At 60.1% G+C, this 54,847-nt stretch carries 61 protein-coding genes (1 of these 61 cut by a window edge); 36 read left to right on the forward strand and 25 right to left on the reverse strand.

Annotated features, from left to right (window positions below; translation table 11 throughout):
- The coding region (locus B5G34_RS13360; RefSeq protein WP_242957051.1) for a helix-turn-helix domain-containing protein at positions 1-188 on the reverse strand (188 nt) is incomplete at its 3' end.
- A gap of 155 nt (positions 189-343) precedes the next feature.
- Positions 344-994 carry an N-terminal phage integrase SAM-like domain-containing protein gene (locus tag B5G34_RS13365; protein WP_162609486.1) on the reverse strand — a complete coding sequence of 217 codons (651 nt, stop codon included), beginning with the start codon at positions 992-994 and terminating at the stop codon, positions 344-346.
- Between the two features lie 182 nt (positions 995-1,176).
- Here B5G34_RS13365 and B5G34_RS13370 point away from each other — a divergent pair, with 182 nt between their 5' ends.
- The 9 genes from B5G34_RS13370 (at position 1,177) to B5G34_RS13410 (ending at position 7,492) form a co-directional block, all read left to right on the forward strand.
- Positions 1,177-2,772 (forward strand): MFS transporter, encoded by a 1,596-nt coding sequence (locus B5G34_RS13370; RefSeq protein WP_087338434.1) that lies wholly within the window; start codon positions 1,177-1,179, stop codon positions 2,770-2,772.
- Positions 2,773-2,946: 174 nt separating this feature from the next.
- Positions 2,947-3,681, forward strand: coding sequence for an SDR family oxidoreductase (locus B5G34_RS13375; RefSeq protein WP_087338438.1), 735 nt, complete (start codon positions 2,947-2,949; stop codon positions 3,679-3,681).
- Between the two features lie 264 nt (positions 3,682-3,945).
- Positions 3,946-4,356, forward strand: coding sequence for a peptide deformylase (locus B5G34_RS13380; protein WP_087338440.1), 411 nt, complete (start codon positions 3,946-3,948; stop codon positions 4,354-4,356).
- Positions 4,353-4,667 carry a TIGR04076 family protein gene (locus B5G34_RS13385; protein WP_087338443.1) on the forward strand — a complete coding sequence of 105 codons (315 nt, stop codon included), beginning with the start codon at positions 4,353-4,355 and terminating at the stop codon, positions 4,665-4,667. Before B5G34_RS13380 ends, B5G34_RS13385 begins: the two co-directional genes overlap by 4 nt.
- A gap of 14 nt (positions 4,668-4,681) precedes the next feature.
- The gene (locus B5G34_RS13390; protein WP_087338446.1) at positions 4,682-5,140 is read left to right on the forward strand and encodes a flavodoxin family protein; all 459 of its coding nucleotides are present in this window, start codon (positions 4,682-4,684) and stop codon (positions 5,138-5,140) included.
- A gap of 12 nt (positions 5,141-5,152) precedes the next feature.
- A complete protein-coding gene (locus B5G34_RS13395; protein ID WP_087338449.1) occupies positions 5,153-5,791 on the forward strand; it encodes a Vat family streptogramin A O-acetyltransferase in 639 nt (212 codons plus the stop codon).
- 13 nt (positions 5,792-5,804) lie between these two features.
- The gene (locus B5G34_RS13400) at positions 5,805-6,263 is read left to right on the forward strand and encodes a metallophosphoesterase family protein (RefSeq protein WP_087338453.1); all 459 of its coding nucleotides are present in this window, start codon (positions 5,805-5,807) and stop codon (positions 6,261-6,263) included.
- Entirely contained in the window at positions 6,263-6,766 is a 504-nt protein-coding gene (locus B5G34_RS13405) for a hypothetical protein (RefSeq protein ID WP_087338456.1), read from the forward strand. The genes B5G34_RS13400 and B5G34_RS13405 overlap by 1 nt, the downstream gene beginning before the upstream one ends.
- A 6-nt stretch (positions 6,767-6,772) precedes the next feature.
- On the forward strand, positions 6,773-7,492 hold the full coding sequence (locus tag B5G34_RS13410; RefSeq protein ID WP_087338458.1) for a DUF5714 domain-containing protein: 720 nt from the start codon (positions 6,773-6,775) through the stop codon (positions 7,490-7,492).
- 73 nt (positions 7,493-7,565) lie between these two features.
- Here the strand turns inward: B5G34_RS13410 and B5G34_RS13415 are convergent, their stop codons facing one another.
- Positions 7,566-7,916, reverse strand: coding sequence for a DUF2200 domain-containing protein (locus B5G34_RS13415; RefSeq protein WP_087338460.1), 351 nt, complete (start codon positions 7,914-7,916; stop codon positions 7,566-7,568).
- A gap of 193 nt (positions 7,917-8,109) precedes the next feature.
- On the opposite strand from B5G34_RS13415, the gene B5G34_RS13420 reads away from it, so the two are divergent.
- The 4 genes from B5G34_RS13420 (at position 8,110) to B5G34_RS13435 (ending at position 10,271) form a co-directional block, all read left to right on the forward strand.
- On the forward strand, positions 8,110-8,667 hold the full coding sequence (locus B5G34_RS13420; RefSeq protein ID WP_087338463.1) for a TetR/AcrR family transcriptional regulator: 558 nt from the start codon (positions 8,110-8,112) through the stop codon (positions 8,665-8,667).
- A gap of 70 nt (positions 8,668-8,737) precedes the next feature.
- Positions 8,738-9,169, forward strand: coding sequence for a hypothetical protein (locus tag B5G34_RS13425; RefSeq protein ID WP_087338467.1), 432 nt, complete (start codon positions 8,738-8,740; stop codon positions 9,167-9,169).
- Between the two features lie 15 nt (positions 9,170-9,184).
- Positions 9,185-9,850 (forward strand): hypothetical protein, encoded by a 666-nt coding sequence (locus B5G34_RS13430; RefSeq protein WP_087338470.1) that lies wholly within the window; start codon positions 9,185-9,187, stop codon positions 9,848-9,850.
- Between the two features lie 13 nt (positions 9,851-9,863).
- The gene (locus tag B5G34_RS13435) at positions 9,864-10,271 is read left to right on the forward strand and encodes a DUF2871 domain-containing protein (RefSeq protein ID WP_087338473.1); all 408 of its coding nucleotides are present in this window, start codon (positions 9,864-9,866) and stop codon (positions 10,269-10,271) included.
- 59 nt (positions 10,272-10,330) lie between these two features.
- On the opposite strand, the gene B5G34_RS13440 is transcribed toward B5G34_RS13435, so the two are convergent.
- Genes B5G34_RS13440 through B5G34_RS13450 form a run of 3 tightly spaced genes read right to left on the reverse strand, consistent with a single transcriptional unit; the run spans position 10,331 to position 14,440 of the window.
- Positions 10,331-12,217, reverse strand: coding sequence for an ABC transporter ATP-binding protein (locus B5G34_RS13440; RefSeq protein WP_087338476.1), 1,887 nt, complete (start codon positions 12,215-12,217; stop codon positions 10,331-10,333).
- Positions 12,218-12,236: 19 nt separating this feature from the next.
- Positions 12,237-13,976 carry an ABC transporter ATP-binding protein gene (locus B5G34_RS13445; protein ID WP_087338479.1) on the reverse strand — a complete coding sequence of 580 codons (1,740 nt, stop codon included), beginning with the start codon at positions 13,974-13,976 and terminating at the stop codon, positions 12,237-12,239.
- A complete protein-coding gene (locus tag B5G34_RS13450; RefSeq protein WP_087338481.1) occupies positions 13,973-14,440 on the reverse strand; it encodes a MarR family winged helix-turn-helix transcriptional regulator in 468 nt (155 codons plus the stop codon). Before B5G34_RS13450 ends, B5G34_RS13445 begins: the two co-directional genes overlap by 4 nt.
- A gap of 167 nt (positions 14,441-14,607) precedes the next feature.
- Here B5G34_RS13450 and B5G34_RS13455 point away from each other — a divergent pair, with 167 nt between their 5' ends.
- Positions 14,608-15,504 carry a LysR family transcriptional regulator gene (locus tag B5G34_RS13455; RefSeq protein ID WP_087338485.1) on the forward strand — a complete coding sequence of 299 codons (897 nt, stop codon included), beginning with the start codon at positions 14,608-14,610 and terminating at the stop codon, positions 15,502-15,504.
- Entirely contained in the window at positions 15,501-16,073 is a 573-nt protein-coding gene (locus B5G34_RS13460; RefSeq protein WP_087338488.1) for a 3'-5' exonuclease, read from the forward strand. The genes B5G34_RS13455 and B5G34_RS13460 overlap by 4 nt, the downstream gene beginning before the upstream one ends.
- Positions 16,074-16,144: 71 nt before the next feature.
- Here the strand turns inward: B5G34_RS13460 and B5G34_RS13465 are convergent, their stop codons facing one another.
- The 4 genes from B5G34_RS13465 to B5G34_RS13480 all read right to left on the reverse strand — a co-directional run bounded on the left by B5G34_RS13465 (position 16,145) and on the right by B5G34_RS13480 (position 20,037).
- Entirely contained in the window at positions 16,145-17,515 is a 1,371-nt protein-coding gene (locus B5G34_RS13465; RefSeq protein ID WP_087338491.1) for a hypothetical protein, read from the reverse strand.
- Positions 17,516-17,586: 71 nt separating this feature from the next.
- A complete protein-coding gene (locus B5G34_RS13470; protein ID WP_087338494.1) occupies positions 17,587-18,090 on the reverse strand; it encodes a hypothetical protein in 504 nt (167 codons plus the stop codon).
- Positions 18,091-18,202: 112 nt separating this feature from the next.
- Positions 18,203-19,168 (reverse strand): flavodoxin family protein, encoded by a 966-nt coding sequence (locus B5G34_RS13475; protein WP_087338496.1) that lies wholly within the window; start codon positions 19,166-19,168, stop codon positions 18,203-18,205.
- 32 nt (positions 19,169-19,200) lie between these two features.
- Positions 19,201-20,037, reverse strand: a complete 837-nt coding sequence (locus tag B5G34_RS13480) for an acetyl-CoA hydrolase (protein ID WP_087338499.1) — start codon at positions 20,035-20,037, stop codon at positions 19,201-19,203.
- A gap of 341 nt (positions 20,038-20,378) precedes the next feature.
- Between B5G34_RS13480 and B5G34_RS13485 the strand changes: the two genes are divergently transcribed.
- On the forward strand, positions 20,379-21,260 hold the full coding sequence (locus B5G34_RS13485; protein ID WP_087338502.1) for a LysR family transcriptional regulator: 882 nt from the start codon (positions 20,379-20,381) through the stop codon (positions 21,258-21,260).
- 62 nt (positions 21,261-21,322) lie between these two features.
- On the opposite strand, the gene B5G34_RS13490 is transcribed toward B5G34_RS13485, so the two are convergent.
- Both B5G34_RS13490 and B5G34_RS13495 read right to left on the reverse strand, forming a co-directional pair.
- Complete coding sequence (locus tag B5G34_RS13490) at positions 21,323-22,000, reverse strand: DUF6198 family protein (RefSeq protein ID WP_087338505.1); 678 nt, start codon at positions 21,998-22,000, stop codon at positions 21,323-21,325.
- A gap of 239 nt (positions 22,001-22,239) precedes the next feature.
- Positions 22,240-22,899 carry a GntR family transcriptional regulator gene (locus tag B5G34_RS13495; RefSeq protein ID WP_087338507.1) on the reverse strand — a complete coding sequence of 220 codons (660 nt, stop codon included), beginning with the start codon at positions 22,897-22,899 and terminating at the stop codon, positions 22,240-22,242.
- Between the two features lie 219 nt (positions 22,900-23,118).
- Between B5G34_RS13495 and B5G34_RS13500 the strand changes: the two genes are divergently transcribed.
- The 7 genes from B5G34_RS13500 (at position 23,119) to buk (ending at position 28,611) form a co-directional block, all read left to right on the forward strand.
- Entirely contained in the window at positions 23,119-23,844 is a 726-nt protein-coding gene (locus B5G34_RS13500; protein WP_087338509.1) for a hypothetical protein, read from the forward strand.
- A 60-nt stretch (positions 23,845-23,904) separates the two neighbouring features.
- Positions 23,905-24,108, forward strand: coding sequence for a 4Fe-4S binding protein (locus tag B5G34_RS13505; RefSeq protein ID WP_087338512.1), 204 nt, complete (start codon positions 23,905-23,907; stop codon positions 24,106-24,108).
- Positions 24,109-24,123: 15 nt separating this feature from the next.
- On the forward strand, positions 24,124-25,206 hold the full coding sequence (gene vorB, locus B5G34_RS13510) for a 3-methyl-2-oxobutanoate dehydrogenase subunit VorB (protein WP_087338515.1): 1,083 nt from the start codon (positions 24,124-24,126) through the stop codon (positions 25,204-25,206).
- Position 25,207: 1 nt separating this feature from the next.
- Complete coding sequence (locus B5G34_RS13515) at positions 25,208-25,945, forward strand: thiamine pyrophosphate-dependent enzyme (RefSeq protein ID WP_087338518.1); 738 nt, start codon at positions 25,208-25,210, stop codon at positions 25,943-25,945.
- A gap of 15 nt (positions 25,946-25,960) precedes the next feature.
- Entirely contained in the window at positions 25,961-26,506 is a 546-nt protein-coding gene (locus tag B5G34_RS13520) for a 2-oxoacid:acceptor oxidoreductase family protein (RefSeq protein WP_087338521.1), read from the forward strand.
- Positions 26,507-26,604: 98 nt separating this feature from the next.
- Complete coding sequence (locus tag B5G34_RS13525) at positions 26,605-27,516, forward strand: bifunctional enoyl-CoA hydratase/phosphate acetyltransferase (protein WP_087338523.1); 912 nt, start codon at positions 26,605-26,607, stop codon at positions 27,514-27,516.
- Positions 27,517-27,528: 12 nt separating this feature from the next.
- Positions 27,529-28,611 (forward strand): butyrate kinase, encoded by a 1,083-nt coding sequence (gene buk / locus B5G34_RS13530; protein ID WP_087338526.1) that lies wholly within the window; start codon positions 27,529-27,531, stop codon positions 28,609-28,611.
- An 82-nt stretch (positions 28,612-28,693) separates the two neighbouring features.
- Here buk and B5G34_RS13535 read toward each other — a convergent pair whose 3' ends face one another.
- The gene (locus B5G34_RS13535; RefSeq protein WP_087338529.1) at positions 28,694-30,625 is read right to left on the reverse strand and encodes a bifunctional UDP-sugar hydrolase/5'-nucleotidase; all 1,932 of its coding nucleotides are present in this window, start codon (positions 30,623-30,625) and stop codon (positions 28,694-28,696) included.
- Positions 30,626-30,865: 240 nt separating this feature from the next.
- On the opposite strand from B5G34_RS13535, the gene infC reads away from it, so the two are divergent.
- From infC to B5G34_RS13560, 5 genes are all read left to right on the forward strand, one after another.
- A complete protein-coding gene (gene infC / locus B5G34_RS13540) occupies positions 30,866-31,447 on the forward strand; it encodes a translation initiation factor IF-3 (protein ID WP_087338532.1) in 582 nt (193 codons plus the stop codon).
- 39 nt (positions 31,448-31,486) lie between these two features.
- Entirely contained in the window at positions 31,487-31,690 is a 204-nt protein-coding gene (gene rpmI, locus B5G34_RS13545; RefSeq protein WP_087188806.1) for a 50S ribosomal protein L35, read from the forward strand.
- Positions 31,691-31,730: 40 nt separating this feature from the next.
- Positions 31,731-32,087, forward strand: a complete 357-nt coding sequence (gene rplT / locus B5G34_RS13550; protein WP_087338537.1) for a 50S ribosomal protein L20 — start codon at positions 31,731-31,733, stop codon at positions 32,085-32,087.
- A 125-nt stretch (positions 32,088-32,212) separates the two neighbouring features.
- Positions 32,213-32,563 (forward strand): BlaI/MecI/CopY family transcriptional regulator, encoded by a 351-nt coding sequence (locus tag B5G34_RS13555; protein WP_087338540.1) that lies wholly within the window; start codon positions 32,213-32,215, stop codon positions 32,561-32,563.
- A 12-nt stretch (positions 32,564-32,575) separates the two neighbouring features.
- Positions 32,576-34,333 carry a M56 family metallopeptidase gene (locus B5G34_RS13560; RefSeq protein ID WP_087338543.1) on the forward strand — a complete coding sequence of 586 codons (1,758 nt, stop codon included), beginning with the start codon at positions 32,576-32,578 and terminating at the stop codon, positions 34,331-34,333.
- A 59-nt stretch (positions 34,334-34,392) separates the two neighbouring features.
- On the opposite strand, the gene B5G34_RS13565 is transcribed toward B5G34_RS13560, so the two are convergent.
- The 9 genes from B5G34_RS13565 to B5G34_RS13605 form a co-directional block, all read right to left on the reverse strand.
- Positions 34,393-34,998 carry an ATP-binding cassette domain-containing protein gene (locus B5G34_RS13565; protein ID WP_087338547.1) on the reverse strand — a complete coding sequence of 202 codons (606 nt, stop codon included), beginning with the start codon at positions 34,996-34,998 and terminating at the stop codon, positions 34,393-34,395.
- Complete coding sequence (locus B5G34_RS13570; protein WP_087338550.1) at positions 34,995-35,924, reverse strand: ABC transporter ATP-binding protein; 930 nt, start codon at positions 35,922-35,924, stop codon at positions 34,995-34,997. The genes B5G34_RS13565 and B5G34_RS13570 overlap by 4 nt, the downstream gene beginning before the upstream one ends.
- Before the next feature lie 12 nt (positions 35,925-35,936).
- Complete coding sequence (locus tag B5G34_RS13575; protein ID WP_087338552.1) at positions 35,937-36,761, reverse strand: ABC transporter permease; 825 nt, start codon at positions 36,759-36,761, stop codon at positions 35,937-35,939.
- A complete protein-coding gene (locus B5G34_RS13580) occupies positions 36,758-37,750 on the reverse strand; it encodes an ABC transporter permease (RefSeq protein ID WP_242957053.1) in 993 nt (330 codons plus the stop codon). Before B5G34_RS13580 ends, B5G34_RS13575 begins: the two co-directional genes overlap by 4 nt.
- A 26-nt stretch (positions 37,751-37,776) precedes the next feature.
- A complete protein-coding gene (locus B5G34_RS13585) occupies positions 37,777-39,348 on the reverse strand; it encodes an ABC transporter substrate-binding protein (RefSeq protein ID WP_087338557.1) in 1,572 nt (523 codons plus the stop codon).
- 16 nt (positions 39,349-39,364) lie between these two features.
- Positions 39,365-40,672, reverse strand: coding sequence for a nickel pincer cofactor biosynthesis protein LarC (larC, locus tag B5G34_RS13590; RefSeq protein ID WP_087338560.1), 1,308 nt, complete (start codon positions 40,670-40,672; stop codon positions 39,365-39,367).
- The gene (gene larB / locus B5G34_RS13595; RefSeq protein WP_087338563.1) at positions 40,669-41,427 is read right to left on the reverse strand and encodes a nickel pincer cofactor biosynthesis protein LarB; all 759 of its coding nucleotides are present in this window, start codon (positions 41,425-41,427) and stop codon (positions 40,669-40,671) included. Before larB ends, larC begins: the two co-directional genes overlap by 4 nt.
- 4 nt (positions 41,428-41,431) lie before the next feature.
- On the reverse strand, positions 41,432-42,175 hold the full coding sequence (larE, locus tag B5G34_RS13600) for an ATP-dependent sacrificial sulfur transferase LarE (RefSeq protein WP_087338566.1): 744 nt from the start codon (positions 42,173-42,175) through the stop codon (positions 41,432-41,434).
- 168 nt (positions 42,176-42,343) lie between these two features.
- Positions 42,344-43,270, reverse strand: a complete 927-nt coding sequence (locus B5G34_RS13605; protein WP_087338569.1) for a LysR family transcriptional regulator — start codon at positions 43,268-43,270, stop codon at positions 42,344-42,346.
- Between the two features lie 127 nt (positions 43,271-43,397).
- Here B5G34_RS13605 and B5G34_RS13610 point away from each other — a divergent pair, with 127 nt between their 5' ends.
- The 6 genes from B5G34_RS13610 (at position 43,398) to glpK (ending at position 51,494) form a co-directional block, all read left to right on the forward strand.
- Positions 43,398-45,968, forward strand: a complete 2,571-nt coding sequence (locus B5G34_RS13610; RefSeq protein WP_087338572.1) for an FAD-dependent oxidoreductase — start codon at positions 43,398-43,400, stop codon at positions 45,966-45,968.
- Positions 45,969-46,258: 290 nt separating this feature from the next.
- Complete coding sequence (locus B5G34_RS13615) at positions 46,259-46,828, forward strand: glycerol-3-phosphate responsive antiterminator (RefSeq protein WP_087338575.1); 570 nt, start codon at positions 46,259-46,261, stop codon at positions 46,826-46,828.
- Positions 46,829-46,939: 111 nt separating this feature from the next.
- Positions 46,940-48,364 (forward strand): NAD(P)/FAD-dependent oxidoreductase, encoded by a 1,425-nt coding sequence (locus B5G34_RS13620; protein WP_087338578.1) that lies wholly within the window; start codon positions 46,940-46,942, stop codon positions 48,362-48,364.
- A 4-nt stretch (positions 48,365-48,368) separates the two neighbouring features.
- Positions 48,369-49,628 carry an FAD-dependent oxidoreductase gene (locus B5G34_RS13625; RefSeq protein WP_087338580.1) on the forward strand — a complete coding sequence of 420 codons (1,260 nt, stop codon included), beginning with the start codon at positions 48,369-48,371 and terminating at the stop codon, positions 49,626-49,628.
- Positions 49,625-49,969 (forward strand): DUF1667 domain-containing protein, encoded by a 345-nt coding sequence (locus B5G34_RS13630; protein WP_087338582.1) that lies wholly within the window; start codon positions 49,625-49,627, stop codon positions 49,967-49,969. The genes B5G34_RS13625 and B5G34_RS13630 overlap by 4 nt, the downstream gene beginning before the upstream one ends.
- 40 nt (positions 49,970-50,009) lie before the next feature.
- Positions 50,010-51,494, forward strand: coding sequence for a glycerol kinase GlpK (glpK, locus tag B5G34_RS13635; protein ID WP_087338585.1), 1,485 nt, complete (start codon positions 50,010-50,012; stop codon positions 51,492-51,494).
- 76 nt (positions 51,495-51,570) lie between these two features.
- Here the strand turns inward: glpK and B5G34_RS13640 are convergent, their stop codons facing one another.
- Together B5G34_RS13640 and B5G34_RS13645 are read right to left on the reverse strand one after the other, a co-directional pair.
- Positions 51,571-52,356, reverse strand: a complete 786-nt coding sequence (locus B5G34_RS13640) for a ZIP family metal transporter (protein WP_087338589.1) — start codon at positions 52,354-52,356, stop codon at positions 51,571-51,573.
- 119 nt (positions 52,357-52,475) lie between these two features.
- Positions 52,476-52,907: a MarR family transcriptional regulator gene (locus B5G34_RS13645; protein ID WP_087338592.1), complete on the reverse strand. Its 432-nt coding sequence runs from the start codon at positions 52,905-52,907 to the stop codon at positions 52,476-52,478.
- Between the two features lie 302 nt (positions 52,908-53,209).
- Here B5G34_RS13645 and B5G34_RS13650 point away from each other — a divergent pair, with 302 nt between their 5' ends.
- Positions 53,210-53,674, forward strand: coding sequence for a DUF2798 domain-containing protein (locus B5G34_RS13650; protein ID WP_087338594.1), 465 nt, complete (start codon positions 53,210-53,212; stop codon positions 53,672-53,674).
- Between the two features lie 48 nt (positions 53,675-53,722).
- Here B5G34_RS13650 and B5G34_RS13655 read toward each other — a convergent pair whose 3' ends face one another.
- The gene (locus tag B5G34_RS13655) at positions 53,723-54,115 is read right to left on the reverse strand and encodes a DUF5655 domain-containing protein (protein WP_087338599.1); all 393 of its coding nucleotides are present in this window, start codon (positions 54,113-54,115) and stop codon (positions 53,723-53,725) included.
- Between the two features lie 175 nt (positions 54,116-54,290).
- Between B5G34_RS13655 and B5G34_RS19230 the strand changes: the two genes are divergently transcribed.
- A protein-coding gene (locus tag B5G34_RS19230) for a suppressor of fused domain protein (RefSeq protein ID WP_242957055.1) crosses the window boundary here: on the forward strand, positions 54,291-54,847 show its beginning. It continues 3,073 nt past the right edge of the window; 557 of the gene's 3,630 nt are visible here — the first part of the coding sequence; its start codon is at positions 54,291-54,293; the stop codon falls past the right edge of the window.

Here is a 54,847-nt window from a genome sequence, read left to right on the forward strand (position 1 = left end):
GTTGGAAATAGCCGCTGGGAAACTTCCTGCTGCGACATGGACTGAGCTTGCGGCCAACTAAGCTTCTGTTCCCGCGCCCGGGCTAATGTGCGTGTGACCGTGTTGCGACCACAACCGGTGGCATCTGTAATTTCCCGGTGGGTGAGCCCCAGGCTTTTGAGCCGGAGGATCTCTTTGTGATTGACCATGGTAAGGCCTCCTAAATTGAATTTGCATCTGATGATGCTGAATCCATTTTAGTGGCCATCCTGTCAATGCACCATGACTGCGGTGACCATGCACCATTTCAGCGGTCTGAGCGCACCATTCGTGCGGTCTAAGGGCACCGTTTCAGGCGGCGTATTCAGATATCCTCGCTGTCAAGAGGGCAGATCTCCTTCTTCTCCACCCGGCTCAACTCGCAGCTGTCTGCTGGATTAGTCCGGATGTACCCCAGCTTCACGGCCTTTTCCAGCGCTTTATGCAGCACACCATGAATGTTCTTCACCGTCTTAGCCGATAATGGGGCCGATTCATAAACTGGCTTCCCATCCTTTTTCAAGATACGGCCCTCGTCGTCATGAATCCGCTTTTTCCCTCCTTCCCGAAGCAGCTCATTATAAAACCGCTGGATATCCGGCCCGCTCAGCTGCTGAATTTTCCGGTTCCCAAGCGCAGGGATGATATGGTTGCGAATGTGTTGGGTGTAGTTGCGATTAGTAGAGGACTTGACCCCAACCAAGTATTCCTGCTCCCAAACTTTCAGCCATTCCTCCACTGTCAGCTTGGTGGGCTCCAGGTATTCGTGGTTATTAAGCGCTGCCAAGGCAGCCTGCTTTTTTTGTAGAGCTTCTTTCTGCGTCTTGCCTAAAAAGGACCGCTGCTTCTGACGGCCAGTCTTCGGATCGTAGCTGGTAGTGACGCGGGCCTCCCAATATTTATAAGAGACCCCATTGCGGATGACAGTCTTTATATGTCCGAGGGCAAATTCCACACCGAGCACCTCATCACCCATGTCTATCCTCTGGAGCAGTTGGATGAGGCAATACACAAATCCATGGACACCCAGCATAGCTGCAAAGTGTGTATCAAGGTAGACCCCGCCTTCCCTGATTACCCCTTTAACAAGCAGGATTAAGCTCTTGCGGCAGGAAGGGCATCTCCTTCCTGCCAGATTGATAGGAGAGGAACCTCAATATGCAGCGCCGAAAACTCTATTATGGATGGATCGTCACTCTATTGGCAGGCCTGACCTACTTTGGCTCAAACGGCCTGTTGTCCACCTCCGCCGGTACCATTGTCAGCCAGGTGCTCCTGGTGAAAGGCTGGGATGCCGCCCAGGTCAGCCTCACCTACACCATCAAATCCTTTTTGGGATTAGGGCTTCCCCTGGTCGGCATACTGCTCATGAAAATCGGCCCTCGCCGGTGTATCTTCTGGACCACTACCATCACGGCTATCTTCCTGGCACTTACCGGATGGGTGGATTCTCCTGTCGTATTTATTTTTGTCTATGGCATCGCTGTCAGTTTCAGTATGCTCTTTAACGACCAGCTGGCCTGCTTCACCGCCGTGAATAACTGGTGGGATCGCCGGCGTGGAGAACAGGGCGGTTATGTCCAGGCTCTTGGCGCATTGGGCGGCGTTGTTTTCCCTCCCATCGTAACCTGGCTGTTCCTCACCTTCTCCTGGAAAACATCGCTTATCATCATGGCAATCGCTCTGATGGTTATTACCGCCATTCCTCAAATGATCTTTATGCGGGATTTCCCCTCCGAGCTCGGGTTGGAAATTGACGGCGGACCTGAAGAAGTTCGCCCCGCAAAATCCGGAAAAGCTCATAAGCGCTATCAAGGCTATCGTTCTCCCATCGACTGGGAAATCAAGGACGCAGTCCGCAGTCCCCAGCTCTGGCTTTGCGGTGTGGCCTGGGGCAGCACCGTATTTGGCTATTGCGCTGTGCAGTATTTCGGCATGACCCATCTCATTATGAACGGTTTCAGCGACATGTCCGCAGCCAGCGCCATCTCCATCATGAGCGGCGCGCTGCTGGTGGGCAGCCTGATTCTGAGCCCTCTTACCGATCGCATGAATCCCAAAATCGCCCTGGTCATAATCGGAATCGTGGCTTCTGTGGGCTGCATCCTCTTCGATATTGCCGCCAAAAACACAAGCATGCCCCTGATGGTGCTGGCTATGATCGTGGCCGGCGCTCCCAATGGTCCGATCATCTGCACCGTTATGAACACCTTGGTTTCCTACTATGGTCCTAAAAATTATGCCGGTATCCAGCCTTATGTTCTTGGATTCAGCAGCACAGTGGCCGGCCTTATCACATTACCCGCCCTTATTATTGCCACCATTCTCTCTGTGATATTTGGTTCTTTGGCGGCAAAAACCGGCCGCTACAAAGGCATGACCGTGTTTTGGGCTCTTTCTGCCATGGTTGGCGGTGTATTCTTCTGGGCTATGACCGGTTCCGCAGTTCCGATGACCAGTCTGGTGCTTGTCACCATGGCTTCCCTGTTTTATGGCATGGTCAATGGCGTACAGCAGATCGTTCCCTATACCTATCCCATGAAGGTGCTCAAGCCGGAAGAGCTGGCTGGCGGTATGGCTTTTATGGGTGCGGGCGGCGTACTTGGCAATACCGTTGCAAGCGGAATCTACGGTGCGCAGCTGGCCGGTGATCCTACCATGGCGCTGCTCTTTAAGATGCCCATTATCTGTGCAGTTGTTATGCTGATCTTTGCGCTTCTGTTCAAGGATCTGAAAGCGGGAGAAACCATCTGACCATTGTGCGGAAAGGAAGTTCTCCAGACATGGACAAGGAAACCATGTTAACGCGTATGGATCCTCAGCTTCGCGCTTGTTACAAGGCCATGCAGCCCTATCCAGAAAGCTTTTTCTGCCTAAATGCCAAATTTAACTCATTCACCTTTTCGTAGTACTCAGGAGGTCAGATTTATGGAAACCACAAAGCGTACCGCAATCATCACCGGCGCCGGTGCCGGGGTAGGCCGGGCTGTAGCCCTTACCCTGGCCAAAGAGGGCTGTAATCTGGTGGTGGTTGGCCGTTCAGAACAAAATACAACTGAGACCGCTGCTCTGGCCAGCCAGTATACAAACGCGATTCCGATCGTGGCTGACATTGGTTCAGAAGCGGATACTATCCGTTATGTCAACACCGCCATTGAGCAATTTGGAAAGATCGATATTTTTGTCAACAGCGCCGCCCGCTTCCAGCCGTATGTACTATTAGCGGACACTGATACCGAGCTGTTTGACGACATTATGCGCATCAATGTGAAAGGTACTTTCCTTGGTATGAAATATGTGCTGCGGCAGATGGCGGCGCAAAAAAGCGGCGTCATCGTCAACGTGGCTTCCAGAGACGGTCTGTTCAGCGAGCCGGCCCTGGGATCTTACAGTACCAGCAAGCACGCTATGATCGGGTTGACTAAAAACGCAGCAACCGAATATGGTCCAATGGGAATCCGTGTGTGTGCAGTCTGTCCTGGCGCAATCAATACCAAAATGATTGCCGATATTCTGGAGACTATTGATCCGACCATTTTAGGCCCTATGGCCCGCCCCGCCGAGCCTCAGGAGATTGCGGATGTTGTCTGCTATCTGGCATCAGAGAAAGCGACATACCTCAATGGCGCCATTGTCCGTGCCGACGGCGGAAAGGGATTATAACCACACACTAAAAGGGCATACCCGACTAACCCGTACCAAATTCGATTGCCGGCAGATATCCCTGCCTGCATTCGCATAACAAAATGGTGACCTGGATTCCATCCAGGTCACCATTTTGTTATGCACCCCTTGTGCAGCACACAGAGTCTTTCATGGCATTTGCTCCCTTGCTGTGCTATAATGCCTGTAACAGACTGAGAGAAGAAGCACTCATCATGGCCATTGGGCACAGCAAAGTTCCCCGGAGCGCAAGGAGAGAGCACTATGATCCGAGATATCTGTAAAGACGAAGCATTCCTGTCCCAAAAGGCAGAGCCCGCCACGCCGGACGATATCCAGGCCGCTGCCGACCTGCTGGAGACTCTGGAGCATCATAAGGACGGCTGCGTGGGCATGGCGGCCAACATGATCGGCGTGAACAAGCGCATCATTGCCTTTGACAATGAGGGCAGCTATATGACCATGTTCAACCCGGAGATCGTCAAAAAGTCCGGGCCCTATGATACGGAGGAGGGCTGTCTCTCCCTCACCGGTACCCGCCCCGCCAAGCGGTGGAAGTCCATCAAGGTGCGCTGGCAGAACGAGAGATTCCAGGAGCGGCTGAAGACCTTCACCGGCTGGACAGCTCAGATCATCCAGCATGAGATCGACCACTGTGAGGGGATCGTCATATGAAAAAGTGTAAGATCACCGTCATGCGCATGACCCGGTATGAGGACCTGATGGCCCGGTACGAGAACCCCATCTCCCACGCCTGCGATATGGAGGTGGGGCAGGTCTTCATCGCCAACGGCTGGGCCAAGCCGGAGGGCTTTTGCCAGAGCGCCTGGGACACCCTCTCCCCCTTCGTGCTGGCCCTGAGCCACGGGGGAGAGAATTTTTACGACGGCTGGATGAAGAATCCCAAGTCCGCCATGCTCTCCTGCAATGACGGCTTCCGTCCGGTCAGCTTTCTGGTGGAGGCCCTGGACGAAGAGGCAGATTGAGAAGGAGGCAACTGATGAAAACCGCTGTTTGCTATTACTCCCGTCACCACGGGAATACCCGGAAGGTCCTGGAGGCCATGGCCCAGGAGGGGGATGTGGACCTCATCGACGTGACCGCCCGCCAGGCTGTCCGGTTGGAGGGGTATGACTGCGTCGGCTTCGCCTCCGGCATCTATTATGGGAAATTTCAAACCAGTGTCCTTCAGTTTGCCCGGCAATATCTGCCCCAGGGCAAGCCGGTGTTCTTCGTCTGTACCTATGGCGGAAGCAAGGGTAACGGTACAACGGCCATTGCAGAGATCGCGCAGAAAAAGGACTGTCCGGTACTTGGCGAATTTGGCTGCAAGGGCTACGATACCTTCGGTCCCTTTAAGCTGGTAGGCGGTATCGCCAAGGGCCACCCGGATCAGCAGGATCTGGAGGAAGCCCGAAAATTCTACCGAACTCTTCAAGAACAGGACATCCCCAGATAAGGAGGTTACACTATGTTTGGACCGGACCCGAATGCTGTCCATCCCAACAAAACTATCCCCAGTGTCTGCTATATCAAGAACATCATTACACGGTCCAATATCCAAGTGGGGGACTATACCTACTATGACGACGCTTCCACCGGTGGTGAGGACTTCGAGGCCCATGTGACCCACCACTACGACTTCATTGGGGACAGGCTGATCATCGGAAAGTTCTGTGCCATCGGCAGAGGCGTGGAATTCGTAATGAACGGAGCCAACCACCGCATGGTCTCGGTCACCACTTATCCTTTCAACATCTTCGCTCATGGTTGGGAAAAGTGCACGCCTACGCTGGACGACCTGCCCTTAAAGGGTGATACAGTGGTTGGTAACGATGTGTGGATCGGGCAGAACGTAACTATCCTGCCCGGCGTCCACATTGGCGACGGTGCCATCATTGGAACTGGCTCCATAGTAGCCAGTGATATCCCTCCCTATACCGTCGCGGCAGGGAACCCATGCCGGGTCATCCGCCCCCGTTTTGATCAGGCACTGACGGACTACCTTCTGGAGCTGCGATGGTGGGACTGGGACCCGGAGAAAATCTTCCGGAATCTAGAAGCTCTTTGCAGCGGTGATCTGGGGCAGATTCGCCATATTGAGCCATGATAGGGGGAAATATATGAAACTGGCCATTCTCTCCGACACCCACGGTCTGCTGCGGCCCCAGGTGGCGGAGCATCTGAATACCGCCGACGCCATTCTTCACGGCGGTGACATCAACAAGCAGAACATCGTGGACCAGCTGCGGGGATATGCTCCCCTCTACATCGTCCGGGGCAACAACGACAAGGAGTGGGCGGAAGCCATTCCTCACCATCTCACCGTCACCCTGGACGGTGTGACTTTTTATATGGTCCACAACAAAAAGGAGGTCCCGGCGGATCTCACCGGTGTGGATGTGGTGGTGTTCGGCCACTCCCACAAATATGTGCAGGAGGAGATGGACGGTATTCTGTGGCTCAACCCCGGCTCCTGCGGACCCCGGCGGTTCCACCAGGAGATCACCATGATGATGGCGGAGCTGACCGATGGGAACATCCAGGTGGAGAAGATCACCATTCCTCACGAGGTGAACTGATGGAACTGGGTCTCACCTTTCCCCTCCAGCGATTTCTGAAGATCCAAACGCCAAACTATGGCACTCAGCCGGACCGGCGCTTTTGTTGGGATCTCCATGTCATTGACCTGCGGGGGCGCAAGTCCCTGCTGGCCGTCCACTGCCACAGCCGCTACACCTTTGTCCGCTGGGATGTGTCGCCCTTTCAGTGGTCTGACATTCCCGGCCTGTTTCAGCAGGGGCTTAGGGAAAGCCTCACCGCCGCCGGATTCAAGCCGACGCTGTTGGAGAACTACCTGCGGCAGGCAGGCGACACCGCGATCACCCGCACCCACGGCCGCCGGGAGGTGGCCTTTTTAAACCGGGCCTGGGAGGATGTGCTGGTGCTGGACCTGTGCCTGGACACCGACCGCCAGGCCCAGCCTCTGCTGGACCACGCCGTAAACACCCGCCCCAGCCGATGTGTTGGCTCTGAGGGGCTTGGAACGGGACTGGAACGGTTTGCAGCAGAGATAGGAGGATAACGCCAAATGGAAGAATGTCTGATCTGCAAGGCCCCTCTGGAATACCTGACCCAGGATCAGGTATTGGAGTGCGCCGTCTGTCATAAAAAAGAACCCAGCAAGACACGCTGTGTAAAGGGTCACTACGTATGCAGCGAATGTCACACCCAGGGCATGGACAGTATCTTCGGCCTGTGTCTCTCCGAAACCTCCACCGACCCTGTGGCCATTGTCCGGCGGATGATGGATTTACCCTTCTGTCACATGCACGGCCCGGAGCACCATGTGATGGTGGGGGCGGCCCTGCTGACTGCCTACAAAAACGCCGGAGGTACCCTGGATCTGGAGAAGGCCCTCCGGGAAATCTACAGCCGAGGCAAAGCCATCCCCGGCGGGGCCTGCGGTTTCTGGGGAGCCTGCGGGGCAGGAATCAGCGCCGGGCAGTTCCTGGCCATCGCCACCCAGTCCACTCCCCTGTCCAAAGAACCCTGGGGGCTGAGCAACCAGCTGACCGCCCAAGCGTTGGACCGGATCGGCAAGGCGGGCGGTCCACGGTGCTGCAAGCGGGATTCCTTCCTGGCGATCCTGGCCGCCGTGGACTTTGTCCGGGAGCATCTGGGTGTGGAGATGACCCGGACCGTCCCCGTCTGTTCCTACAGCGGCAAAAACAATCAGTGCATCGGTAAGCGCTGTCCCTTCTCAGCGTCCCGGGGGCAACATCGGCCCGTCAAGCTGAGACAGCTCTAAAGGCAGAAAGCCCGGAGTTTCTATTCTGAAACTCCGGGCCGTTTACTTCAGGCAGTACTTATGACCAGACAGATCATTTTCTCAAAATCTGATCCAGCGTTTTTCCCTTGGCCAGCTCATCCACCAGCTTGTCCAGGTAGCGGATCTCCCGCATCAGCGGGTCTTCCACCTCCTCCACCCGGATACCGCATACCTTGCCGGTAATCAGCGTGCGCTTGGGGTTCATGGCGGGGGCATTGCGGAAAAAGTCGCCGTAGCTGGTATGGGACTGCTCCAACCGGGCGATCTCCTCCGGCGTGTATCCGGTGAGCCAGGCAGTCACCTGGTCCACTTCCTCCCGGGTACGTCCCTTCTTTTCCGCTTTGTTCACCAGCAGAGGATACAGTTTTGCAAGGGGCATCTGTGTTACATCAGCGCGGGGCATCAGGCCACCTCCTTGAGTTCCGTCGAATTCCACATGGTAGCTTCCATCAATCAGGATGTATTCAACGCCAGCTCATGGTCTTATCATAGCACGAGCAGCCTCATCTGGCAATCAGCCGGCAGAGCACGGATAAAACACTTGACAAGTGAGCACAAATCCCTATAATGAACATTGTTCATATTGAGGTGATCCCATGAATACCGTTGTCACGTCAAAAGAGGATATCCTGAAAGCCAGCCGGACGCTGATCCAGAAGGAAGGCTGGTCGGCCGTCAATATCCGCTCGGTAGCGTCTGCCTGCGGGGTATCCGTCGGCTCCATCTACAACTATTTTGATTCCAAGGCCGCCCTCATGGGAGCAGTGGTGGAAAGCGTCTGGTGCGAGATCTTCCACCGACCGGAGAATGGGGCTGTATTTCAGGATACCCTGGCCTGCATCACCTGGCTGTACGGGCGGATGGAATACGGCTGCAAACAGTACCCCGGCTTCTTTTCTCTCCATTCCCTGGGCTTTCTGGGGGAAGACAAGTCGGACGGGCGGCAGAAGATGCAGCAGACCTGGCAGCACATTTTGGAGGGTCTGTGTTCTGTTCTGCGGCGGGATGCAAACGTACGGCCGGACGCCTTTACCAGGGAATTTACAGCGGAAAAATTTGCCGACCTTCTCTTCTCCCTGATGCTGTCCGCCTTGATGCGGCAGGATTATGATCCCGGGGCTGTGCTGGAGATCGTCCGCAGGACCCTCTATTAAAATTCCCACAAACCTGTGGGAATTTTATATCCGTGAAATTGAACATCGTTCATTCAAAAGGAGGAAGATGATGCACGTAAAACGAAACACCCTGCTGCTCCTGGCCTGTCTGGTATGGAGCGCGGCAGGATTCAACATCCTCCGCATTGGTCTGATGGCCTATCCGGCCTATCTGACGGTGCTGAATGCTCTGCTGTCTGTACTGGTCTTTGCCGTGTTCCAGTATTTTATTTTTGGAAAGCTGGTGAAAAAGCACACTGCCAGGATCCAGGGCTATCCGGAGGAGCGGCACTTCTTCCTGAAGTTTTTTGACGGGAAAGCCTTTGCCATCATGGCAGTGATGATGACCGGCGGCATTGGTCTGCGGGTCAGCGGGCTTGCGCCGGAGCGGTTTATTGCCGTCTTCTATACCGGTCTGGGGGCCGCCCTTCTGCTGGCCGGACTGCTGTTCGGCAGAAACTCCGCCAAGGCGGTCCTTGGCAGCCAAAATAAATCGCAGTAAAAAGGAGAATAGATCATGCAGGCAATCATGGAAACCCTGTTTGACGCGGTCTATCTGATCTCGGTCATAACCATCGGGATTCTGATGATCCGTGGCAGCAAGGGAAAGGAACAATTTCGTCTGTTCGGCTTTATGGCGGTGGTACTGGGCGCGGGCGACGCCTTCCATCTGATCCCCCGGGCCTGTGCCCTGTGTACCACAGGGCTTGAACATTATGCTGTCCCCCTGGGGCTGGGAAAATGGATCACTTCCGTCACCATGACCATTTTTTATGTACTGCTCTACTATGTGTGGCGGCAGCGGTACCACATCAAGGGGCAGAGCGGCCTCACCGCCGCAGTGTATGTCCTGGCCGGTCTGCGGATCATTCTGTGCATGATACCGCAGAACCAGTGGTTCAGCACCGACGCCCCCCTCTCCTGGGGCATCTGGCGCAACATTCCCTTTGCCCTGATGGGCCTGCTGGTCATCGTGCTCTTTTACCGCAGCGCCAGAGCCCAGGGGGATAAGGCTTTTCGCTGGATGTGGCTGACCATCGTGCTGAGCTTCGGCTTTTATATCCCGGTGGTATTGTGGGCAGATACCATTCCCATGATCGGAATGCTGATGATCCCCAAAACCTGCGCCTATGTGTGGACGGTGCTCATTGGCTATTTCGCCATGAAACAGGAGTGCAAGTAAAGGAGGAAACTATATGAAGCGTTACATCAATACCGCGCTGCTGTACGCTATCCTGGCCATGGCAGGCGGCGTATTTTACCGGGAGTTCACCAAATTCAGCGGCTTTACCGCCAAAACCACCCTCTCCGTGGTACACGCCCACTACTTTCTGCTGGGGATGGTGTTTTTCCTGCTGCTGCTTTTGCTGGAAAAGAACTTTTTCTTTACCGGTCCCAAAACCGGCCGGGTGCTGGTCCTCTATCATGTGGGGCTGAACCTGACTGCCGTGATGCTGGTGGTACGGGGTGTAGTCCAGGTCCTGGGCACCCCGCTGTCCACCGGCATGAGCGCCGCCATCTCCGGCATGGCCGGGATCGGACACATTTTGCTGGGCGTCAGTCTGGTACTTCTGCTGGCGCAGATCCGGCGCAGCATAAAATGAAATCAGACAAGGGGCTGGTACTGCGGCGCAGTACCAGCCCCTTATGCTTTCAATTCCAATCAACCCGCCTGTTCAGCCAGGTTTCCGGTGTACAGCTGATAATATTTGCCTTTCTTCTCCATCAGCTGGTCGTGGGTTCCCCGCTCGATGATGCGGCCCTGATCCATGACCATGATACAGTCGGAGTTGCGCACCGTGGACAGCCGGTGGGCAATGACAAAGGTGGTGCGCCCGCACATAAGGGCGTCCATGCCGTCCTGCACTAGCTTCTCGGTGCGGGTATCGATAGAGGAGGTCGCCTCGTCCAGAATGAGCACCGGCGGGTCGGCCACCGCCGCCCGGGCAATGGCCAGCAGCTGCCGCTGGCCCTGGGAGAGGTTGGCGCCGTCTCCGGTGAGCATGGTGTCATACCCGTCGGGCAGCCGGCGGATAAAGCCGTCGGCATTGGCCAGCTGGGCCGCCGCGATACACTCCTCATCTGTGGCCTCCAGATTTCCGTAGCGGATGTTGTCCATCACTGTGCCGGTAAACAGGTGGGTATCCTGAAGCACGATGCCCAGGGAGCGGCGCAGGTCCGCCTTCTTGATCTTATTGATGTTGATGCCATCATAGCGGATCTTGCCATCGGCGATGTCATAGAAGCGGTTGATCAGATTGGTGATGGTGGTCTTGCCGGCGCCGGTGGCCCCCACGAAGGCGATCTTCTGCCCCGGCTCAGCCCACAGGCTGATGTTGTGGAGCACGATCTTGTCCGGCGTGTACCCGAAGTCCACATCGTCAAAGACCACACTTCCCTCCAGCCTGGTATAGGTAACGGTGCCGTCCGCCTTATGGGGATGCCGCCAGGCCCAAACATTGGTACGCTCCGTGGTCTCGCTGAGTTGACCGTCCGCCCCCTCTTTGGCGTTGACCAGCTCCACATAGCCCTCGTCCTCCTCCGGCTTCTGGTCCATCAGTTCAAAGACACGCTGGGCGCCGGCGGCGGCGGTGACCACGAAGTTGACCTGCTGGCTGACCTGGGTAATGGGCTGGGTAAAGCTCTTGTTCAGGCCCACAAAGGTGACCACCGTACCCAGGGTCACACCGGCCAGGCCGTTGATGGCCAGCAGGGCGCCTACAATGGCTACCAGGGCATAGCTGAGCCAGCCGATATTGGCGTTGATGGGCATGAGCAGGTTGGCATAGCGGTTGGCCTTATTGGCGCTCTCCCGCAGCGCCTCGTTCACCTTGTGGAAATCATCCATGGCGGCCTGTTCATGGCAGAATACCTTGACTACCTTCTGTCCGTCCAGCATCTCCTCAATGAAGCCGTCCACAATACCCAGATCCCGCTGCTGTCTGACGTAATATTTACCGGAAAGCCGGGAAAAACGTGAGGTGACCAGCAGCATCACGATGGCAGTGGCCACCGAAATGATGGTCAGGAAGGGGTTGAGCAGCAGCATGGTCACCAGAGTAGCCACCATGGTGATGCCGGAGTTGATGACCTGGGGAATGCTCTGGCTGATCAGCTGCCGCAGGGTGTCCGCGTCGTTGGTGTAGACCGACATGATATCGCCGTGGGCGTGGGTGTCAAAGTACTGGATGGGCAGGGCCTCCATACTGCGGAACAGATCGTCCCGCAGGTGTCGCATGGTGCCCTGGCTGATATTGACCATAATGCGGTTGTAGCCAAAGCCCGCCACCACACCGGCCAGCATAACGAAGGCCAGCTTCACGATATCGGCCGCCAGGCCGCTGAAGTCCCGGGAACCGCTGCTCAGCATGGGCACGATGTAGTCATCCACCAGGGTCTGGGGAAAAGTGGCCGCCACCACGGTGGCCACGGCGGACACCAGGATGCATAGGATGACCGCCAGAAAAACCGGTCCGTAAAAGCGGAGCATATAGCGGAGCACCCGGTTGAGTACCCCGGCAGACCGGGGCTTTTGTTGGGTTTGGGTCATAAACGAGTCCTCCTTCTTCTTACGCAGGCTGGTCGAAGTCGCCGCCGCCCTTGATCTGAGATTCGTAGATCTCCCGGTAGATGGCGTTATTCTCCAGCAGATGTTCATGGATATCAAAGCCGTTGACACGGCCCTCGTCCAGCACCAGGATCCGGTCGGCATGCTCCACACTGGACACACGCTGGGCAATGATGATCTTGGTGGTGCCGGGAATGTTCTCGGCAAAGGCGGCCCGGATCCTGGCGTCGGTGGTGGTATCCACCGCGCTGGTGGAGTCGTCCAGAATGAGGACCTTGGGCTTTTTCAGCAGCGCCCGGGCAATGCACAGCCGCTGCTTCTGGCCACCGGACACATTGGCGCCTCCCCGCTCGATGCGGGTCTGATAGCCGTCGGGGAACCGGTCGATAAACTCATCGGCGCAGGCGGCCCGGCAGGCCTGGACGCACTCCTCTTCCGTGGCCTCCGGATTGCCCCAGCGCAGGTTGTCCAGGATGGTACCTGAGAACAACGTGTTCTTCTGGAGCACCACTGAAACCTGATTGCGCAGGGCCTCCATGTCGTACTGCCGCACATCCAGTCCGCCCACCCTGACGGCTCCCTCGCTGACGTCGTACAGGCGGCAGATCAGGTTGACCAGGCTGCTCTTGCCCGAGCCGGTACCGCCGATGACGCCGATGGTCTCGCCGGATTTGATGTGCAGGTCGATGTCGGACAGGGCGTTCTTCCCGCTGCCCTGCTTGTAGGAGAAGCTGACGTGATCGAAGTCGATGGAACCGTCGGCTACCTCCAGCACCGGCTTTTCCGGCTCCTTCAGGTCGGGGGTCTCAGTGAGCACCTGGCTGATCCGGCGGATGCTGGCCATGGACATGGAGATCATGACCACCACCACGGAGAGCATCATCAGGCTCATAAGCAGGGACATGATGTAGCTGAACAAACTGGTCAGGTCGCCGGTGGTCATGGTGCCGCTTACGATGAACTGGGCCCCCAGCCAGGAGGCGGAGATAATGCAGAAGTAGACCGCCAGCATCATGGCAGGACTGTTGAAGGCCAGCAGGCCCTCCGCCTTGACGAACAGCTGATACAGCTTGGCCGAGGCCTTGGAGAACTTCTGATTCTCGTACTCTTCCCGGACAAAGGCCTTGACCACCCGGATGGCGGACACATTCTCCTGGACACTGGCATTCAGGTCGTCGTATTTCTGAAACACCCGGTTGAAGATCTTCAACGTGACCACCATAATGGCCCCCAGCACCACCACCAGGAAAACCACCGCCACCAGGAACATCAGACTCATGGGCGGGCTGATGAGCAGGCACATCACGTAGCTGAAAATGAGCATCAGAGGGGCCCGTACCGCGATACGGATCACCATCATGAAAGCGTTCTGCACATTGGTGATGTCGGTAGTCATGCGGGTCACCAGGCCGGGCACGCTGAATTTGTCGGTGTTGGAAAAGGAGAAGGTCTGGATCTTGGCATAGATGGCCTCCCGCAGGTTGGCTGACAGGCCTGAAGATGCGCTGGCGGCAAATTTGCCTGCCAGTGCGCCAAAGGTCAGACTGAACAGGGCCAGGACCACCATAACGGCGCCGTAGCGGTACACTACCGACAGATTGGCGGCCTCCAGGCCCTGGTCAATGATAATGGCGGTGATGACGGGCAGGAGGATCTCCATCAAAACCTCCAGCGCCGCCATGGCGATACACAGGAAGGTATCCTTGCGATACCTCCCCAGTTGGTGCAATACTTGTTTCACGTTGCCGATGCCTCCCTTTTGCTATGTGTCTGGAACGTCCGCAGATTGTGCAGCATGCGCTTTTGCAGACAGTCCAGAGTGGACAGTTCCTCCGGAGAGAAGCCCTGATAGAGCTGGTCCTCCACATCCCGGACCGAGCTGGCCAAAAGATTCTGTACACGGCGGCCCTTCTCCGTACTGAAGAGCAGCCGGCGGCGGTCGTCTTCCAGACAGGGCTCCATCCGTATGTACCCCTTCTCTCGCAGCCGCTTCACCAGATTGGAGATGGTGGCCTTGGAATAGCCGCTGGCCTGATGCAGTTCGGTCACCGAAATGCCTCCATCCCCGTGCCGGAGCAGGTAGAGCAGCATCTGAGCCTGTACGCCGGTCATCCCGGCCTGGTCCAGACACCGGTTGGCCATCTGCTCCATCTGAATGCTGATCTGCCGGCTATCCCGGGCCAATCGGCTCCGATCCACTGTCATAGTTGGCTCCCTCCTTTGGATTGATCCGGGGTGAATTGTTAGGTACCTTACTATTTATAGCACAGCATCTCTTGCATGTGAAATTCAAATCTGTTATGATCTATAAAGAACTTTTATCGTTTTTCTGCATTGTACAAAAAGGCTCCATTCGTTGGGAGGGAAGTTGGTTGAATACCACACAACTGGAGTGTTTTCTGGCGGTAGCCGATTGCCTGAATTTTTCCCGGGCTGCGGAGCAGCTGCGAATTACCCAGCCCGCCGTCAGCCATCAGATCCGCACCCTGGAGGACGAGCTGGGGGTCCAACTGTTCAGCCGTACCAGCAAAACGGTGCGGCTGACCCAGGAGGGGCATATGTTTCTGCAATATGCCGGGGAAATCCTCAAGCTGACCGGTATCTCCAAGGCCCGGGTCAAGCAGTCCCATACAGGCCAGGCCGCCCGGCTGGAGATCGGCTATCGCAGCGCCTCCGACCTCTCCCTCATCCGCCCCGCTCTGGACCGTCTCCGGCAGGAGGCTCCTCACATCATGCCCCTGCTGCGGTTCTTTCCCTTCAGCGGGCTGGACAATCTTCTGGCTGAGGGGGAGATCCAGATGATGTTCACCTTCCAGGAGAACACCCCCAAGAACAGTGTATACCGGGAACTGGTGCGCTGTCCCGTGGTCTGTGTCTGTCGGGCGGACCATCCGCTGGCCCACAAAGAACAGGTGACGCTGGAGACCCTCAAGGGCGCCGGACGCATCGCCGCCTGCCGTCCTCCCGCCTGCACCAACTCTCTCTTTGCCATCCAGGGGCAGCTGGTCACAGCCGGCGGCCCGGACCATGTGATTTTCTGTGAGACTCAGGAAGCACTCTTTGCCATGGTGGACACAGGATACGCCTTTGCGGTGATTGCCGACTTCCCCCAGCTGCACCAGCCCGGACTATGCTATCTCCCCCTGCCGGAATTTCCCGCGCTCTCCTTCGGCGCGGCGTGCAGCAGCGGCAACCGCAGCCCGGCGCTGCGCACCTTCCTCCGCCTGTTGGAGAAAACACTCTGTCCGGAAGAAGGTAAGCACCCATGAACCATCGATACATCGCCTTTGACGTGGAAACTCCCAACTACGCCAACGACCGCATGAGCGCTATCGGTATCACTGTGGTGGACCATGGCGCGGTGGTTGCCGAATATGAGACACTGGTCAATCCGGAATGCGGATTTGACTCCTTCAACATCGCTCTGACCGGCATCACCCCGGAGATGACCGCCCACAAGCCCCCCTTCCCCTCCCTGTGGCGGGAGATCGAGCCGCTGATGAGCAGCGGCCTGCTCATTGCCCACAACGCCCCCTTTGATATGTCCGTCCTGGCCAAATGCCTCCGGGACTACGGTATCTCCTGGCGTCCCACCGTCCCCTACGCCTGCACCTGCCAGATGAGCCGCCGCCTGCTGCCCCAGCTGCCCAATCACCGGCTGAATACGCTGTGTCAGTACCTGGGTCTGGAGCTGGACCACCACCGGGCAGGCAGCGACAGCCGGGCCTGCGGCGAGATCCTGCTGCACTGCCTGCGCTCCGGCGGCACGGTAGACCCCTTCCTGCGCACCTATGATCTGACCCAGATCCGCACGCTGCCCGCCCGGCGCAAGGGATAAAAGGCAGCAAAAAGAGGCCCGGCCTTCCTTAACGGAAGGCCGGGCCTTTTTGCAGGTATCTCAGGAGCGGCTCAGATGCCGTCCTTCAGGCGCAGGATGTACATACCGTCGTGCCAGGTATCCATGTAGATATAGCCGCGGTCGTCCACCACGCAGTCCTCGGTGGTAGCGATCATGGGGCCGGGCACCGGCACGTCAAAGAGCAGCTTCTCCGGGTTGGGGGGAATGAAGTAGGCCAGCTCCTTAATGTAGTAGGGATCAGACACGTCAAACACCCGCATGCCGGCGTGGAAGTAGCAGCAGTACACCTTGTTGGGGTCGTCCTGGAGCCAGCTCTTACCCATGGGCTCGTGGATGTTGTGGGGGCCGAAGGGGCCGGGAGCTCCAATGCCGCAGTCATTGAAGTTGGGGTAGGGGAAGTTCTCAGGCACCTCGGGGTAGGGGAACTCGGCCACCAGGGTGGGATCGGCAGGATCGGACACGTCGATCATGTGCAGGTTGTTCATGGGCTGGGCACCCTTGTGGACGCCGTTGAGGATCTTGTCCTTGGTGAAGAAGGGGAAGCGCTCGCCCTCGTTGGTGAGCACAGCGAAGTTCCGGCCGGTGAGGCGCATGTAGGTGTGGCACTGGGCGCCGTCGAACTTGCCGGCGAAGGGGGGCTGCACCATCAGCTGGGAGATCAGCTTGGGCCGGGTGGGGTCGGAGATGTTCAGGATGATACCGCCGCCGCCGAAGTAGCCCATGTACAGCTGGTCGGGGTGATCGGGGCAGATGTTGCAGGCGTGGCACATGCCCCAGAACTTCTCGGCGTCATGGCCCACGGCGTAGGTGCCTTCCACCATGCCGTCCTTGAACTGCTTGGGCAGCCACCAGCGGCCGGCCTCCACGGGATTGCGGGGGTCGGAGATGTCCAGAATGCGGACGATGAAGCCCACAAAGCCCGGGCACTCGGCGGGCATGTACACATACTTGCCGCCGTTGTAGGCAAAGCGATGAACGCCCATGCCGTTGGGCACGCCGGTGTCCCAGTGGGACAACAGCTCGGGATGGAGGGGGTCCTTCTTCAGATCATAGATCTGCAGGCCGCCCAGGGCGGGATCGCCGGGCTTGATGCCGTGGAGGAAGGGCACGCCGCCGCCCAGGGCCACGATGAGCAGGCCGTCGGCCACCTGGACCTTGGGGGTGGACTGGGCGAAGTAGACGTTGGGATCGCTGACGTAGACGATGCCGGCCACCACAGGGTTGGCGGGATCGGTCACGTCCACGATGTTGACGCCGTTGCCCTTGAAGGAGCCGCAGTACATGTAGTACTTGCCGTCGTCGGTCTTATAAAGGGCCATCTGGAAGGCGTTGATGCCGTTCAGGTCGGAAAAGCCCACGACCTCCATGTTCTTGATGTAGCCCTGGTTCTCAGGGCTCTTGGCATAAAAAGGAACAGACATAAGAAACCTCCTTTTCTGTTCGGAAACAGATCCGGGCGCACCCCGTAAGGTGCGCCCTGAATCTTGGTTCATTAGGGATGAGGCATCATCTTGGGGGGCTTAGTGCACAGCGCCATGGTCAGGGGCAGGCCAAAGCCGAAGGTAATGAAGGCCACGATGTAGGCCACCACAAAGGTCAGGGGGAAGCTCATCAGATAGGCCATGAAGAAGGCGCCGGCAGGCATGGTGTAGCCAGCGGAGATGAACATCATGGACAGGCTCATGATGAACACCATGACGAACACGATGCACAGCAGCCGCACCAGGTGGAAGGGCAGGCTCTTCTCGTTCTTCAGGCCCAGCAGACGGGCAAAGGCGTCGCCCATGGCCTTCAGGTCAATGTAGGTGCCGATGGTGAAGGAGATGGCGAAGCCGATGATAAAGTCCTTGCTGATGGTCTGGAGCAGGGGAATCATCTGGATAGAGCCCGTCATACGGAGCATATTGGTGCTGTCGATATAGATGGGCAGAACAATGGCAAACACAAGGGCAAAGATTGTATTGAACACGATACCAAACTGATCTTTGCGGAACATAAGGAATCCCTCCGTCTTGTTTTGTTTGCCCGGCCTCCCCCCTCCGGAGAGGCCGGGTTTTGGCGGCCTGGCCGCCGTGCAACAGGGAACGGACTTGCCGGAATAATCGGAATCAGCAGGGCTTGGAGGACTGGATGAAGTCCTTGTACTTGGCCTTGCGGGCCTTGGCCTCCTCGGTCTGCATCATCTCACGGGAGGCGGCCTCGTTGCGCTGGATGTCATCGCCGTGGATGAACTTGCCGGAGATGGAGTCGTGGGCGTGGGGCATCCACTTCTCGGCGTCGTACTCAAAGACGTACTTGCCGTCCACATTCTTCATGACGCCCTCGGTGCCGCACAGGCAGCAGATGGCGGTGCCATCCTCCTGGAGGTAGAAGTTGTTGCTGTGGCAGTAGGGGCACACACCGGCGGGACCCTTGTAGTCCTCGTTGAACACGCCGTGGCCGGGCACAAAGGTGCCGTCCTCGATCTTCTTGGCGGCGGCGGCCAGGTCCAGGCCCATCTGGTGAGCCTTGGCGATGGCGTCGTCGTTCATCAGGATGCTCAGGGACCAGGGGAAGCACTGGTTGTCAATGATGGTCCACTTGCAGGTCAGGGCGTGGGTGGCAAAGTCGCACTGGATGCGGGTAGCCCAGTCGGAGCCGCCGATGCCCAGGAAGGTGACCACCTTCTCCTTCAGGTACTTGGGATCGATGGGCTTGCCGCCCTTCTCCTCGGCGATCTTGGTGGCGATCATCAGGTTGCCGCGGTCCATACGGGGGCCAAAGCGGTCCATGATGGTGTGGAAGATGCCGGGGGCGCACTTCTCGAAGATGGGGGCGGCCCAGATGATGCCGTCGGCCTCAAACATCTTGTCGATCAGCCACTGCAGGTCGTCCTTGATGACGCAGCCGTTGCCGCGGCCGGAGAACAGGCTGCCCACGCAGGCCTTGCAGCCGGTGCAGTGCTTGATGTTCAGCTGGTGAACGTTGACAAACTCGATCTCAGCGCCCATCTCCTGAGCGGCCATCAGGGCCTCCTTGCACAGGGAGTCGTTGGCGCCGTTGAGGGTACCGGCAGACAGACCTAAAACTTTCATGTATGATCCAACCTTTCTAAATATAATTGGTTTTAGCGCATGGTGATGTAGCCACGGTACTGGGTCAAGTTATCACTGGAGACCATATCGGACAGGAACATACCCACGATGTTGTAATTGGAGCGGAGGAAGGGGAACTGATCCTGCTGAGCCCACTCAGGCTTCTCCATATCCCGGGTGCCCTCCACAGCGGCCTTGTACCACTCCTCGGGACCGTCGAACCACAGCTCCACCAGCCGGTGGAACTGGCAGCCCACCACATCGTGGTAGATCTTGCTGGACAGGAAGCGGTTGGCCTCGGGCCGGTTCTGGAAGTAGGGAACAAAGACCTCCTGGAACCACTTCTCGCCGGTCTTTTCGCAGGGCCACCGCAGCACGAACTGCCAGCGGTAGTTGGGGCCGTCGTCAATGGTGCGGCCCTTACCCTTGTAGTCCTCCTCCCAGTTCATGGGTACATGGGCAAAAACGAAGGGCGGGCAGCCGTTGTCGCCGCCGGAAGAACGATGGGAATCGCCGTCCATGTTGGCCGCGTGGGACAGATCAGCACCGTCGTCGGGGATCATGCCCTGCCAGCGCAGCACCTCCACCGGCATCCGCTCGGTAAAGGCGTTGACGCTCATCTCCGGGGTCATCTCATTGACCATCCAGTAGTGCTCAGTCATCTGCATGCGTCGGGTGCCGAAGCGCTCGCCCTCCGGCGGGGTGGGCAGAGCATTGTAAAAGGCGTACTTGGTGCAGTAGGGGGTGAATTTTCCAATGCTGTCCGGCACATGGACGTTATACAGCCAGTGCTGCAGCCGGTGCCGGTACTCTTCCCGGACGCAGTCTACATAGATCACACTGCGCATGGGGCGGTATTCAACGGACATCTCAGCTCCTCCTTTTTTTCTGGTCGGGCCCGGAAAGGGATCACCTTGTTTTCGTATGCATCTTACCTGTTCTCATCCAAACTGTAAAATACCGTATGTGAATGGCTGGCATACAGTTTTAGCCTAGGTAACCCATTCCGCCGTTCTTTTTACCGTATACTGGAAAATTTAGGCCGTTAAATTGGACAAATTCTGTAAAAGCACCCTAACTTCCCTGTTGGTAATCACGAATTTGCCGTTACACAGTGTATAGCTGCTATGCGTAAATTACATAAATCACCGGTGACAAGCCTATCTGTTTTTGATATACTTATACCAGCTGAAAAACGGAGGGATCTACGGTGACGCTGAATCAGTTGGAATGCTTTATGGTGTTGGCCCAGCGCCTGAACTTCACCCAGGCGGCGGATGACCTGTTCATGGCCCAGCCCGCTCTGAGCCGCCTGATCTCCGCTCTGGAGAAGGAGCTGGATGTTCAGCTTTTTTACCGCAACTCCCGCAGCGTAGCTTTGACTCCGGCGGGCAGCGCCTTTTTCAAGGAGTGCCCCAAGATCCTGGATGAGTACCGGGGCAGCGTGGTGGCCGCCCGCCTGGCACAGGAAGGCTACCGGGGTTCCCTGTCCCTGGGCATCATGCGGGACACCTTTGAACCCAAGCTCTCTGAGATCTATCAGCAATTCCACACCGCCTATCCCCAAGTCTCCATGATGGTCCGCGGCTACAGCCACTCCAACCTGCTGTCCGCTCTGGAGCGGGGCGAGGTGGACGCCATCATTAACTACATGCCCACTCCCACCGCTACCGAATCTCCCTCCATCCTCCTGCACAAAAATCATCAGTGCATCATCACCTCCGTGGATCATCCCCTTGCCACCCGGGGCAGCATCCAGATGGAAGAAGTGAAGGACGAGCCCTTTGTCATCATGGCCCGCACCGCCTCCATCCCCGGCCATGATTTCATTTGGAAGACGGCAGCTGATGCCGGCTTCGCGCCCAAGGTGGTGGCGGAGGCCACCCATGTCCCCGTATTGCTCACCCTGGTGTCCTGCGGAATCGGCATTTCCACCCTCAGCGACGACATGGCCTGCCTGTCCCAGGGCAAGGTGGCCTTTATCCCCCTGCCGGGGGTCCCCTTTGCCAATGTCCGCCTGATGTGGAAGGAGGACAACCCCAATCCCGCCCTGCCTCATCTGCTGGACGTGGTCCGCTCCATCTGTACCTGAACAAAAACGGCGCCGCCGGTCTCTATAGACCGGCGGCGCCGTTTTTTCCCGATAAAGTTGTCTTATTCCGCGCAGACGTCAGCAGGAGTCTTGTCCCGCAGCAGGCGCTGGACCGGCTCACCGATCATCTTGCCCACACTGCGGGCGATAAAGCCCACCAGCAGGGCGGAGATCACGGAGCCCTCCCGGATGCCGGTCAGCTTGCCGCACAGAATAAAGCCCAGGACGGCGGCCACCACCACCATGGTCACATCCACGGCGATCTTGGTCTTGCCGAAGTCGGTGTGCCAGCGCATGGTGATGGACTTGACGGTACACTCGCCGGGCAGCATCACCACATTGGCCGCCACCTCCATAAAGACGCCAAAGCCCAGCACCACGCATCCTACCAGCAGGGACAGGATCTGGAGCGGATAGAAATGAGGGTCCACAAAGAACAGCAGTGCCATGGACAGATCAATAAAGGCGGACAGCAGGAAGGACACCGGGATCTGCAGCCAGAAGTGCTTGGGGAACCGCTTGCCCAGCACGATCAGCTGCAGGGCGATGAGAAACAGGCTGAAGAACAGGGTGAACATACCCAGGGACAGCGCCGGGTTCCACAGGCTCAGCACATAGGGTGTGCTGGAGATGGGCGAGGTGCCCAGATTGGCCCGGGTGATGAGGGCGATCCCCAGGGAGTTGACATACAGCCCTACCAGGAAAAACACATACCTTCTGATCAATTCTGCTCTGCTCACAAAATTACCTCCACTTCATTCCCCACGGCGGACCAGTTCCGCCGCTCAATAATTGTATTTCAAATTATTTGTATACAAATAGTCTAGCACCGGATTTCGGTTCCGTCAACGGGACACAATGGACAAAAAAGTGATCAGAAGTCCCCTGCTTCCTCGGTCATCCTGCGCCGCAGCCCGGGTACCGGCGCAAAAAGCGGAGACGCGCATGGTGCGCGTCTCCGCTCTGGCGGCGTATCTGTTTACCGGGCAGCCCGTTCCCGCTGGACATACTCCATCAGCACCGGGATACGCCGGTCGGTATTGGCCTGCAACCGCCGGCACACCTGCTCCCCGTCACCCGCTCGGGTGGCTTCCAGCATGGCCTCAAAATCCTCGGCGTTGCTTCCCCGCTGCTCCAGACAGTTGGCATAAATATAGCGCAGCAGCAGCTGCTGTCCCTGGATGGAGATCATGCTGGCATCCAGCCGCCGGTTGCCGCAGTTGGCATAATAGGTACCTATAAAACGATTGATGGCCGTCACCTCGTTCTGGACGGTCCTGGCCCGGCGGTACTCCTCCAAATGCTTCTCCAGCTCGGACACAATGGCCTCCCGGTCCCCATGCTCCATGGCCAGCCGGATGGCCGCGCAGTGGAGGGTCATGGCCAGCTGCTCGATCTCAATGATGTCGTGCCGGTCCAGATCCAGGATGTGGGCCCCTACATTATTTTCATATACCACCAGCCCCTCCTGCTGGAGCCGGTTGACCGCCTCCCGGATGGGGGTGCAGCTGACGCCCAGTTCCTCCTGAAGCTCACTGACGTTGAGCTTGCTGCCCAGGGGCCGCCGGAGCATGATGATGTCGCCGCGCAGAGTCTCATATACCTGATCCACCAGGGAACGCTTTTTGATCGCCGCCATAGTCCGCGCCTCCAAAATCTCATTTCTTGCAAGATATTATAACAGTGATTCTTTACAATTACAAGCCTCACCGGCGTTTTCCCCAAATTAGACCACCCCGTTTTGACAAATCTCCCAAACCTGCTGCTGCCCCCTTGCAATTTCAGAAAAGTGTGGTATTCTTAACTCGTAAATCTTGCAGGATATAAGATATATCTTGTTTGACAGGAGGCGCTGAACATGGCCGTGCAGACATCGGTTTCCGAACTGCTTGCCCCAGGCTCCAATACCAACTTCGTCTTCCTGGGGGAGGCCGGCGGCGGCAAAAGCGAGATCGCCCTCAACTTTGCCCGGGCGCTGGCTCAGCTGGGCGGCAAGCCGGTCCACTTCTTTGATCTGGACATGACCAAGCCCCTCTTCCGCTCCCGTGATCAGCGGGAGGCGCTGGAGGAGCTGGGCGTGGAGGTCCACTATGAGGAGCAGTTCATGGACGCCCCCACCCTTACCGGCGGCGTGCGACGGCTGCTCAACGACCAGAACTGTTACACCGTTCTGGATGTGGGCGGCGACTATATCGGCGCCCGGTCCATCGGCGGCTACGCCCCCCTGCTCAACCGGGACGGTACCTCTATTTATTATGTGATCAACCCCTTCCGGCCCTGGTCGGCCACACTGGAGCACATCGACAAGGTGCTGGGCGAGACCCTGGGCGTCTCCCACGTGGAGCTGGCCCGTCTGCGGCTCATCGGCAACCCCAACCTGGGGCCGGACACCACCCCCGCCGACGTGGCGGAGGGCGCCCGGCAGCTGGTGGACATGGTGGGTCCCTATAAGCCCGTGGATTTCCTCTGTGTGCAGGACCGGCTGTGTCAGGCGCTGCCGGAGGAGCTGCCCTGCCCAGTGCTTCCCATCAAGCTCTATCTGACCTATCCCTGGATCAGCGGGCAGGAAGCGATCAATCAGTGAGGCATTTGCTTGCGTTTTAAAGTTTGCAAGATGCAAGATATATGAAAAGGAGATGTCGGTATGGCAAAGGTCCAAATCGTGGCGGAGCGCTGCAAGAGCTGCGGCTACTGCATCAAGTTCTGCCCCAAGCAGGTGTTGGCCATCGGTGACAAGGTCAATTCCAAGGGTTACGAGTACGTCGTGCCTGTCCATCCGGACGACTGCATCGGCTGCGCCATCTGCGGCCGGATCTGCCCGGACGGAGCCATTGAGATCTATAAGTAAGGGGAGGTAAGGAAAATGGCAAGAGTATTTATGAAGGGCTGCGAGGCCATCGCCGAGGCGGCCGTGCGGGCTGGATGCCGGTTCTTTGCCGGTTATCCCATCACCCCGCAGAATGAGATTCCCGAGTATTTTTCCCGTCGTCTGCCCGAGGTGGGCGGCGTCTTTGTCCAGGGCGAGTCTGAGGTGGCTTCCGTGAACATGGTGTACGGCGCCGCTTCCGCCGGCACCCGCTCCATGACCTCCTCCTCCTCTCCCGGAATCGCCCTGAAGAGCGAGGGCATTTCCTACTGTGCCGCCGCCCGCATTCCCATGGTGTACGCCAACATCTCCCGCGGCGGCCCCGGCGTGGGTTCCATCCAGCCCGCTCAGATGGACTACTTCCAGGCCACCAAGGCTTCCGGCAACGGCGGCTTCCAGATGATGGTCTTTGCCCCCTCCACCGTCCAGGAGGCCGTGGACATGACCTACAAGGCCTTTGACTACGCCGACCGTGACCGCAACCCCGTCCTCATCCTGGCTGACGGCGTCATCGGCACCATGATGGAGCCCGTGGTCCTGCCCGAGATGAAGAGCGACGAGGAAGTGGCCGCCATCAAGGAGTCCAAGAAGGGCTGGGCCTGCATCGGCCACAAGCTGGACTACGCCAACCGCTCCTGGATCCAGCCCGGCCAGTGGCAGACCACCGTCATGCAGCAGGTCAACGAGGACGCCGCCGCTCTGTACGAGTCCTGGAAGAAGGACGTGCAGGTGGAGGAGTACCAGGTGGCCGACGCTGAGATCGTGCTCACCGCCTACGGCATCTCCGCCCGTATCTGCAAGTCCGCTGTGGACCTGCTGCGGGCCGAGGGTATCAAGGCCGGCCTGATCCGTCCCATCACCGTGCACCCCTTCCCCTACGAGGCCTATGACCACATCGACTACACCAAGTGCAAGGCCGTGCTGGATGTGGAGATGTCCATCCCCGCCCAGTTCGTGGCCGACGTTGAGGTGGGTGTGAAGGACCGCTGCCCCATCGAGACCTGCCTGTGCTCCGGCGGCAACATCATGAGCCGTGACAAAGTCATTGCTGCGGCCAAGAAGATCATGGAGGGGAAGTAAGATGGAAAAGATCTACGGAAGAACGAAAACCATCCAGGAAGATAAGGTCTCCGGCTTCTGCCCCGGCTGCATGCACTCCACCGTCATCAAGCTGATTGGCGAGGTCCTGGAGGAGATGAACCTGGTTGACAAGGCCGCCTGCGTGCTGGGCATCGGCTGCTGCGGCCTGCACATGGACTACATCGCCTACGACAACACCACCGCTCCCCACGGCCGCGCCTGCGCCGTGGCCACCGGCATGAAGCGCACCAACCCCGACTCCCTGGTGTTCACCTATCAGGGCGACGGCGACTTCGCCTCCATCGGTCTGGCCGAGTCCATCTCCGCCGCCAACCGCGGCGAGAACATCACCGTCATCTTCATCAACAACGGCATCTACGGCATGACTGGCGGCCAGATGGCCCCCACCACTCTGATCGGCATGAAGGCCTCCACCGCGCCCAAGGGCCGTATCGCTGAGGAGCACGGCTACCCCATGCACATGTGCGAGATCCTCAACCAGCTGACCGCTCCCGCCTACCTGGTGCGCACCAGCTGCAACACTCCCGCCAACGTGAACAAGACCAAGCAGGCCATCCACAAGGCCTTCCAGAACCAGCTGGACGGCAAGGGCTTCTCCATGGTGGAGATCGTCACCAGCTGCCCCACCAACTGGGGCCTGGATCCCCTGAAGTCCCTGGACTACATCGAAGAGAAGATGCTGCCCGAGTTCCCTCTGGGCGTCATCCGGGATCGGTAAAGGAGGTACGCGAATATGGAAACCAATCTGTGTGTGGCCGGCTTCGGCGGCCAGGGCGTTATGACGCTGGGCAAGTTCCTGGCCGACGCCACCTGCAATTCCACCGACAAGAACGTGACCTTCTTCCCCTCCTACGGCGCTGAGCAGCGCGGCGGTACCGCCAACTGCTTCGTGGTCATCTCCGACGAGACCATCGGCGCCCCTCTGGGCGACGTGATGGACGACCTGATCGTTATGAACGGCCCCTCCCTGAAGAAGTTTATCGGCACCCTGAAGAGCGGCGGCACCCTGTTCATCAACAGCTCCATCGTGTCCGACGACATCGGCCGTGACGACGTGAAGCTGGTAAAGGCTCCCGTCACCGAGCTGGCCCTGGAGATGGGCAACGCCAAGGTGCTCAACGTCATCATGCTGGGCGTCTACGTGGGCTACACCGAGGTCATTGACCCCGCCATCGTGTGGAACACCATCGAGCACAAGCTGGCCTCCAAGCCCAAGCTGCTCCCCCTGAACAAGCAGGCCTTTGAGAAGGGCCTGGAGCTGGGCCGCGCCCAAAGATAACTTCCGCCTATGCGGGCGCACGGCCTCCTGTGCGCCCGCATGGTCTATGGGGCGTCTCCCGCCCTTCCATTTACAATTCCGGAAAGGAGATCTTCCTTATGGTATTCCATAATTTTGATGAGCTCATCGCCCACGTGAAGGGCAAGCCCAACCGCGCCCGCATGGCGGTAGCCGCCGCCGGCGACGAGCACACCCTCCAGGCTGTCCTCCGTGCCCGCGCCGAGGGCATCGTTACCCCCGTGCTGGTGGGCGACAAGGCCATCATCGATCAGGTCCTGGCCGAGCTGGGCGAGACCGTCCCCGCCGAGGACATCTATGACGAGCCCGACCTGGCTGAGGCCGCCCGCAAGGCGGTGGCTCTGGTGAAGGAGGGCAAGGCCGACTTCCTGATGAAGGGCCGCCTGGACACCTCCGTGCTGCTGAAGGCTGTGGTCAACAAGGAGAACGGCCTGGGCAAGGGCGGCGTCATGAGCCACTTCACCGCTTTTGAGGTGCCCACCTACCACAAGCTGCTGATGCCCGTGGACGGCGGCATGGTGACCTACCCCACTCTGGAGCAGAAGAAGGCCATCATCGAGAATACCGTGGGCGCTCTGCGTGCCATGGGCTACGACAACCCCAAGGTGGGCATTCTGGCCTGCGTGGAGAAGCTCAACCCCAAGATGCCTGAGACTGTGGAGGGCGACGCCCTGAAGCAGATGAACCAGAAGGGCGAGATCACCGGCTGCGTGGTGGAAGGCCCCATCTCCTACGACTGCGCCGTCAGCAAGGAGATCGCCGACTTCAAGGGCTTTGAGAGCCCCGTGGCCGGCGACTGCGACGTGCTGGTTGCCCCCAACATCCACGCCGGCAACATCATGGGCAAGATGCTCACCGTCACCTGCAAGGCCAAGATGGCCGGCTTCATCGTGGGCGCCCAGTGCCCCATCGTCATGACCAGCCGTGGCTCCTCCGCCGAGGAGAAGTACCTGTCCATCGTCATTTCCGCCGCTGCCGCTCAGAATCAGTAAGGAGGGACCTCAATGGAACGTCTTTTGATCCTCAACCCTGGCTCCACTTCCACCAAGCTGGCCGTTTTTGACGGCGAGGAGCCCCTGTTTGTCGAATCCATCACCCACTCCGCTGAGGAGCTGGCTCCCTTTGACTGCGTGGCCGACCAGTATGAGTTCCGCCGGGACCTGGTGCTGGACTGCCTGAAGCGCCACGACATTGCCCTGGAGTCCCTCACCGCTATCGTCTCCCGCGGCGGCCTGCTCACCCCCATCGAGGCGGGCGCCTACGAGGTCAACGACGACATGGTGTGGCAGCTGAAGAACAAGCCCCAGAACGAGCACGCCTCCAACGTGGGTGCCATGATTGCCCGCTCCATCAGCCTCCAGCTCAACATTCCCGCTTACATCTATGACGGCGTCACCGTGGACGAGCTGCTGCCCATCAACAAGATCACCGGTCTGCCCCTGCTGCGCCGCAAGGGCATGGGCCACAACCTGAACACCCGGGCCGCCGCCATGCGCTACGCCCGTGAGAACGACAAGTCCTATGAGGATATCACTGTCATCGTGGCCCACCTGGGCGGCGGCATCTCGGTCAACCTGCACCACAACGGCAAGGTGGAGGACTTCATCAACGATGAGGAGGGCCCCTTCTCCCCCGAGCGCGCCGGCGGCCTGCCCATGTTTGATGTCATCAAGATGTGCTTCTCCGGCGAGTATGACTATAAGAGCATGATGAAGCTGGTGAAGAGCAAGGGCGGCCTGCTGGCCCACCTGGGCACCACCGATAGCCGTGAGGTGGAGAAGATGATCCAGGACGGCAACGAGCACGCCAAGCTGATCTACGACGCCATGATCCTCAACATCGCCAAGAACATCGGCAAGGTGGCTCCCGGCGTGTGCGGCAAGGTGGACGCCATCCTGCTCACCGGCGGCATCGCCTACTCCAACTATGTGACCAGCGAGATCGAGAAGCGGGTCTCCTTCATCGCTCCCGTGGTGGTGTACGCCGGCGAGGACGAGATGCGCTCCCTGGCCCTGGGCGGCCTGCGGGTCCTCCGCGGCGAAGAGAAGGCCAAGACCTTCGTCAAGAACGAGAACCCCGGTTATTGATTCCTCCAGCATCCCCGCTGAGTTGAATAAAAGGAGAAGGTCCCTGCGGTTTTCCGCAGGGATCTTCTCCTTTTCTGTTTCTTCAGCCCCGGTAGCGGCGGTAGCCGCTCCCCCGGCGTCCGCCGTAGCGGCGGCTCCGGCGGGTAACCAGCCGGTGTACCACAAATACCACCAGGGCGATCACTACCAGCACCACCGCCAGAGCGACAGCACCGATCAGATTCAGCCCCTTCAGCAGGCTTACCGGATTCCAGGAGGCATCCAGCACCTTGCGTCCCTCCGGGGCGGCATAGCGCTGGTCCACCGTGCCCATGGACCGCAGGTAAGTGGCCAGGGCGTACCACTCCTTCAGTTCGGAGCCATTGGCGTTGTAAATGATCTGGTCCTCAAAGTTGGTAACCTCGTTGCCCTGGGCATCCTTGGGGGTGATCGTCAGGATGCCGAAGGATTTGTCGTTGACGGTACCCAGCATCTGGCCGGTGTACAGCCCGGTGACTACCCGGTAGAGCTTGTCATCCTCCAAAGGCACCGTGGTACCGTCAGGCAATACCTGGGCGCAGTCGTTCACCCGGTTGAGGAGCATCCGATGGGGGTTCCAGGTCCAGGCCATGCCTGAGCCGTAGATCTGGGCGGCGGGCATCAGGCCGGTCACCGAGGCATCCACCTCAAAGGCGTCCTTCAGTTCACGGCCGGTGATCCACACTGAGATCAGCGGGTAGCCCGGGGAGCCGTCCGCCCCTGACCCCAGGGAGGACACATTAAATACGTCCGATGTGGTGATCTCCCCGGCGGAGAAGGACTCACGGATCACCCCCGCTGCCACCACGGCGAAGTCCACCGGTACATAGTCCTCCCCCTCGGCCTGTTGGACGGCATATACATAGGAGTCGGCAATCAGATTGCCCAGAGTATCCTCCCTGTGTTCCTCCGCAAACCGGGAGATGGGGGTAAAATCGAAGTCCGACCGGGCCAGCACCTGGTCAAAGGTCATGCCGAACTGAGAGAGGTACTCCTCCTCCACCAGAGGCTGGAAGGACTGGGCCAGCCGCTCCATCTCTTCATCGGCGGGCACCGTCTCGTCCACCGGCACCAGCCGGTAATCCACCACCTTCTTCTCCCCGTTGGGCTGCCACTCCAAGTTGAGAACACCCAGATTGGTGGTATATTCACCGCAGGAGACAATGAGGGTGCTGTTGACCCGTATGGGCTCTGTCAATGTGGAATGGGTGTGGCCAGAGATGATGACGTCGATGCCGTCCACCGCCTTGGCCAGCTCATAGTCCTCACCCTTTTTCCCGTCGGTACCGCTGTGAGAAAGACAGATGATAAAATAGGGCTCGCTTCGCTCCTCCAGCTCCTCCTGCAGCGCCGCCACCGTCCGCTTAGCCGCGTCGGCAATGGGTTCAAATTCCATGCCTGACATGGGGGCGTAAGCGTCGGCATTCTCTCCCATCAGGCCAAAAATGCCATAGTTGATGCCGCCGCGGCTGAGGATCACATAGTCCTCCACACCGTAGTGCGCCATGGCCTGCTTCAGCTCCTGGCCCCCGGCCCCGTCCAGCACGGTGCCGTTGGACTGCACGATGGCAGGCACCGGACTGCCGCTGGAGGCTGCTGTCTCCAGCATCTGGGCCAGGCCGGAGGCCCGGTAGTCAAACTCGTGATTGCCCAGGGTGGTCACATCATAGCCCATGGCGCCCAGAGCCTTCAGCTCGGGGGCCTGGGTGGCGTAAATGGTCTGGAACAGGGTGCCCATGGAGAAGTCGCCCCCGTCCACCGTAATGGCGTCGGGGTATTTTACCCGCTCCCGCTCCAGCAGGGTAGCCAGCCGGGTATAGCCGCCGTACTCCCCTCCGTCCTCTGAGGGAGCGGGATAAAAATGGTCATGGGTATCGTGGGTAAACAGGATGGTGCTTTTATAGGTAGGCGCATTAGCTGACGCCGCGCAGGCCAGCGTCAGCAAAAAAATGACAAAAATTGCCGCAAATAGCCGTTTCAGGCCATAACGTACCATAATTCTCCCTCCTCACCTCCCATTCTGCCACAGTTTTCTCCAAAAGGAAAGCATAAAATAAGGCGGATTTTTCTCATAATTTGTGCTTGACATTACCTCTCCACGCTGATATACTGTTATGGCACAATAAAGCAGGAAGGTACCCCCGTCCTCACCTCCAGCACTCAGCAAAGAGGTCAACATGGTCAGCGGCGCGTCGTGTGTGCGGCGTGGCTGTTCTGTTGTGGCGCGGGTACCGGAATGGTAACCGCGTTTTTGTATGCAGCAAAGAATTGGAGGTGCTTTCGTATCAGCAAACAGGGTCATCAGATCAACGAAGAGATCCGCGACAAGGAAGTCCGGCTCGTCTCTGACAGCGGCGAGCAGCTGGGTATCATGTCCGCCCGTGAGGCGCTGGAGCGCGCCATCGAGCAGAACCTGGACCTGGTGAAGATCTCTCCCAACGCCGTGCCCCCCGTGTGCAAGCTCATGGACTATGGCAAGTACAAGTTCGAGCAGACCAAGCGGGAGAAAGAGGCCCGGAAGAACCAGCACGTCGTGGAGATCAAGGAAGTCCGTATGTCGCCGGGCATCGACGTGAATGATTTTAACGTCAAGCTCCGCAACGCCCAGAAGTTCCTGAGCCAGGGCAATCGGGTGAAGGTCACCGTCCGCTTCCGCGGCCGCGAAATGGCCCACACCGATATCGGCAAGGGCCTGCTGCTCAAGTTTGCGGAACAGTGCAGCGAGGTGGCCGCGTTGGACAAGGACCCCAAGCTGGACGGACGGCATATGTCCATGTTCCTCTCTCCCAAGGTTGCTAAGGACGGCAAAAAGTCCTGACGCCATCCCTGAAATCCAAAGACAAAGGAGTTAACCACCATGCCTAAACTGAAAACTCACTCCGGCGCGAAGAAGAGATTCAGCCTGACCAAGTCCGGCAAGGTCAAGCGCGCCCATGCGTTCAAGTCCCACCTGCTCAACGGCCACGGCAAGGACACCAAGCGTAAGAGAGGCCTCCGCGCCGGCGCTTATGCGGACAAGACCAACGAGCCCGCCATCAAGCGCATGATCCCCTACAAATAAGATAATTTCTACTTTACCTTAACATAGGAGGCTTTTTACAATGGCTAGAGTTAAAGGCGCGATGATGACGCGCAAGAGAAGAAATAAGATCCTCAAGCTGGCCAAGGGCTACTGGGGCGCCAAGAGCAAGCACTTCAAGATGGCCAACGAGCAGGTCATGAAGTCCCTGACCTACGCTTACACCGGCCGTCGCCTGAAGAAGCGCGACTTCCGCTCTCTGTGGATCACCCGTATCTCCGCCGCCTGCAAGCTGAACGGTATGAACTACTCCACCTTCATGAACGGCCTGAAGAAGGCTGGCGTGGAGATTAACCGTAAGATGCTGGCCGAGCTGGCTGTCAACGACAAGGCCGCTTTCACCGCTCTGACCGAGATGGCGAAGGCTCAGCTGGCCTGAGACTGATACAAAAAATTCCTGTGTTTCTCTCCGGAACACAGGAATTTTTTTATGCTCTTGACAGCGCTTGTCTAATAGGATAGACTATCCTCAGAGAGTCTATCCAGTTAGACAAGGAGGCACCTATGGAAACGCCCAAGATTTTTGAAAGCGAATACCGGTTTTGTCTCATCCTGTGGGAGCATGAGCCGGTGACCACCACGGAACTGGTCAAGCTGTGCCAGTCACAACTGGGGTGGAAGCGCACCACCACCTACACCGTCATCAAGCGGCTGGGGGAGCGGGGGGTGCTGCGCAATCAGGACGGTCTGGTCACCGCCCTCATCTCCAAAGAGGACGCTCAGGTGTCTGAGATCGACGAGCTGATGGAGAAGAAATTCCAGGGCTCCCTGCCCGCCTTTCTGGCTGCCTTTGCCCGCAGGCAGTCCTTGTCCAAGGACGAGGTGGAGGAGATCCGGCGCATCATTGAGAAATAAGGAGGTACCGCGATGGAAGAGCTGTTCCTGACGGTGGTCAACCTCAGCCTCACCGCCGGCTGGCTGGTGCTGGCAGTGCTGGTGCTGCGGCTGCTCCTGCGCAGAGCTCCCAAATGGAGCTTCTGCCTGCTCTGGGCCCTGGTGGCCCTGCGGCTGGTCTGCCCCTTCTCCATCGAAAGCACCCTGAGCCTGATCCCCAGCGCCCAGCCGCTCCCCCGGGACATCCTCTACACCGCCGCCCCGGAGATCCAGAGCGGTATTCCCGCCCTCAACAGCGCCGTCAATCCTGTTCTCCAGGAGGTCCTGGCTCCCTCGCCTACCGCCAGCGCCAATCCCACGCAGATCTGGTCCTTCCTGCTCTCCCAGGTGTGGCTGGCGGGCATGATCCTTCTGCTGCTCTACGCCCTAGTCAGCTGGCTGCTGCTGAAGCGCCGCCTGTCCACCGCCACCATGCTGGAGGGGAACATCAGGCAGAGTGAGCGGGTAGCTTCTCCCTTCGTGCTGGGGCTGTTCCGCCCGGTCATCTATCTGCCCTACCACATCCCAGAGGGCGATCTGTCTTATGTTTTGGCCCATGAGCGGGCCCACATCCGCCGGCTGGACCACTGGTGGAAGCTGGCAGGCTATGTGCTACTGGCGGTCTATTGGTTCCACCCCTTGATGTGGGTGGCCTATGTACTGTTCTGCCGGGATATGGAGGGGGCCTGCGACGAAAGAGTCATCCGGGCCTTGAGCACGGAAGAACGGCGGGGCTACTCCACCGCCCTGCTGAATTGCAGCATCCGCCGCCGGCCCGTGGCCCCCTGTCCACTGGCCTTCGGGGAGGCAGTGGTAAAGAGCCGGGTAAAAGCTGTGATGAGCTATAAAAAACCTGCCTTCTGGGTGGTGATTATCGCCCTCGCTGCCTGCGTCATTGCCGCGCTGTGCTTTCTGACCAGTCCCAAGGAGCCCACCGTCTATGATGTTTTAACTCAGGACGGCTATGCGGTTCTGAGCCAGGAACAGGTGGAACTGACCCTTACCGTCCCAAAGTCCGCCCTGACGGATGACTGCTATACCGGCAAGGGCCACACCTTTGCCGACGGTCAGGTGGTGGTCTGGCAGGACGATTCCACCACCATCTATCTTCACAATGTCATGCCCTCCAATGAGCGCGAAGACTTGCTGTATATGACCTTTGACTGCTCCTATCGCTTCTCCAACTATGGCAGCTTTGTCTCCCCCTTGAAGGCATCGGAGGATTCCTCCGTCAGCAACGAATGCACTTTGCGGAGCAAGTCCCTCCGGGACGGGACTACCGCCTACCCGGACGCCCTCAGCCTGCGGGGCTATGGTCCCGGCACCAAGTTTACCTTCTATGTATCCAAAGAGGCCTGCATGGCCGCCAGAGACACCCTTATGATCGACATAACATGTAACCAGGTCCAGTACTATGAAACCTCCGGAGAACAACTTTCTCCTGTGGGGTATTATCGCTACGAAGGGGAGGGCTTCGGCGGTGATTTTACCCTGACGCTCAGGGATGACGGCTCTTTCACCTACTACGAAGGGGGCCTGAGCAGCTATATCGGGGCGGGCCAGTGGTCTGTCTCCGGCAATATCCTCACTCTGGAGGATGAGACCGGCATTACCAGGGTCAACTGTTTCCGCATGGAGGGGGATGATCTGATCTTCCAGGCGAAAGACTCCACCAATTTTATCTATATCAAAGTAGACAACGGAGCACAGTTCCGCAGAATCGGTGATCCACCAGTCAACGCCTTCCCATAATGCACCCACAAACAAGAACGAGGCCGGCAAGTGAGTATACTCACTTGCCGGCCTTTCTCTTACACTAAACTCTGCACCCGGGTGCACAGCTGCTCCAGCAGGGCGCTGTTGTGGCTGACGATCACCAGCCCCAAGTCTCGCTTCTCCGCCTGCTCCAGCAGGAAGGCCCAGATCTGGGCCTGAGTGATGAGGTCCAGCATGGCGGTGACCTCGTCACACAGCAGGTACTTTACCCCCGGCCGCAGGGCCCGGGCAATACAAAACCGCTGGAGTTCGCCGCCGGACAGCTCGGTGGGATACCGCTCCAGCCAGGCGGGCTGGATGTGAAGGGCCTCCAGCAGCCCCTCCTCCACCGGTCCACCTTCTTTTAGCGTATCCCCCAGCTTCATCAGCGGGTCCACCGCCGTCTCCGGGTGTTGCCAGATCATCTGCACCGGGCAGATCCCCCGATACTCCCTCAGCGGCTTGCCGTCTACCAGCACCGTGCCGCTGTCCGGCTTCTCATAGCCCGCCAGCAGCTTGCATAAAGTTGTCTTACCCCGGCCACTGGGTCCTGCCAGGCCCACCCGCTCGCCGGGGGCCACCGTCAGGTCCAGGCCGTCCAGTACCTGCTTGCGGCCCTTTCCCCGATAGCCAAAGGTAAGCTGCTTTGCTTCCAGACTCATGCCGTCCCTCCTTCCGGATACAGGCAGCGCACCCGCCCGCCGTCCACTTCTCGATAGGGCACCGGGCCCAAACACTCGGGCCGCCCTTTGGGACAGCGGGGCGCGAAGGGGCAGCCCTCCCCCACCTCGCCGGGCCCGGGCTGGGCCCCCAGGATGGGCACAAAGCCGTTCTGAGGCAAGGCGTTCCACAGGGCTTTGGTATAGGGGTGGCGCAGCCTGCCTGCCGTAAAGTCGGCGGCATCGGCCTCCTCCACTGTCTCACCGGCATAGAACACCGCCACCCGGTGGGCGATGGAGAGGGCCAGCTCCAGGTCGTGGGTGATGAGAAGCACCCCTGCTCCTCCGTCGGCCAGCTCCCGGAAATGCCCCAGCACCCGCTTGGCTGCACGGGCATCCAAACCGGGGGTGGGCTCATCGGCGATGACCAGCCGCGGAGTCTCAGCCGCCGCCGTAGCAATGAGCACCCGGCGGGCCATGCCGCCGGACAGCTCAAAGGGATAGCACTCCTCGGTGTCCGCCCCCAGGCCGTACCGCTCCAACACGGCCCGGCTGACCTGCCGGGCAGCTTGGTCCCGGCGGCCCTTGCGGATCTGAGGTCCCACCTTCATCAGGGGGTCCAGGTAGGTCACCCCCTGGGGCACCAGGACGATCTCCCTGCCCCGCACCTGCTCCGCCCGCTTGGGGGTAAGAGGCCGGCCCAGGAAGGTGATCTCCCCCGCCATGTGGCTGTTATAGGGCAGGATGTTCAGGATGCCGTGGGCCAGCAGGCTCTTGCCCGAGCCGCTGGACCCCACCACCGCCACCACCTGTCCGGGCTCAATGGTCAGGGACAGATCCCGGAGCACCGGCAGCAGCACCTGTCTGGCCCCCCGCCCGTACTGGGTGAAGGAGATGGACAGGTTTTGGACTTGTAAAATCGGTTCCATATCCACCCCTCCTTACGCATGTACGCTGGCCGGGTCCAGCAGCTTCCGCAGCTGCTCCCCCATGGCGGCAAAGAGTATCACAATGAGCACCAGGCTCAGGCCGGGGAACACCGCCAGCCACCACTTACCAGTGGTGAGGTAGCTCATGCTTTCCGACAAAATCACGCCGATGGCAGGCTGCTCCGGGGACAGGCCGAAGCCCAGGAAGGTGACGCTGGCCTCGTGGAGGATGGCGTGGGGAAACTGGAGCACCAGCCCGGTGAGAAACTGAGGCAGCAGGTGGGGCAGCATGTGCCGCCGGGCGATGGTCAGCCGGGACACCCCCAGCTTTTCCGCCGTGCGGACATACACCGCCCCCCGCAGCTGGAGCACCTCCCCCCGGATGACACGGGCCAGGGAGGGCCAGTGGCTGAGGGCCACTCCGGCCACCACCCCCACAAAGCCCTTGCCGAAAGCCAGGGAGATGAGCATGACCAGCAGGATGTGGGGGATGCCCATGACCAGGTCGATACACCAGGAAATGATTGCGTCCACCCACCCGCCGAAGACGGCGGAGGCCACCCCCAACACCAGGGCGATGACTGCGCTGACAGCAGCGGTCAAGAGACCAATACGGATGCTGAGGGACAGTCCGGTAAGGGTGCGGGAGAGCATATCCCGGCCCATCCAGTCGGTACCGAAGAGGAACTGCCCGCAGGGGGCCAGATTTTTGCGGGAAAAGTCGGTGACCATGGCCTGCCCGCTCAACAAGCCCCCGGCCACCGCCACGGCGCACAGCACCAATGCGGCAACCGCCAGCAGAAGGAGGGCGTTTTTCCGCCCGTTCCAATGTCTCATTTCCGGGCCGCCCCCCTTCTGATCTTGGGGTCTACCACGCCGTAAAGCAGATCGGCAATCAGGTTGCCGCCGAAGACGATGGCGGCGCTCACCACCGTGATGCCCAGCAGCAGGGGCAGGTCGGAGCCCAGGCCGGCGTTGACGGCGGCCTGACCCAGGCCGGGATAGGAGAACACCTGCTCCACCAGCACCGAGCCGCCGAAGATCTCACTGATGGAGGCGAATTGCAGGGTGATGGCAGGCAGAGCCACGTTGCGCAGGCCATGACGCAGGACGATAGACCGGACGGATTCTCCCCGGGCCCGGGCGAAGAGCACATAGTCGTTCTCCATGATGTCCCCCATCTTCTCCCGGGTATGCATGGCGATGTTGGCCACACCGGTGATGCTGAGGGTAAGGGCAGGGAGAAAGGCGTGGTAAAGCCGGTCGGCCAGGGTGACAGAGGCGGCATCCGCACCGATGGGCACCGACAGCCCAATGGGGAACAGTCCCAGCCAGACTGAGAAGATGACCAGGAGCAGTAAGGCCAGCCAAAAAGCTGGGGTACTGGAGATAATCCAGCAGTAGCCCCGTATGATTTTATCCACCAGCCTTCCCCGATTGGCCCCTGCAAGGACACCCAGGGTCAGACCCAGCACGCCGGAGATCACCCAGGCAAAGGCCATGAGCCACAAGGAATTTTGCAGCCGCTGGCCAATGACCTGGCTCACCGGCTGGCGGTAGAGCAGAGAGGTACCCATGTCCCCCCGGACAAAGTCCCCCAGCCAGCCCAGGTAGCGCTCCACCGGCGGGGTATTGACCCCCCAGTAGTCCTCCAGCTTGGCGATTTGCTCCTGGCTCATGGTGCCCAGGGCGGCCTGGCCCACGTTGGTCTGCAAGGGGTCCAGGGGAGAGGCCGACATGAGCAGGAAGGCGGCCAGACTGACCCCCAGCAGCAGCAGGGCCATCCGGATCAATTTTTTGCCTGTGAACAGCAGGCGGTGCTTCAAGGGAATTCCTTCTTTCCGGTGGAATATCAGTTCCAGCTCCACTGGTCCACGTTGTTGACGATGGACCAGCCGTGGCCGTGGGGATGGATCTTCTGTTGGGCCACCTGGAGGCCCTCCCGTACCCAGTACAGGTGGCTCACATTCACCAGCCACACCCAGGGAATATCCCCCTCCTGGGTGACGCCGGTGGTGCCGTCCCACTGGGCCTTCTGCCACAGCTCATAGGACTGCTCCAGATCGGAGCACTGGAGGGCCTGATCCATGTAGGAATCCACAGCCGGGTTGGAATAGGGGGAATACTGGGCTGTGCCGGTATCCCCGATGGTGTGATAGATGTTGTACAGCTCCATGGGTGTATGGGCCCCCCAGCCCCAGATAAGGGGCTCGGTCTGGGCCCGGTCATAGGCGGTGTCCCAGCCCACCCCCTCCATGGTGCAGGAGATACCCAGCTCCCCCAGCTGGTTGGCAAAGTCGGCGCACAGGGCCTGCCGCACCGAGTCACTGGTGGGATAGAGCAGGTTGAGGGTGGCCTTCACGCCGTCCTTCTCCCGGACGCCGTCGGCCCCCATGGTCCAGCCCGCCTCATCCAGCAGGGCGGCGGCTCCCTCGGGATCGTACTCCACCTCAGAGGCCGGATTGTACCAGGGCATTTGATCGCACACGCTGTAGGCCGGGGTACCGTAGCCGTTGAGCACGTTGTCGATCATCTCCTGCCGGTCCACCCCGATGTTGATGGCCCGGCGCACCAGCACGTCGCCGGTGAGGGTGCCCTCGATCACCGGCAGGTTGAAGCCCCGGTTATCCACACTGTCGTAGGCCGCCAGTGTATAACCGGTGGGGGCCTGGTCGGAGTAGGTGGCGGAGGTGTAGGCCAGATCCACCTGGCCGGCCTGGACCGCCAGGAAGGCGGCATCCTCCTCCATAAAAAGGATGGTCACCCGCCTCATTTTGGGGTTCTCTCCGTAGTAGTCCGGGTTGGCCTCCAGAATCACCTGCTGGCCCTTGTCCCACTGCTTGAGGATATACCGGCCGGAGCCGATGGGATTGGAGCCGTAGGTGGCGGCATCGTAGGCGTGCTCCGGCACGATGCCCACGATGGCCATGGTATAGGGCCAGATGGAGAAGGGGGTGGCCATGTGGAACACCACGGTGGTGTCGTCCACCGCCTCGGCATGATCCAGCATGGTAAAGTCGTTCACCGAACTGGCGGCTTTGACGGTATTATAGGTAAAGGCCACATCGGAAGCGGTGAGGGGCTGGCCGTCGGTAAAACGTACGTCGTCCCGGATCTTCACCGTCCAGGTCAGGCCGTCGTCGCTGACCTGCACGTCGGTGGCCAGATCGTAGCCGATGGTCAGGTCGGTATTGGTCACCGTCAGGGTAGACTGGATCAGGGGCTCATGGACATGCTCCCCGGCTCCCCATCCGTAGGCGGGGTCGAAACCGGCCTCCGGTTCGGAGGTAGTGCCCATGGCGATGACCACGCTGTCCTTGCTGCCGGTCTGAGGCGTCGTGGTAGCAGCTGTATTGCCGCCGCAGCCTGCCAGCATACCGGCGGCCAAAGCCATACACAGAATCAGAGTCAGAATGCGTTTCATGGATGACTCCTTTCGGTTACAGGCTCTTGTTCACTTCTTTCAGTACCGCCGACAGGGGCAGACCCTTTTCCCGGGCCAGGGCGGCGGCATCTTCATACTCGGGCTTGGCGTGGGAGATACCGAAGCCCTCCGCAGTCTTCACCCGGACCGTTCCCCAGGGAGTAGCCACGGTCTCGCTGCCGGGGGTAAGGAAGTACTTCTCGCACCGGCGCACCCGCAGGCCGTTGGTGGTGGTGTGGCGCAGGACGGCCTGGGCCAGCTCCTGCTCCCTCCCCGCCTCACACAGCACGGTGAGCACATGGCCGGGGCGGCCCTTCTTCATGGTACCGGGGATGGTGTACACGTCCAGGGCCCCCGCCGCCAGCAGCTGCTGGGCAGCAAAGGCCAGGGCCTCGCCGGTCATGTCGTCAATGTTGCACACCAGCTCCACGATCTCACCGTTGCCGCCCGCCTGGCTTTCCCCCCAGAAAGCCCGGACGCAGTTGGCCTGCTCAAACCGGCGGGTGCCCACACCATAACCCACCTTTTCCACACTCAGCACCGGCATGGGGCCAAAGGACTGGGCAAAGTGGGCCAGCAGGGCGGCCCCGGTGGGGGTACACAACTCGCCTCTGATCTCACCGCCATAAGTGGGCACACCCGCCAGCAGGGCGGCGGTAGCGGGGGCGGGTACCGGCATGATGCCGTGGGCACATTTCACGGTGCCGCTGCCCACATGGATGGGGGACACCACGATTTTGTCAGGCTTCAGCAGATAGAGGGCATAGCACACGCCGGCCACGTCGGCCACCGCGTCCAGGGCCCCCACCTCGTGGTAGTGGACCTCCCCCACGGGACAGCCGTGGGCTTTGGCCTCCGCCTGGGCAATGGCATCATACACCCCCTTAGCGTGGGCCCGCACCTCCTCCGGCAGGGGCAGATGGTCAATGAGATGGGCAATGTGGCTGGGGGTGGCATGGTGATGATGGTGATGCTCGTGGTCATGGTCATGAGGATGGTCGTGATGATGCTCGTGGCCGTGGCAATGGTCATGATCGTGATGGTGTTCATGGTCATGATGGTGGTCATGCTCGTGGTCGTGATGGTGCTCGTCCTCATGGTGATGGAGGTGCTCGTCCTCCTCCTCCCCGTGGACAGTGACCTTCATGTGGGTGCCGCTGATGCCGCTGGTAACAGCAGCGGTGGCCTCCACCGCCACGCCGGGCAGGCCCAGGCTGTTCATAGTGGACAGGAAGGCCTCCTTGTCCTCCAGCAGCTCGTACAGGGCGGACATGAGCATGTCCCCCGCCGCGCCCATATTACACTCAATATATAAGGTTTTCATTGTAATCCCTCCATCTGATTGATCATGCTGGCCAGATAACCGGCCCCGAAGCCGTTGTCGATGTTGACCACGCTGCACCCGGAGGCGCAGGAATTGAGCATGGCCAGCAGGGCGGACAGGCCGCCGAAGCTGGCGCCGTAGCCCACGCTGGTGGGTACCGCCACCACCGGGCAGTCCACCAGACCTCCCACTACGGAGGCCAGGGCCCCCTCCATACCCGCCACGGCGACAACGCACCGTGCGCTCATCAGGGTATCCAGGTTGGACAGCAGCCGGTGGAGCCCCGCCACCCCTACGTCGTACAGCCGTGTGACCTTGTTGCCCATCACCTCGGCGGTGAGGGCGGCCTCCTCGGCTACCGGCATATCGCTGGTGCCGCCGGTGGCCACCACAATGTGGCCCAGCTCCTGGCGGGGACCGGGGAAGGCAATGCCCAGCCTGGGGATGGGCCGGTAGTCCAGAGGAACCGACTGCTCCACCATGCGGGCGGCCTCCTCCCCCATGCGGGTGATGAGGATATTTTTACAGCCCCGCTCCCCCATGGCGGCGGCGATCCCGGCGATCTGCTCCGGGGTCTTGCCCGCCCCGTAGATCACCTCCGCCGCCCCCTGGCGGACCGAGCGGTGAAAGTCCACCTTGGCGTAGCCCAGGTCCTCAAAGGGCTGGGTCTTCAGCTCCAGCAGGGCGTCCTCCGGGCTGGTGTTTCCCGCCTGGACCGCCCGCAGCAGCTCCAGAATATCATGCTTGTTGTCCATACGCTTACCTCCCCTTCAGGTCCAGCAGCACGGCTGAGAAGTCCGCCTCCAGTTCCTTTATAATGGTATCATGCAGCTGAACGGCCTTCTCCATCTGGTCCGCCGGGACCTGGATGCGGGCGGCGTCTCCCAGCAGCCGCACCCGGAAGTCGGTAAAGCCCAACCGGAAGAGGGCCTCCTCCCCCCGCTCCACCTTCTCCAAAGCCTCCCGGGTGATGGCGGTACCGGTGGGCACCCGGGTGGCCAAGCAGGCATAGGCCGGCTTGTTCCAGGTAAACAGCCCCGCCTCTTTGGACATCCGCCGCACCTCATCCTTGGTGATGCCGCACTCCCGCAGGGGGGAGCGGACCTCCAGTTCCCGGAGGGCCTGCATCCCCGGCCGGTCCCCGGCGTCGTCGGAGGCGTTGGTGCCGTCCAGCAGCACCGTGTAGCCGTCGGCCGCCGCCCGTTTCCGCAGGGTGGTGAACAGGGCCTTCTTGCAGTAGTAGCACCGCCGGGGACCGTTGGCCGCCGCCTCGGGCACCGCCAGCACGTCGGCCTCCACCACCGTCAGGGGCATGTCCAACTCCTCCGCCAGCCTTTTGGCGTCGGCCAGCTCAAAGGCCGGCTGAAAGGCCGTATTCACATAGTAGGCCCGCAGGCCGCAGCCGTAGGTCTTGGCTGCCCACAGCAGCAGGGCGGAGTCGGTACCGCCGGAGAAGGCCAGCGCCGCCCGGGGAACTTCCTTGAAAAACTGTTCCAGCGTCATACTTGCGCTCCTTTGCAAAAAAAGAAGGTATCCGATCCCCTTCAGGGGAAGAGATACCTTCCTGGTATGATGATACAAGCACACCGGGCTTCTGCATGCGTATACCCCGGCTCTGGCCGGGCGCTCCGGCTTCCTGCCGGAAGTTTGACCGCAATTCCCAGTGTCTATTTACTTTACCATATCGTCCGGCTTCTTGCAAGCTTTTTCCTCGCACCCTTCGGCATACTCCAGGTCCTCAGGGACCAGTTCTCCCAGCACTTCCCGCACCAGCTTCAACACATGGGTCCCCTTCAGGTAGACAAGGCTGAATTCCCGGCTCTCATCCAGGCAGTCCAGATGGAAAAAGGCCAGCTCCGACCGTCCGTCGGCCACCGGTTCGTAGGCAAATGTCACACCGTCACCGTCCGCCACGAAGCGGGTGATGAGGGAAAACTGGTTGGCACAAATCACCCGGGAAAAGAGCTCCAGGGAGTACCCCCGTTCAGCCAAAACGTTTTTCAGGATACCCCGGGTCCCCGAGCCCTCCTCACGCACCACCAGGCACTGTCCGGCCAGCTCCTCCAGGGAGACGGTACGCCCGGCAAAGGGGTGGTCCTTCCGGCACAGCCCCACAAACCGCGCCCGGCGAAACAGGCGGCTGCCAAACTTCTGCCGGTCAAAAGCACCCTCAATCAGGGCAAAATCCAACTGTCCATGCTCCAGCTGATGGAGCAGCACGGCGGTGTTGTCCACTGTGATCTTCAAACTGTCGGCAGAGCGGCGGACGTACTTGCTCAGTGCATCCGCCACCACAAACTCCCCGATGGTCTTGGTGGCCCCCACCCGGATCTCCCGGGCGGTGACCCCCTCCAGCTCCTGCTGGAGCCGCTGCTCATTGTAAAGGGCAGTACGGGCATACTCCGCCACCCGGTGGGCCTGGGGGGTGGCAGACAGCTTCCGGCCGTCATATACAAACAGCTTGCAGCCGTACTTCTCCTCCAGCCCTCTGATCTGCTGGCTCACCGCCGGCTGACTGAGACAGAGCGCCTCCCCCGTCTTCCGGTAGTTCATGGTCTCATACAGGGTCAGAAAGGTCCGGATCCGGTAGTCCACCATCTCTGTCACCGCCCATAAATATTTTCGATCACCTAATAAGTTTTAAAAACTTTCCTTTATTATAATAGGATGTTATACTGTTTACAAGCGCGACTCAAAAATTTGTCAATAAGGATGGGGAATCAGGATGCGTATTCTGGTCATTGGCGGCGTGGCCGCCGGAACAAAAGCTGCGGCCAAAATCAAGCGCGAGGACCGCAGCGTGGAAGTCAAGGTGCTCAACAAGGGAACCGATATCTCCTATGCCGGCTGCGGCCTGCCCTATTATGTGGGCGGCGCCATTGCCAGCCGGGAGGAGCTCATTGTCAACACCCCCCAGAAATATGCCGGTCTCACCGGCGCTGAGGTGGTCACTGGCTGCGAGGTCACCCGGGTGGACCCCGCCGCCAAGACGGTGTCCGGCCTGCTCAACGGCCAGAGCTTTACCGAGAGCTACGACAAGCTGATTATCGCCACCGGCGCCGCACCCGTGGTGCCCGACATGCCCGGCAAGGAGTTGCCCGGCGTGTTCCCCATGCGCACCCCTGACGACGCAGTAGGCCTGCGCAATTATGTACAGGCCCACAACTGCCGCCGGGCCGTGGTGGCGGGCGCCGGCTTCATCGGCCTGGAGATCGCCGAAAACCTGCTCTCCCAGGGCCTGGATGTCACCGTGGTGGACTTCGCCAACCAGATCATGCCCAACGTCTTCGATCCCGAGATGGCCGACTTTGCCCGCCGGAAGCTGAAGGAAGCAGGCGTCCGGGTGATCACCGGCCAGCGCATCCAGTCCATCTCCGGCACTGACAAGGCCACCGGCATCGTCACCGACCTCACCTCCATTCCCGCCGACGTGGTGGTGCTGGCCATCGGCGTGCGCCCCGCCACCGCCTTCCTGGAGGACACCGGCCTGGAGCTCTTCAAGGGTACCGTGGTGGTGGACCGGGAGATGCGCACCAACCTGCCCGACATCTACGCCGCCGGCGACTGCGCCATGGTGCGCAACGCCATCACCGGCAAGAACCAGTGGTCCGCCATGGGCTCCACCGCCAACCTGTCCGCCCGGGCCCTGGCTCAGACCGTTACCGGCACCCCCACCCCCTACGGCGGCTGCCTGGGCACCGGCGTGGTCAAGCTGCTGCCCCAGCTCAACGCCGGCCGCACCGGCTTCACCGAGGTCCAGGCCCGGGCCGAGGGCTTTGATCCCGTCAGCGTGGTGTGCGTCAGCGACGACAAGGCCCACTACTATCCCGGCGCCTCCATCTTCATCACCAAGCTCATCGCCGACCGCAGCACCCGCAAGCTGCTGGGCATCCAGGTTATGGGCGGCGGCGCGGTGGATAAAATGGTGGACATCGCCGCGGTGGGCCTGTATGCCGGGCTGACCATTGACGCCTTCGACACCATGGATCTGGCTTACGCGCCCCCCTTCTCCACCGCTATCCACCCCTTTGTCCAGGCCTGCAACATTCTGGAAAACAAGCTCTCCGGCAAGCTGGATAGCTTCACCCCCATGGAATACGCCGCCGGCGAGGCCAAGGACTACAAGGTCATCGACGCCCAGCCCACCCCCGCCATCCCCGGCGCCCAGTGGGTGGACCTGGCCAAGGTGAACGGTCCTCTGGAGGGCATCGACAAGGACGAGAAGCTGCTGCTGGTGTGCGCCCGGGGCAAGCGGGGCTACTTCCTCCAGAACCGCCTGAAGTACTACGGCTACACCAACGTCAAGGTGCTGGAGGGCGGCGTCACCTTCAATCTGGTCAAGGTGCCCCAGATCTCCGGCTCCAGCCTGCCTCCCACGGAGGTCAAGCGTCTGAAGGGCCTGGGCTGCCTGTGGGATAAACGCACCCCCGACTGCTTCAACGTCCGCGTTATCACCCGCAACGGCAAGCTGACCGCCGCCGAGCACACTGCTGTGGCGGAGGCCGCCGAGAAGTTTGGATCCGGCGAGGTCACCATGACCACCCGCCTGACCATGGAGATCCAGGGCGTCCCCTATGAGAATGTGGAGCCCCTGATCCAGTTCCTCCACAGCGCCGGTCTGGACGTAGGCGGCACCGGCTCCAAGGTGCGACCGGTGGTGTCCTGCAAGGGTACCACCTGCCAGTACGGCCTGTGCGATACCTTCGCCCTCAGTGAGAAGCTCCACGAGCTGTTCTACGTGGGCTACCACGACGTATCCCTGCCTCACAAGTTCAAGATCGCCGTGGGCGGCTGCCCCAACAACTGCGTCAAGCCCGACCTGAACGACCTGGGCATCGTGGGTCAGCGGCTGCCTGAGCCCGACCTTACCAAGTGCAAGGGCTGCAAGGTGTGCCAGATCGAGAAGGCCTGTCCCATCCACGCCGTATCCATGAAGGACGGCAAGGCCATCATCGATCCCGAGGCCTGCAACCACTGCGGCCGCTGCCTGGAGAAGTGCCCCTTCGGCGCCTTCACCGAGAGCACCTACGGCTACAAGGTCTATCTGGGCGGCCGCTGGGGCAAGAAGGTGGCCGCCGGCAAGCCTCTGTCCAAGATCTTTACCAGCGAGGAGGAGGTCATTGCCCTGGTGGAGAAGGCCATCCTCTTCTTCCGGGACGAGGGCCAGACCGGCGAGCGCTTTGCCGACACCATTGCTCGGCTGGGCTTTGACTATGTGGAGGATAAGCTGCTTCACGGCTCCATTGACAAGCAGACCATCATGAATAAGACCGTCATCGGCGGCGCCAGCTGCTGATCCCTCTTTTCCCTGTTTCCCCATCCTCCCGGCGGAACGCCTGTCTTCGGACGGCGTTCCGCCGGGCTTTTTGATTCCGCCTTTGTAAAACTCTCCTAAATTACCCTCCTTCTTTTTGTCTCCCCTGCCGAATTATCAGTTTTCAAAAGGAGCTGCTTGCTTTTCTTTATATACCCTGCTATGATGATAGTGTCCTCTGTGCCAGAGTGTTAGAGTGCGCAAGGCAACCCGGCGGTTGCTTTGCGCTTTTTTATTCTCCCGCTCCCGGGATCGGAAGGGAGGTTCCTGCCATGAATTGCGCAGATCTGCTGGATCTGCTGGCAGACGGGCCGGTCATCGCCGCTGTCAAGGATGACGCCGGACTGGATGCCGCGCTGAACAGCGACGTGTCCCTGCTCTTTCTGCTCTACGGCGATATTCTTACCATTGACAGCATGGTGGCCAAGGTCCACAGCGCCGGAAAAAAGGTCTTTGTCCATCTGGACCTGGTGGACGGTCTGTCCGCCAGAGAAGTGGCCGCCGACTTCATTGCCAGCCACACTGCCGCCGACGGTGTGATCTCCACCAAGCCCGCCCTGACCCGGAGAGCCCGGGAGCTGGGTCTGGTGGCCATTCAGCGGGTGTTCCTGCTGGACTCCATGGCTCTGAAAAACGTGGACCGCCATTTCTCCCAGGAGTCCGCCGACCTGGTGGAAGTGCTGCCCGGCCTGATGCCCAAGATCATCCGACGCCTGTGCCAGAGCACCGGCAAGCCTATCATCGCCGGCGGCCTGATCTCCGACAAGGAGGATGTGACCGGCGCGCTGAGTGCCGGTGCGGTGGCGGTCTCCTCCACCAATCCCGCCGTCTGGGATATGTAAAACTGAACATGCCGTTTCCAGAGAATGAGAGTGAAACAAAGCGGCCCCAACGGGGAGGCTTTGTTTTGCTCTTTTTTATTGGATATCCCTACTTTTTTAGGAGGTCCTGCTATGTATGATGTGCTCATCATTGGCTGCGGTATCACCGGCGCCGCCGCCGCCTTTCATCTCTCCCGCTATCAGCTGAAAATCGCCGTGCTGGAGCAGGAAAACGACGTGGCCGACGGCACCACCAAGGCCAACTCCGCTATTCTCCACGCCGGTTATGATCCCGAGCCCGGCACCCTCATGGCCAGACTCAATGTGCGGGGCGCCCAGCTTGCCAAAGATCTGTGCGCCAAACTGGACGTTCCCTACCTCCCCTGCGGCTCCCTGGTGCTGGCCTTCTCCCCGGAGGATGACGCCACCCTCCATACCCTTCTCCAGCGGGGCCAGACCAACGGCGTGCCTGAGCTCCGGCTGCTCACCGGAGACGAGGCCAGAGAGATGGACCCCAACCTGTCCGACCGGGTGACCTCCGCTCTCTACGCCCCCACCGCCGCCATCTGCTCCCCCTGGGAGTACTGCCTGGCTCTGGCGGAGACCGCCGTGCGCAACGGCGCCGAGCTCCATCTGGATACCGCCGTCACCGGGCTGGAGCGTCAGGAGGATGGCTGGCTGGTCCGCACCAGCAAGGGTGACTTCCGCAGCCGCTACGTGATCAACGCCGCCGGTGTCTGGGCTCAGGCGGTCCACGAGATGGCCGCCCCCGCCACCTTCACCATCCGCCCCTCCCGGGGCCAGTATTTCCTGTTGGACAAGAGCGAAGGGAGCCGGGTGGGCCACGTCATCTTCCAGTGCCCCGGCCCCAACGGCAAGGGCGTGCTGGTGGCCCCCACCGTCCACGGCAACCTGATCGTGGGGCCCGACGCCACCCCGGTGGAGGGGGACGACGTGTCCACCACCGCCGACGGACTGGCCTTCGTGCGGGACACCGCTCTGAAATCGGTACCCTCGGTGAACTTCCGGGAGTCCATCCGCAACTTCGCCGGAGTGCGCTCCTCCACAGACCGGGGAGATTTCATCATCGAGCTGGCAGCCCCCCATTTCCTGGATCTGGCGGGCATCTGCTCCCCCGGCCTTACCGCCGCACCTGCCATCGCCGAATACGCCACCCAGCTGCTTGCTGGCGACGGGCTGGCCCTGGCGGAGAAAAAAGACTTTATCTGCCACCGCCGCCGCACCCGCTTCCATGACCTGTCTCCCCAGGAGAAGGCCAAGCTAGTGGAGCGGGAGCCCGCCTACGGCCGGGTGATCTGCCGCTGCGAGACCGTCACCGAGGGCGAGATCCTGGAGGCGCTCCGCAGCCCCATCCCACCCCGCTCGGTGGACGGAGTCAAGCGTCGGGTGGGCGCCGGCATGGGCCGCTGTCAGGGCGGCTTCTGCGGCCCCCGGGTGGTGGAGATCCTGGCCCGTGAACTGGGCGTGACCCCCGACCACATCGTTCAGGACAAGGCAGGCAGCTGGCTTCTGGCCAGCCAGACCAAGGGAGGTTGAGACCATGTATGATCTGATCGTCATCGGCGGCGGCCCCGCCGGACTGGCCGCGGCCTGCACCGCCTGGGAAAAGGGCGTGAAGCGCATCCTCATCGTGGAGCGGGACAAGGAACTGGGCGGCATCCTCAATCAGTGTATCCACAACGGCTTCGGCCTCCACCACTTCAAGGAGGAGCTGACCGGTCCGGAGTATGCCGGGCGTTTCATTCGCATGCTGGAGGACACCGGCGTGGAGGTGCGGCTGGACACCATGGTGCTCACCGTCACCCCTGACCGGCAGGTCCACATGGTGGGCAAGGACACCGGGTATCATATCGAGGAGGCAAAGGCCATCGTTCTGGCCATGGGCTGCCGGGAACGGACCCGGGGCGCCATCGCCATCCCCGGTCAGCGGCCCGCCGGCGTGTTCACTGCAGGCGCGGCCCAGCGCTACGTCAATATGGAGGGCTGGCTGCCCGGCCGCCGGGTGGTCATCCTGGGCAGCGGCGATATCGGCCTCATCATGGCCCGCCGCATGACCCTGGAGGGGGCACAGGTCCTGGCCTGCGTGGAGGTCATGCCCTACTCCGGCGGTCTGAACCGAAACATCGTCCAGTGTCTCCACGACTATGACATTCCCCTCTATCTCTCCCATACGGTCACCGACATCCGCGGGCGGGAGCGGGTGGAGCAGGTGGTGGTCTCCCAGGTGGATGAACGCCGTCAGCCCATCCCCGGTACCGAGATGGTGTTTGACTGCGACACCCTGCTGCTCTCCGTGGGCCTCATCCCCGAAAATGAGCTGACCCGCCAGGCGGGCATTACCATTGATCCCAGAACCAACGGCGCGGTGGTCTATGAAAATATGGAGACCTCCATGCCCGGCGTCTTTGCCTGCGGCAATGTGGCCCATGTCCATGACCTGGTGGACTTCGTCACCGCCGAGAGCCAGCGGGCCGGGGCTGCCGCCGCCGACTACATCCTGGGCACGGCACAGCAGGACGGCCCGGTGCTGGAGGTGAAAAACGGCGACGGCGTCACCTACACCGTCCCTCAGCACATCCGCCCCAACCGGGTGGACCGGCGGTGCGACCTCTTCTTCCGGGTCAACCGCATCTGCAAGGACAGCCAAATCCGGGTCACCTCGGGCGATACCCTCATCGCCCAGTTCCCCCGGGAGCACCTGGCCCCCGGCGAAATGGAGCACATTGTCCTCCCCCGCACCCTGCTGGACAAGGCGTCGGAAACCATCACCGTATCCATCCAGGAGGTAGAGTCCAAATGAAGGAACTGATCTGTATCGTTTGCCCCAAGGGCTGTCATCTGAAAGTGGACGAAGCACAAAACTACGCAGTTTCCGGAAATAGCTGTCCAAGGGGCGAAGAATATGGTAGAATAGAGTTAACCCATCCTACGCGGGTGGTTACCTCCACCGTTCGCTGCACCGGCGGCGCTCATCCACGCTGTCCGGTCAAGACCAGCGCCCCCATCCCCAAGGCGCTGATCCAGCAGGCCGTCCGCTGCCTGGACGGTGTGGAGCTGACCGCCCCCATCCATACGGGCGACATCGTCGTATCCAACATCTGCAATACCGGTATTTCCTTTGTAGCCACACGAGATCTTTGACCGCGGCCACGCTGCGGCACCCATTGGGAGGTATTATTTAATGGAAAAGTACATTCTCTCCCTGGATCAGGGTACTACAAGCTCCCGTGCCATTCTCTTTGATACGGAGCAGAATATCATCGGCATCAGTCAGAAGGAGTTTACGCAGATCTATCCCCGGGAGGGCTGGGTAGAGCACGACGCCATGGAAATCTGGTCTTCCCAGTACGCGGTGATGATGGAGGTCATTGCCCAGTCCGGCATCGACCCCGCCGACATCGCCGCCATCGGCATCACCAACCAGCGCGAGACCACCATCCTCTGGGACAAGGCCACCGGCCGCCCCATCTGCAACGCCATTGTGTGGCAGTGCCGCCGCACCGCCGGCATTGTGGATGAACTCATCGCCCAGGGCCTGGAGGACCACATCCGCAAGACCACCGGCCTCATCCCCGACGCCTACTTCTCCGGCACCAAGATCAAATGGATCCTGGACCATGTGGAGGGCGCCCGGGAGAAGGCCAGCCGGGGCGAGATCCTCTTCGGCACCGTGGATACCTGGCTGCTGTGGAAGCTCACCGGCGGCGCCGTCCATGTCACCGACGCCACCAACGCCTCCCGCACCATGCTCTATGACATCCACAAGCTGTGCTGGGACGACACTCTGCTGAAGGCCCTGGACATCCCCAAAGCCATGCTGCCCGAGGTGCGCTCCTCCAGCGAAGTCTACGGCTACACCGAGATCCAGGGCGTCAAGGTGCCTATCGCCGGTATCGCCGGCGACCAGCAGGCCGCCCTCTTCGGCCAGACCTGCTTTGAGCCCGGCGACGCCAAGAACACCTACGGCACCGGCTGCTTCCTGCTGATGAACACCGGTTCTGTCCCCTGCGAGAGCCACAACGGCCTCATCACCACCATCGCTGTGGGCCGGGAGGGCTCCGTGCAGTACGCCCTGGAGGGCTCCGTCTTCGTAGGCGGCGCGGTGATCCAGTGGCTGCGGGACGAGATGCGCTTCTTTACCGAAAGCCGCGACGCCGAGTATTACGCCCAGAAGGTGCCCGACAACGGCGGGGTCTACCTGGTACCTGCCTTCACCGGTCTGGGCGCCCCCTACTGGGATATGTACGCCCGTGGCGTTCTGGTGGGCCTGACCCGGGGCACCCGTCGGGAGCACATCATCCGGGCCGCCCAGGAGTCCATCGCCTACCAGGTGGCCGATCTGGTCCACGCCATGGAGTCGGACACCGGCGTGCCCCTCACCCAGCTGAAGGCCGACGGCGGCGCCAGCCGGGACCTGTTCCTCATGCAGTTCCAGGCCGACATTATCGACCGTGAGGTGCGCCGCCCCGCCATCCGGGAGACCACCGCTCTGGGCGCGGCCTATCTGGCCGGTCTGGCCACCAAGGTCTGGCAGAACACCGACGAAATCCGCCAGCTGTGGATGTGCGACACCGCCTTCACCCCCCGCATGGAGGCCGACCAGCGGGAACGCCTCATGGCCGGCTGGCACAAGGCGGTGGGCCGCAGCCGGGACTGGAGCCGCTGACCCACACTTCCCATCCCGCATTATGACATAGCAAAGGCCCGCGTTTCCCAAAAGGAAACGCGGGCCTTTTTCTCCGTCAACCCAGGGCCACATCCAGGGCCATCATAATGGTAAAGCCCAGGGAAAAGGTAAGGGTACCCACATTGGAGTGGCGGCCCACCGACATCTCGGGGATCAGCTCCTCCACCACCACATAGAGCATGGCTCCCGCCGCAAAGCTGAGCAGATAGGGAAGCACCGGCACCAGAAGTCCCGCCCCCAATACCGTCAGGGCCGCCGCGGCAGGCTCCACCACGCCGGAAATAATCCCCCAGAGCAAGGCCTTGCGCCGGCTCACACCCTCCGCCCGCAGAGGCAGGGAGATGATGGCTCCCTCCGGAAAATTCTGAAGGGCAATGCCTGCCGCCAATACCAGGGCGCCGCTAATCGTGATTCCCGCGTCCCCGGCCAGATACCCGGCAAAGATTGCCCCCACCGCCATCCCCTCCGGGATATTGTGAATGGTCACCGCCAAAACCAGTTTGGCGGTGCGGGAGAGACCGCTGCCCGGCCCCTCCGCCTCGTCGCTGCCCAGATGCAGATGGGGAACCGCATGGTCCAGCAGCAGCAGAAAGAAAACGCCGCCCCAAAAGCCCAGCACCGCCGGCAGGAAGGCCCACTTCCCCATATATGCCGCCTGATCCATGGCAGGCAGCAGCAGACTCCAGACCGAAGCCGCCACCATCACTCCGGCGGCAAAGCCCGTCAGCCCCCGCTGCACCTGGGGATTCAGGGTCCGTCGGGCGGGCAGAACACAGGCCGCCCCCAGCGAGGTACCCAGGAAGGGAATCAACAGTCCCAGCGCGGTCAGCCAAAGCTTCATAGAACCTGCCTCCTTATAGGAATTAGTGTAAGCTAACTCTCGTCTAAACTTATATATTCCTATATTATCATAGGGGTATCGGTCTGTCAACAGCACCTTGCCATTCCGCCTTTGTCCCCTTATTGCAGGCCCTCCATGTCCGCCATGGAGGCACAGATCTGGTACAGGCTGTCCAGCAGCATCGTCCGCTGCTCCTCACTCAGACCAGCCAGCACGGTCTCCGCCCGGCGCTCCAGCGTCTGGCGCACCTCCCGCTGCTTCTCCCAGCCCTGCTCCGTCAGATAGACATGGAGGGAGCGCCGGTTGCCCTGCTCCTTGCAGCGGCGGATCAGCCCCTTCTCTTCCATGCGGTTGAGCAGCCCGGTGAGGGTGGCAGGGTCAATCTGACAGCCGGCGGCAATGCTCTTCTGTACACTGCCATCGTGCAGGCCCAGATAGTCCAATACCTTGGGCTGGCCCGCCGTCAGACCAGACCCGTTCAGTTCCGCCATAACCCCCCGCTGAAACAGAGCCTGGGCCGCCATCAGCAGATAGTGGAAGCTGTAATCCATACCAAACACCCCATACGTTAAAACAGATCCAAATAATTTGTATACAAACAGTTTAACATCGGGGGTCTCCACTGTCAACGGCTCTTTGCATTCTTTTCCTTTGTCATCCAAATTCTTTCCTGCTCTAACGGCGGATTTTTGTGCGCTGTGCCTGCAAAAAATGCTTACGAGGGAGAAAAAATCCTGCTACAATACAGGTATGGATGGCAGTCGCAGTGAAAGAAAGTAGCGAGACGGACGTTTCGCTGCTTTCTTTTTTTGCTTTGCCCCTCATTTTGTGTTGGAAAGGAGTCCCCCTGCATATGCCCAAAACCAAGCTGCAAAACGTAATCTTTACCATTATTATGGCCATCATCATGGTCTATGGCATGATCGTGTACAACGTCGCCCTCAACACCGGCGGCGTCTCCAACGCCACCTTCCTGCTGGCCCTCCACGAGCTGCCCATCATGGCTCCCATTGCCTTTCTCCTGGAGTTCTTCGTGGTGGAGCGGCTGGCCACCCGTCTGGCCTTTACCTTCATGCGCCCCACCGACCGCCCCCAGTTCATCACCTATGCCATCTCCACCATGATCGTGTGCATCATGTGCCCCACCATGAGCCTCATCGCCACCCTGCTCTTCAAGGAGCCCAGCTTCGGCACCTGGGTCCGCACCTTCGGCTGCAACATGCCCATGGCGCTGATCTGGCAGCTGCTCTACTGCGGTCCTCTGGTGCGGCTTATCTTCCGCACCCTGTTCCGCCGTCAGCTGGCTGCCGCCAACTGATATAGTCCGAAAAAGGGGCGCACTGCACCGCAGTACGCCCCTTTTTCTTTATTTATACTGTGAAAAATCATAGGCCTCTTTGATCCAGGTAAGCAGCTGCTCATCCAGCTCCTCAATGGAGGATATCACCACATGGTGGGTCCACCGGTTGGGATAGGGCTCCACCGCCACGGCGATTCGCTCGTGCTCCACCCGCTGGGCCAGCCCGAAGGTGACCAGCAGGCAGTGCTTGGGCCAGTCCTTCTTCCGCCGGACCGGCAGGGAGGCGGCCGCAAACAGGTGGCGGCCATAGAAGCTGATCTGGCTCTTCTGAACCTTGACCGACGCCTCAGGCACCACCGCCGACAGCCGTGCAAACAGGGCCTCATAGAGCGTCAGTTCCTCCGGATGGCCCTCAAAATAGCGGAGCAGATCCGACTCATAATATTCCGGTACGTTCATAGGTTCCCTCTTCTCTGCCGCCAGCGGCATTTCTGCTACTGTCAGCATACACGCAAATCTGTCCTCTGTAAAGCGGCGATTGCGCAAGCCGCACCCCTCGTATATAATATAGGCAGCTGACCGCATTCTTTTGTTCCCGGGTGAGAGACCTCAGCCCGGGCAAGGAGGAACCTGTATGGAGCTACTGGAGCAGTGCCAGCTTTGGCATCAGAATAACGAGTACCAGCGGATCATTGACGCTCTGGAGGCCATCCCCGCTGAAACCCGCACCCCTGAGATGGACAGCGAGCTGGCCCGGGCCTACAACAATATCGCTGGGCTGGAGGACAAGGCCCTCTTCCAAAAGGCCCTTGACCTGCTGAAACCCCACGAGGACTACTTTCAGGGGGACCACTTCTGGAATTTCCGCATAGCCTACGCCTACTATTATCTGGACCAGGAGGGCCTTGCCCTCCGCTACTTCCAGCGCGCTCTGGAGGCCCGCCCCGGCGACGGAGACACTATGGAGCTCATAGAAAGCTGCCGCAAGTGCCTTACCCTGCCCCGGTTCGAGGCCAGCTTCCGGGAGCGGACCCGGCAGGCCTGGCAGGCCTTCGAGGCTGGAGAGAGGGAGCTGCGCCGTATCATGGATGAGGATGTGGGGCACCAACGGGGCCAGGAGGTAATCGCCCGGTGTGAGGAAATTCTTCACCTGGCGCTGGCGGACGTCTCCTTTGAGCTTGGCTTCAACGG

The sequence above is a fragment of the Flavonifractor sp. An82 genome, from assembly GCF_002159265.1.
GTDB lineage: Bacteria > Bacillota > Clostridia > Oscillospirales > Oscillospiraceae > Flavonifractor.

Excerpts from the sequence above, each read along its gene's own strand:
- B5G34_RS13365 (WP_162609486.1), bottom strand. The coding sequence starts at position 994 with ATGGGTGATGAGGTGCTCGGTGTGGAATTTGCCCTCGGACATATAAAG.
- B5G34_RS13370 (WP_087338434.1), top strand. The coding sequence starts at position 1,177 with ATGCAGCGCCGAAAACTCTATTATGGATGGATCGTCACTCTATTGGCA.
- B5G34_RS13375 (WP_087338438.1), top strand. The coding sequence starts at position 2,947 with ATGGAAACCACAAAGCGTACCGCAATCATCACCGGCGCCGGTGCCGGG.
- B5G34_RS13380 (WP_087338440.1), top strand. The coding sequence starts at position 3,946 with ATGATCCGAGATATCTGTAAAGACGAAGCATTCCTGTCCCAAAAGGCA.
- B5G34_RS13385 (WP_087338443.1), top strand. The coding sequence starts at position 4,353 with ATGAAAAAGTGTAAGATCACCGTCATGCGCATGACCCGGTATGAGGAC.
- B5G34_RS13390 (WP_087338446.1), top strand. The coding sequence starts at position 4,682 with ATGAAAACCGCTGTTTGCTATTACTCCCGTCACCACGGGAATACCCGG.
- B5G34_RS13395 (WP_087338449.1), top strand. The coding sequence starts at position 5,153 with ATGTTTGGACCGGACCCGAATGCTGTCCATCCCAACAAAACTATCCCC.
- B5G34_RS13400 (WP_087338453.1), top strand. The coding sequence starts at position 5,805 with ATGAAACTGGCCATTCTCTCCGACACCCACGGTCTGCTGCGGCCCCAG.
- B5G34_RS13405 (WP_087338456.1), top strand. The coding sequence starts at position 6,263 with ATGGAACTGGGTCTCACCTTTCCCCTCCAGCGATTTCTGAAGATCCAA.
- B5G34_RS13410 (WP_087338458.1), top strand. The coding sequence starts at position 6,773 with ATGGAAGAATGTCTGATCTGCAAGGCCCCTCTGGAATACCTGACCCAG.
- B5G34_RS13415 (WP_087338460.1), bottom strand. The coding sequence starts at position 7,916 with ATGCCCCGCGCTGATGTAACACAGATGCCCCTTGCAAAACTGTATCCT.
- B5G34_RS13420 (WP_087338463.1), top strand. The coding sequence starts at position 8,110 with ATGAATACCGTTGTCACGTCAAAAGAGGATATCCTGAAAGCCAGCCGG.
- B5G34_RS13425 (WP_087338467.1), top strand. The coding sequence starts at position 8,738 with ATGCACGTAAAACGAAACACCCTGCTGCTCCTGGCCTGTCTGGTATGG.
- B5G34_RS13430 (WP_087338470.1), top strand. The coding sequence starts at position 9,185 with ATGCAGGCAATCATGGAAACCCTGTTTGACGCGGTCTATCTGATCTCG.
- B5G34_RS13435 (WP_087338473.1), top strand. The coding sequence starts at position 9,864 with ATGAAGCGTTACATCAATACCGCGCTGCTGTACGCTATCCTGGCCATG.
- B5G34_RS13440 (WP_087338476.1), bottom strand. The coding sequence starts at position 12,217 with ATGACCCAAACCCAACAAAAGCCCCGGTCTGCCGGGGTACTCAACCGG.
- B5G34_RS13450 (WP_087338481.1), bottom strand. The coding sequence starts at position 14,440 with ATGACAGTGGATCGGAGCCGATTGGCCCGGGATAGCCGGCAGATCAGC.
- B5G34_RS13460 (WP_087338488.1), top strand. The coding sequence starts at position 15,501 with ATGAACCATCGATACATCGCCTTTGACGTGGAAACTCCCAACTACGCC.
- B5G34_RS13465 (WP_087338491.1), bottom strand. The coding sequence starts at position 17,515 with ATGTCTGTTCCTTTTTATGCCAAGAGCCCTGAGAACCAGGGCTACATC.
- B5G34_RS13470 (WP_087338494.1), bottom strand. The coding sequence starts at position 18,090 with ATGTTCCGCAAAGATCAGTTTGGTATCGTGTTCAATACAATCTTTGCC.
- B5G34_RS13475 (WP_087338496.1), bottom strand. The coding sequence starts at position 19,168 with ATGAAAGTTTTAGGTCTGTCTGCCGGTACCCTCAACGGCGCCAACGAC.
- B5G34_RS13480 (WP_087338499.1), bottom strand. The coding sequence starts at position 20,037 with ATGTCCGTTGAATACCGCCCCATGCGCAGTGTGATCTATGTAGACTGC.
- B5G34_RS13495 (WP_087338507.1), bottom strand. The coding sequence starts at position 22,899 with ATGGCGGCGATCAAAAAGCGTTCCCTGGTGGATCAGGTATATGAGACT.
- B5G34_RS13500 (WP_087338509.1), top strand. The coding sequence starts at position 23,119 with ATGGCCGTGCAGACATCGGTTTCCGAACTGCTTGCCCCAGGCTCCAAT.
- B5G34_RS13505 (WP_087338512.1), top strand. The coding sequence starts at position 23,905 with ATGGCAAAGGTCCAAATCGTGGCGGAGCGCTGCAAGAGCTGCGGCTAC.
- vorB (WP_087338515.1), top strand. The coding sequence starts at position 24,124 with ATGGCAAGAGTATTTATGAAGGGCTGCGAGGCCATCGCCGAGGCGGCC.
- B5G34_RS13515 (WP_087338518.1), top strand. The coding sequence starts at position 25,208 with ATGGAAAAGATCTACGGAAGAACGAAAACCATCCAGGAAGATAAGGTC.
- B5G34_RS13520 (WP_087338521.1), top strand. The coding sequence starts at position 25,961 with ATGGAAACCAATCTGTGTGTGGCCGGCTTCGGCGGCCAGGGCGTTATG.
- B5G34_RS13525 (WP_087338523.1), top strand. The coding sequence starts at position 26,605 with ATGGTATTCCATAATTTTGATGAGCTCATCGCCCACGTGAAGGGCAAG.
- buk (WP_087338526.1), top strand. The coding sequence starts at position 27,529 with ATGGAACGTCTTTTGATCCTCAACCCTGGCTCCACTTCCACCAAGCTG.
- B5G34_RS13535 (WP_087338529.1), bottom strand. The coding sequence starts at position 30,625 with ATGGTACGTTATGGCCTGAAACGGCTATTTGCGGCAATTTTTGTCATT.
- infC (WP_087338532.1), top strand. The coding sequence starts at position 30,866 with ATGGTAACCGCGTTTTTGTATGCAGCAAAGAATTGGAGGTGCTTTCGT.
- rpmI (WP_087188806.1), top strand. The coding sequence starts at position 31,487 with ATGCCTAAACTGAAAACTCACTCCGGCGCGAAGAAGAGATTCAGCCTG.
- rplT (WP_087338537.1), top strand. The coding sequence starts at position 31,731 with ATGGCTAGAGTTAAAGGCGCGATGATGACGCGCAAGAGAAGAAATAAG.
- B5G34_RS13555 (WP_087338540.1), top strand. The coding sequence starts at position 32,213 with ATGGAAACGCCCAAGATTTTTGAAAGCGAATACCGGTTTTGTCTCATC.
- B5G34_RS13560 (WP_087338543.1), top strand. The coding sequence starts at position 32,576 with ATGGAAGAGCTGTTCCTGACGGTGGTCAACCTCAGCCTCACCGCCGGC.
- B5G34_RS13565 (WP_087338547.1), bottom strand. The coding sequence starts at position 34,998 with ATGAGTCTGGAAGCAAAGCAGCTTACCTTTGGCTATCGGGGAAAGGGC.
- B5G34_RS13570 (WP_087338550.1), bottom strand. The coding sequence starts at position 35,924 with ATGGAACCGATTTTACAAGTCCAAAACCTGTCCATCTCCTTCACCCAG.
- B5G34_RS13575 (WP_087338552.1), bottom strand. The coding sequence starts at position 36,761 with ATGAGACATTGGAACGGGCGGAAAAACGCCCTCCTTCTGCTGGCGGTT.
- B5G34_RS13585 (WP_087338557.1), bottom strand. The coding sequence starts at position 39,348 with ATGAAACGCATTCTGACTCTGATTCTGTGTATGGCTTTGGCCGCCGGT.
- larC (WP_087338560.1), bottom strand. The coding sequence starts at position 40,672 with ATGAAAACCTTATATATTGAGTGTAATATGGGCGCGGCGGGGGACATG.
- larB (WP_087338563.1), bottom strand. The coding sequence starts at position 41,427 with ATGGACAACAAGCATGATATTCTGGAGCTGCTGCGGGCGGTCCAGGCG.
- larE (WP_087338566.1), bottom strand. The coding sequence starts at position 42,175 with ATGACGCTGGAACAGTTTTTCAAGGAAGTTCCCCGGGCGGCGCTGGCC.
- B5G34_RS13605 (WP_087338569.1), bottom strand. The coding sequence starts at position 43,270 with ATGGTGGACTACCGGATCCGGACCTTTCTGACCCTGTATGAGACCATG.
- B5G34_RS13610 (WP_087338572.1), top strand. The coding sequence starts at position 43,398 with ATGCGTATTCTGGTCATTGGCGGCGTGGCCGCCGGAACAAAAGCTGCG.
- B5G34_RS13615 (WP_087338575.1), top strand. The coding sequence starts at position 46,259 with ATGAATTGCGCAGATCTGCTGGATCTGCTGGCAGACGGGCCGGTCATC.
- B5G34_RS13620 (WP_087338578.1), top strand. The coding sequence starts at position 46,940 with ATGTATGATGTGCTCATCATTGGCTGCGGTATCACCGGCGCCGCCGCC.
- B5G34_RS13625 (WP_087338580.1), top strand. The coding sequence starts at position 48,369 with ATGTATGATCTGATCGTCATCGGCGGCGGCCCCGCCGGACTGGCCGCG.
- B5G34_RS13630 (WP_087338582.1), top strand. The coding sequence starts at position 49,625 with ATGAAGGAACTGATCTGTATCGTTTGCCCCAAGGGCTGTCATCTGAAA.
- glpK (WP_087338585.1), top strand. The coding sequence starts at position 50,010 with ATGGAAAAGTACATTCTCTCCCTGGATCAGGGTACTACAAGCTCCCGT.
- B5G34_RS13640 (WP_087338589.1), bottom strand. The coding sequence starts at position 52,356 with ATGAAGCTTTGGCTGACCGCGCTGGGACTGTTGATTCCCTTCCTGGGT.
- B5G34_RS13645 (WP_087338592.1), bottom strand. The coding sequence starts at position 52,907 with ATGGATTACAGCTTCCACTATCTGCTGATGGCGGCCCAGGCTCTGTTT.
- B5G34_RS13650 (WP_087338594.1), top strand. The coding sequence starts at position 53,210 with ATGCCCAAAACCAAGCTGCAAAACGTAATCTTTACCATTATTATGGCC.
- B5G34_RS13655 (WP_087338599.1), bottom strand. The coding sequence starts at position 54,115 with ATGAACGTACCGGAATATTATGAGTCGGATCTGCTCCGCTATTTTGAG.